The following is a 46,001-nucleotide window of genomic DNA, read 5'->3' on the forward strand; positions in this document are numbered from 1 at the left end:
ACCAGTGGATACCTCTACTTGGCCACCAGTGGGTACTTTTTCATGGCCACGGACATGGGGATGACAGCAGCCTATGCGCTGTTTCTCGGGGACCGTGCTGCGACAGCATGCTGAGGAAATACGTGGCGGTGTATCCGCCTTCTTCGCGGCCGCGTTCGTATATAGCCTTCATCCGTCGGTTGAACTCCGCTTCAACGTCGCTCGGCAGTGACTCGCGGACGCCATTGGCGGTCTCGGAGGGTTCGCCGGCCGCCGCGAGGCCCTCATTCTCGACGAATCCCAGCAATGCATCGACCGAGGTGAAGACCTGATATCCGAGCTCCTCCAAACGGGGCAGGTCAGTATCTTCCGGGTCGAGCTCCAAGACCACGGGCGAACCAACACCCTGCTGCAGCCCGTCGGGCCAAAATGCTTCGGCAACCGCCAGTTCGGCACCGCTCGCGGGGTCGGGGATCTCGGCATCGATGAGAGGAGTTGCGAACCCACGGTTTTGCAATTCAGCTATCAGCGCGCGAACCTGTTCACCACGAGGGTCGTCGATGACCTCATCAGCTACCTTCAGCGCCGTCAACGTGGCTGGGTCGTGCGTCGCGGACGGATTGCGAAGGGTCTCGAGGAACGACTGTGCGGAGTGAGCGAGCAATTCGCGGCGCGCTGCCAAGAAATCCGAGTAGCGCTCTACCTGCCACAGTTCGGGATCAGTTGGAATCCATTGTGATTCAAGGACGCCGGGGTGCTTGACTTGGATTTCCGGCAAGTACTCCGCTGGCTCCCGCATGCCTATCTTGATGTTGGTGTCTTGGGTAAGGAAGCAGAAATTCGCGATCGCGTTGATCTCGTTGCGGTCCAGCCCGTGCTTGCGCAACAGCGCCTTCGGAAAGATGTGGTGCACCTGCAGCGATGTGAGCTTGCCGAGCAGTTCGGCACGCAACTCCAGACCGCTGCCGAAATCGCGGGCGCCGTCAACCCGGGTCAGCAGGTACAAGAGGGGATAGAACCGCGATCCGCGCGTTGATCCGGCGAAGTCGTCCGGGCCAATAGCCAGCCGTCCACCGCGGACTCGTTCCAACGTCGAAATCAACGCATCGACCCCACCGCGTTCAGCGGCGTCATAGTCTTGTTGCAAGTACGTCTCTGTAGAGCCGCTGAATCGGCCCCATAGTGCAGAGTGCACGTACCAGTAGAGAACTTTGTCGCGGTGCGCGCTGTCGGTGAACCCACTACCGTTGAGGTGAAGCAATCGGGTGATGACTGGTGTAGCGTAGCGGCCCATCAGCACCCGGTCATGATCCAGCCCAAGACGTCCGGATGCGGCGTCGAGGAACGTACCGATGTGATTGACCGATTTACCGAGGGCCGACTCGAATTCGGCGGCGGACACATCTGTCAGGGAGGAGAACAACGCCCTACCGGTTGCGACCGCGGTCGCGTTCCGAAGCAACCAGTCCAGTGAGAACCTGAATCCAAACTTCTTCCAGCGGTCCAGGTTGTCTCGCAACTCTTTTCGTGCATCCGACCACTCGGCACAAAGTTTCGCCAGCGCAAGGTCACCCTTGGACAGCTTGGTACCGCCGGAATTGACCTTGTTGAAGATGTCCACGACTTCATCGACGGTTTTGTCCGTGCCGGTGATCTTCTCCGAGTTGAAATTGCGGTTCTCGATCTCCTTGATGCGGTTCAGGCGCTCGAGGTAGGTATTGAGAACCGGGCGTTCCACGTTAGGAAACGCGGTGAGGTATTCGAACGGGCCATTGCGGAATAACTCGGTGACGCTCACCCAGACTGGATCTCCGGCCATCTTGGTGGGTGCATAGAACTCAAACGACTCGGTTTCGACGTTGAAGTGCAGCCCGGTGAAAGCACTTGCATCCCCCTCGAAAAAGGGAGGCTTTGTGCCGCGGACTACTCCGTACATTGAGGTCACTCGTTGCTGGCCGTCGAGGAGCAGTTGTCGCGTGCCGCCGCCGGCCGCAGCCCCGCGGACGGTGATGTCGTCGGATGTGGTCTCCCATACCAACAGACCACCGACCGGGTATCCGCGGTAGAGCGACCGCATTAGCCCGCGAACCTGATCGCGATTCCAGACGTAGCCGCGCTGGAACTCCGGGAGAAGGATTACGCCGGAATCGATTTCGTCCAGCAGCGTAGACAGGCGGGTCACTGAAGTTGCTCCTGTTCAGTTTTTGCGGAGTGCGGATAAGAAGGGGCTGGGGTCGCCATGCCAGGTGACGAGCAGTTGTTCTCGTGCACGGGTACAGGCTACGAAGAGCAGGCAGCGTTCCCGCTCCAAATCTTGCCTGTGCGTTTGATTGTCATCCTCGATCGGCGTTACGGCGTTTGCAGCGGGTACCTGTTTCGCGCTGACACCTGCGACACACATGCATCGGAATTCCAGTCCCTTCATGCGGTGCATCGTGCCGATGCGGACGGCTTCATCGTCGTCCATCGCCTTGGTGAGGTCGACGGTGTCGATCCCTGCCACGTTGAGGGCGCGCTGGATGTTCGAGGCCAACCACTTGGCGCGAACCGCGATTCCGATCTCTGTTGGGGCGATTCCGCTGTCGATCCAACCCTGAACAGACCGAGCTATGAATTTGGCCTCGGCCTCGGCGCTTTGCTGGCCATTCAGTGTTGGTGGCTGCCCGTGGACATAGGACTTGCATCCGGAGATGGAGTCCAGTCCACCTTCCATGTCGTCGATTGGTTCACCGCGTAGCAAGCCCAGGCTCCAGCCGAGAATCTCGGCGGTGGTGCGGTAGTTGATGTTGAGCCGCGACGAGCGGCCGGCGATATTGATCCCGACCTCGCGCAGGCTGACACGATTGTCGTAGATGCGCTGGTGAGTGTCCCCGGCGATGAAAATATCGTTAGGTGCTTCGGCGACGGCCGCGCGAAGCAGGCGCCACTGGTCGGGGCTAAGATCCTGAGCTTCGTCAATGACGATGTGGCGGAACGGCTTTTGAGCTGAAACCTCCAGCAGACGGGTCGCTTCCCGTCGGATGGTTTCGTGCGTCCACACGCCTTGCTTGGTGAGGGCCTGTTCAAATTCCCAAATCGTCTGCCAGACCTGGGCCCGCTGGACCGATCCCAGCGCGCGGCCGCGTCCGGTGCGCTTGGCTGCGAGGTAGGCGTCGGCAGTGCTAATACGACGGGCGAGCACGACTTGCCGCCATTCCTCTGAGAGGAACACTGGCGTGAAGGTGAGCCCGAGCTCGTCGCTGAGTCCGGCCCATAACGCCTTTTCATCTTCGAAGCCGAGCATGTGTGGTGCGCCGTGGGTCTTCCGGAAGACACGGTGGGCGACCCGGTCAACGTGCGATACCTCGATGCGACTTTCGGTCCCATCGTCGTCGACGAGCATGTCGAGACCAGTTTGCAGCGTCTCGGACAGCGTTGAGGTGAAGGTGGTGACGAGCACTTTGCCCTCACCGCGTTTGGCGATCGCGTTTGCCCGATGCAGGGCGACGACGGTCTTGCCGGTACCAGGGCCGCCGGTGACGCGGGCCGGTCCCTTGTAGTTTGCGTCGACCACGGTGCGCTGGGTCGGGTGCAGGTACACACGCCAGGTGGCGAACGGGTAAGCGAAAACGTCCATCAGTTCGTCGGGTCCGCTGACGAGGACGACGCGGTCGCTGCTGCGCAGGATTGCTGCGTCGATATCTTCTGTGTCGACGGGTTCGCTCAGGATCTGTGCGCCGAGGTCTGCCCATACCTCCTCGGGTGAGAAGCCGGCGGCGAGGCCGGCCAACACGTCCCATTGGATCTCGGGCAGAAAGGCTTTCGCTGCATCGAGCTGTACAGCGTCGGAGACGGTTCGTGCGAACGTGAGCACCTTCTCGTCGATGCCAAGCTTGGATAGTTGTCCGTCACTGATGTTGTCGAAGATTGGCGCGCCGGCGCTCTTGGCGGCCTCGGTCATTTCGGGGATCTGGCGGTCGAGTTCGGCTTCGTCGCGGATCTCGATGCCGCCGGTGGCCGAGTTGACGGAGACGTTACTGCGCTGCGCCCAGGCGTAGGCGTCGTCGTGCGGCAGTACTTTTAGCAGGGTGTAGACGTCGCCAACGTTGGGAGCGAGGACGATTCCGCGCCAGGACTGGTCGATGCGGATGGACCGGAACCTCGGGTTGCGGGCGTTGGCGATCTTCTCCAGATGCAGCCCGGTGTGAGTGGCGGTATCGAATTCGTCGAAGACTTCAGTGACGCGGTTGTAGACGGGTTTCTCTAGCTTGCCGAGGTCTTTGAGGAATCCTTTGTCGATGGCGAGTGTTGGCATTGTTCCTCCGTTGCTTGATTATTCGGAGTGACGAGGCCCGTGCCCGGCGGGCGGATCTGCGAGTGGCTTCCAGCCCTTACCGCCGTTGGCTATTGCTTCCGCCATGCGGTCGTAGGCTTCCAGGACAAGACGTTTAGTGCGGTACTCGCCGAAGTCGCGCTCTTCGTATTTTCGGACGACGGGGAATGAATCCAGGACATGTTCGGCCTCAGCGCGCTCAAGCCCGTATATGTGGAGAAATCCGGCGTCGAGGTCCGCTCGAAGTAGCGCGCGGCGGTCAGGAACCCATCGGAATGGTGGCCCAGCTGTGCCGAGGGTTTCGGCGTATCGTCTCAAACGCCATGAGGTGTAGGATAATTCAACCACGTAGGCTCGTATCCAGGTTTGAAGATCGGATTCAATCAGCCAGCCCGGTCGCCTGGAGAACTCAATAGGAATGGGGCAAGCCAACTGTTTTGCGGCGAACTCATTGACGTGCGAGCCGCTCACTTTCTGCCGCGCGATGTAGTCGAACGGTATCGATGACCAGGCGGCGTGAAGCAAGTAGCCGAGCGACGAGTCGTCTAACGTCGCGACGTAGAAGGAGTTGCCGACGGCTGAGAGGGGAAGGACTGATGGAACAAATGTTCGCTCGTTGCCCTTATTGGTGATGTCCCGCCATCCCAACAACCAACCACGATCCCAACGTTGGTCCAACTTGGCGTCCAAATCGGCTTGCGGGACCCAATACCGGACCAGCGGTTCAACCGCAGGGTTGTCATGATCGGCGTCGGAAATTCTCGGGAGTGCTCCGACATTGAGTTGCGCTTGTGTAGCTCCGCGGTACGTTGAAAACCGATGGTCGAAATGACCGAGTATTTTTGCCTCGTACAGTGGCAGGTATTCTGTACCACGGACTTTGTAAGACCACCCATTGAAATCATCCTGGTCGAACGATTCTGCTTCGTGAAACCCGCTAGTTTTTGACAGATTAAACAATCCCTGGCTGATATCGAGCCCCCACGGATTGCCGCCCGGTACGCCTTCGCGGATCAAGACCGGATGTCGGCGGTACATCTTTACCGTGATGTCCGCGTCGAGACGGCCTCGAAAGATCGGCAAATTTCCCGTGTTTGGGTTGAGAATTAAGACTTCTGAGGAGGCGATCTCAAACATGCGCTCGTGCACCGTGCTGAGATAACGATTAAGAAACGAAAACTTTGCTTTGACTACGGTTCGTCGCGATCCGGTGACTACCGATGTAGCGAAACGAACGCGGTGGTCCACGTCGCGGAAAATTCTAGCCTCATTCTCAAAATCGTAGAAGCACTGAAGGCGGTCCGATTCCAGCGCGTCGGAGAAGAAGTCGGCTCTAGTTTTATCGGTGGCAAGCCCCGTGGGAGTGATGAATGCCGCGTATCCTAGTGGGCTGACTACCGACCGCATCGTTTCGGCAAATGCGCTGTAAGCGTTCATCTTTCCCTGCGCCGTAAGTGGGAAGCGTCCCCCCCGGATCAGGTTGTTGGTTGCACTCGCCTGACGCACGGCATCGCTGTAGTGCTGGTAAATATCTGGATCACTCTCCGCTAGTGCAGCGATCATCGGCTTACGGGCGTCAGCAGAACTCGCATTAGCGATGTCGGTTAAGCCAAGGTTGCCGAAGAATTGTTTATCTTCGAGCTGCAGCGCGTCCCACGGAGGGTTGCCGACGACGCAGGAGAATCCTCCGGTCCATCCCGTGGTGGTATCGGAGTGATCACCGTCGACGTCGGAGACGGTGAAGATTCCGGGAAATTCCAAGTGCCAGTGGAAGAACCGATATTGCCGCGCTAGGGCATTCACCTTTCCGACGATGGTGTCAGGCACCGATTCAGGGTTTTCGGACAGTGTGTGCAGTGTGGCGTGGGTAATGCCTTGACCAGAAGTGGCGGCTCCCGTCTTGTGTTGTACGAATGCTGCACACCATGCGTCGGCCACTAACTTCGCGGCCACCAGATCGGGATCGGCCTCAAGGCGTCGCCACGCGTCCGCCCGAGCTCGCAATGCGGCCACCGAAGCTACTGTCCCGGAATCGGCTTCGCGAGCGGCCTTGCTGAACTGGGTGGTTTCGACGTTGAGTGTTTCGGGACCAAAGCTCAGGGTAAGCTGATTTTGGTCGGCTTGTCGTTCAGACTTGTTCCGCGCTTTGAGCTTTGATGTCCACGTCTTGTCATCGTCACCTAGCGGCACGAACGCCGAGTCAGGTATGTTGTGGCGCAACAACTCTGGAGTGGTGCCCAGTAATGCGTTGCCGACTCGGAAGTGCGCGTCAAGGAACGGGAAGGGGCGGTCGGCGTCGAAGGCCTCCAGCCAGAGGGCAACCTTGGTGATTTCGATGGCCAAGTCATTGAGGTCCACGCCGTAGACGCAGCGTTCGATGACATCGGCCGTGGCTGTCCGTAGTGCGGCCGGCGTGGGTTCGGTTTCCCCCGTGCGTACCGTTGCCAGGGCACTGGCGATTCGTCGGGCGGCTGCAACGACGAAATGCCCACTACCGCAAGCTGGATCGACTATAGTGAGGTCCAAGAGTGCTTGTTCAGGCTCCGAGGTACGGACGGCTTCGTCGATTAACGGGTCGAGCGCCTCGTCGAGCACCAGCGCAATGAGATCCGAAGGCGTGTAATACGAGCCGGATTTCTTACGTTCGTTGCCAGTGGACACGTCAAGAGTGAAGGCCCGCTCATCGGCGTGATAACGCGGTGTGTAGGCCAACAAACCCTCGTACATGCCGCCAAGCTCTTCACTATCGAGGTTGCGGTAATCGACCGGCCGCTGCAGCCCGGTCACCGGGTCGTCGATCTGGGACAAGGCCCGCACTGCGGCGAGCAACGCGCGGTTGGGAAGTTTCGCGCCGTCGAGAATGCTCAACGCGTCGCGCGAAAACAAACTTGCGCCAAGGCCACTGAGCCCAAGATCGGTCAAACCGTCGCCAGCGAGTGCATCTGTGACGATCTGGTGGGCCTCCCACAGATCGGTGTGCCAGCCACCGATCGGCTCGGCCGACAGCCGACGTAGCCGTGCGGTAGAGAAGTAGTCCGCATAAAGGGCGCGGGCGCTTTCGGGGATGTCGGAGCGGTGCAGCAGATCCCGGTCCTCGACCACGAACAGCACGATGAGCCGGTAAGCGATACGCAATAGGGCGCGTTGCAAGTCCCGATCGGCATCGGTGGCCGCAGCGAGCCTCTCGCGTAGCACAACATTCGACGGGTGCGCGACGAAGCCGGTGCCCAGTTCCCGTAGTGCCGCGGCGACACCGTGCTGTAGGTTCAGCAGCGCGCGGGCGCCGTCGTCAATGGCGGTGATGCGCCAACGCTCCAGCCAACAGTTGTCGAGTTTGGGTTCGGCTTGTTCAACCTCGGCGTCTTCACCGGAATCTTCTTGGTCGGCAACCGCTTTGGTGGCCTTCTCGCCCAGGCGGGGAGCGAAGCGGCTGGCGTGGACGGTCAGAAACAGGATGCGGAAGTCGGCGTAGAGCTGGTCGGTGAAGATCGCGTCGAGGTCGAATTCGACGAAGGACTGGCGGGTGAGGCTGGAGGCGTCGCGCAGCAACCGCAGCACATGGCCGTTAGAAAGGATGGCCCACAACGCATGGTCGTCCCGGTTGAGGTAGTCCTGAACCATCGCCTGCGGGGCCCGAGCGGTGACCGACGGCGTCTTGCTGTCCAGTTCGATGCCCGCGCCTAGCAGATGCAGCGGAACCCACGCAGACGGGTTCGCAGCATCGGGCCAGGCGACGCGGTGCGAGATAGGGAAATGCGGCGACTCGGTATCGCCAAGGCCGGGCGGTGCGGCCAGCCCGCCGCTGACAACATCGGGCCGGCCCCAACCGAGTTCGTACAACAATGGCAGCAGCCACTTATCGCGGGTGACTTTGGTGGCGGCATCGCCCGCTGGTAGCCGCCGCAGGGTGTTGACCCAGGCGCCATGTGCGGCGAGCATTGCTTCCCAGGCACGGGCGATGGCGCCGTTGACCGCCATTCCTGGTGAAAGTTGGTATGCCTCAGCGGTTTGGCCTGGCATGCGCAACTCATTGGCTCTCGGCAAAGCTTCGGCGGGCAGTGCGGTGCCGATCGTGCGAACGGCTCTGAAGGCGGTCATCGCGCTCATCGGGCGGCCACTTGTGGCAGAAACACGTAGAGGCCAAGCACATCTGCGGGCGGCAGAAACCGGACGGTGGGCGCGCGTCCGCCCGACTTGGACGCGCTGCGCACCGCCTGATGTTCGGACACCAGGTCCTTTGCTGCGTCCCTACCGGCGGTGGTGAGGTGCTCGGTGAGTGCGGGTAGGCGCCCAAGTGCGCGCCCCAATTGCGCTCGGGCTAGCGTGTCGTCGACGTTGCTCGAAGGGGAGAGTGACAGCAGTGCGTCGACCTCCGCTTGAGGCAACCAGGTGAGGTCGTCGCCGGTCGCCGTGAATGCCAGAAACGTGGCTTCTTCGGCGATTTGGGTGACGGTGGCGGCGGAGCCAGCAATGTTGATTTCCAGGCGGTGTCGCACCATCAGTAAGGTTGTCACCTTGCTGACCGCTCGGGTGCGCATGACCCCTGCGCGGCGGGCAGGCCGGCCCGCCGGATCGAGCCGGGAGTCGAGTGCAGCGTCGAGGACGTATCGTGAGAGCGCTTCGACCCTCACGTCGGTGCGGGTGAGCACGCTGTGGCCGATCGGGACGGGCAAAGACCGGTGGAAATGCAGGCGCATGTCCTTGTTCGGCGGCAGTTGGTCACGCACGCCGGCAGGAAGGGTGTCGACCTTCGCGGTAAACCCGTCATCGGTGTTGCTGATGGCGGCTCCCATTAGCGATAGCGCTGTGCGCGTAAAGGTTTCGACATCGGCCGGACCACCGAGGGCACGTCGAACCTCGGTCAGTGCTTGCTCGACGGTGTCCGGTTTGAGCCCGGCCTGGCGGAAGCGTGAGCGCGACGCCTTTTCCCGCTCGGCCGCGTTGGTCCACTCGACCTCCACCTGATCGGCCAGGGACCTGGAGGTGGCCTCGGCGAAGTCGAGGGTCAACTGTTCAGCTTCCTTGCCGCGCAATAACAGGGATTCCCAGATCGCCTTCATCACGGTCGTGGAATCGACCGGGATCGGCACCGAGACGCCGATGCTGCGCTTGATGTGCTCGTGGCGGCGGATCAGGACTTGGAGAACGATGCCGTCGATGCCGTTGTCCTCGCCGTAGTAGGTCACGGTTCGGACTGTCGGGGCTTGTTGGCCGAAGCGGTCGACGCGGCCTTCGCGTTGCTCGTGGCGAGTTGGATTCCAGGCGAGGTCGTAGTGGATGACTGCGGTGAAGCCGTCCTGCAGGTTGATGCCTTCGGAGAGGCAGTCGGTAGCGACCAGCAGCCTGGGTCCGGCATGTGCGCTGAGAGCCTCCACGCGAGACTCGCGTTCCTCCGGTGGGAGCGTTCCAGTCACGGCCTCGATCTTGAGGTCCTTGGCTTTGGATAGTGCCGAGCGTAAGTGTTCGGCCAAGTAGTCGGCGGTCGGGATATAACGGCAGAAGATGATCGGGTGGTATCCCTGGTCGAGGAGTTCCTTGACCAGGGGGATAAGGCGCTTTAGCTTCGCGTCAGAGCGCGGGCCCTTCAATGCTGCTGCCGCAGAAGCGAGTTGGCACAGACGTGTTCGAGCAGCCATATTGGGTGTGTCGGTATCGCCCGTATCGGAGCCAACCGTAACATCTTCAGCTTCGAGTGTGTCGTCCAAATCGGTGTCGAGGACGCGAGGTTCGGCGTATGCGTCAACTTCGCTCTCGTTGTCGGCGCCGGCCACTGCGGAACGGTTTAGGAGGGTTTGTTCGGCAGCGGCCGGACTGGAGGCCAGGCAGCGCAATAGCGCGATGGCCGACCACCATCGAACGCGTTGCCGTACCGCACTCAAGGCGGGGTCGGCGACCTGTTCACGGACATAGTCCATGACGTCGTCGAACAGTTGGCGGTATCCACTGGTGAGTTTGTATGCAGTTTCAGTGGTTTCGCGTTCCGGAAACGGGGTGTCCTCTCGAAACTCACCGCGAAGGTACTCGCGAATATCGGCGCGTTGGCGTTGAATCATGAAGCTGGCGAGCAGCTTGCGGTCTTCTTCGCGGTCGCGGCCCGACAGGTCGACCGGCAGGTTTCCCAGCCGGTCGTCGAGCAGGCCAATCAGCGACTGCCAGGCGGCGTCGTCGCCGCTGTGCGGGGTCGCGGTCAGTAGCACGAGGTGGCGGTCGGGATTATCGGCGAGCTTGCGTAGGAGTGAATACCGCAGGTGCGCTTGGGATGACCTGCCAAGGCCCACTGGTGCTACGCAGGTGTGGGCTTCGTCGACAACCACCAATTCTGGGCAGTACAAAGCGAATTCGTCGCGGCGCGTCTTCTGCTTGATGAAGTCGGTGGAGATCACCAGATAAGGGTGATGCTGATAGACGTTAGAGCCGAACGGCAAGCCGCGCATCAACCGGTTTACCGTGGACGGCAGCAGAAGTTGCGCGTCGATGCCGAATTTGTGTCGAAGCTCGCTATGCCATTGGGGGGCTAGTTGGGGCGAACATAGCACTGCCAAGCGTTGCGTCTCGCCAGTTGCTAACAGCTCGGCGGCGATCAGTCCGGCCTCGATCGTCTTGCCGATGCCGACGCCGTCCGCGATGAGCAGCCGGGTGACGTCCTGGTTGGCCGCCATCATCAGCGGAACCAGTTGGTAGTTGCGGGGTGTCACCGCCAGGCGCGCGAACGACCGGAACGGGCCGCCGCTGGCATGAAACGACAGCCTGAGGGCGTCACGGAGGAGGCGGGCCCGGCTGGCGTCTCCACGGTCTTCGACCGTCGGCGGCTCGAAGGTGGCCGTCGCTAACTCGTCGATGTTGGGAAGCAGCACGGTGGTTTCGTGCTCATGGCCGCCGAGTGGCCGGACTAGAACTGTGCCCTCTGGCGACCCGGGGAGGACGAGCCAGTCGCGGCCACGAGCGTTGACAAGCGTTCCGGCGGGGTAGTCGAGCGTAGTCATGTGTTTGCCTTGGATTCGCCGAAGACGCTTGGGTTCTCGGTGATGGTCTTGAGCCAACCGGCATCGCCATCCCGGTAGCTAAAGCGCAGTACGAGCCAAGCAGCCTCATCCTCGAGCTTGACTTGCGCGTGCACGTCCTTCTCGTGCTGGTGTGTGTTCTCGTGAATGGGCCCGTCGACGAAGATAGCGACGTCCATGCCGTCGGTGTGATAAGCGAAGTCAGGCCGGACGTAGTAACCGTCAACGATCTTCTGGGCGTCGTCGGGCAGTCGGTATCCATGTTGATCCAGCAACACGAGAAATCTCTTCTCCAGCTCACTGTCGCAGGCCTGGTTTAGGCGCTCCAGCTGTTCCGCACGGCCTTCGCCGCCAGCACCCACGGCCACATCCGCCGCTGCCAGGCGTTGCAGCAGCCCCTTCACGGAGTGACGATCTAGGTGCTGGTGATCCCACTGGTTGCTATAGGAAAGCAGGCAGTCATAGCAAGCTTGCGCGCAGTCCTCGATCGCCTGTGGCGCACGGTGCAAATCTTCACCTGAGTCCGCGTCAAAGTGGAGGATCTCAAGGGCTTTTCGCGCCACCTGGCGCAACTGTCCGTGTTCTGTGGCGAGGCGGCGCAGCACACCAGCTCCGCCCTCAGCGGCTTCGAAGAACAGCAGCCGCGACCACGCGTGATCACCGGTGTTGCTGGGTAATGCCTCAGAGGCGAGTTCAGAGCCCTCCAGCTGGTAGACAGCTTCGATGCCGCGCTTGAGCGCATACATCACGGCCATCCGCTGATCGGTCGGGATAGTTGGGTCGAGGTGCAGGAGAAGTGCGTTGCGGTGGTCCTCGACGTGCGGGATCACTCTTTGATATCGCGGGGCCTCCCCGTGCACGTTTTTAGCCAGCTCAGCCTCGCTGCACCAGCGTCCCTCGACGGTGTCCAGCACGTATCCTCGAATGTCCTTGTCCTTGCGGCGCCGCAGGCCGACGTTCATACGGCGAATTAGCGCTGTGTCGCCATAGGTCATGGTGCCGAGTTCCGCCGGGCCCTCGGCGATGGTGCTCGTGAGTTGTCCAGCTCGAACCCCATGTGGCACAAAACGAATCGTTGTTACGATCTCGTGCCCGGCGCGCTGACGTTCTTCCTCGTCGGCGCTGATCCGGTCGCGCCGTCGAGTCTTGACCGATAGCAGTCGCATCAAGTTGGTCATTGTGCTTTCCGGCGCGAACGGCGCATGGCAGTGTTGGCAAAGGTCGGGCTCAGTGGATTCATGGAGATAGCCACACGAGCCGCAGCGCTTGATCTCGGTGATGCTGACGCCGGTTCCATCGTCGCGCGCGGGCAGGCTCACGCGGTTGACCTCATAGCGTGCCCCTTCGTGGTAGATGAAGGCTCCGGGGCCAAACTCGCTGATCGCCATGAATCTGGGTCGCTGGATGAAGTCACCTTCACCGCCGCTGCGGGTGCGGCGCTCGCCCGGAATGAAGGCCGAGAGGGGAAGCCGTGGAAACGAGTAGCCGGGCAGGAAACCTTCCGATGCGAAGTAGCGGTAGGTGTAGAAGTCGCCCTGAAAAACGTCGTCAACTTGCCCTTTGAGGAGGTCGAGGGCCGCGCGTGCTTCTGAAATCCTGCCTCGCGCACGTTGTTTCGAACTCTCAGAGGCGCCAATGGTCTTTAAGGTTTCATTCGCGCTGTCGAGTTCGTTCCGGGCTTCTCTATAGAGCCCGCGCCATCGCTCCGCGGCGTGGTTGAAACGAATCGGCGCCTGATCGACGGCGTCAGCGATCCACGTTTCCGTCCACCAGGGGGCAGAGGTGACTTCGTTGGTAGCTGTCAAAACTTCGGTGATGGCCGCGACGGCGGCGCTACGACTAGATGTCGATTCGATTGTCGTGAGCACTTCTGGACGCAGCGGCTGGTCGGGCTGGTCGATCTCGAGGAGGTCAACCATGCTGTTTTTCAGGTCCAGCCCGCACTTGACTAGCCAGATCGAATGGGCGTGTGCGCGTACAAGATCTTGGTTGCCGAGTTCAAGCCGGGGTGGCGCAACCGCCCCAGCGACCATGTCCTGGCTGCGGCGAAAGTAATACGCGTCGTGCGCGTTTCCGGTGGCGCAATACGTGAATGCGATCGCGGGTTGACCTGAACGGCCGGCACGCCCAGACCGTTGTGCATAGTTCGCTGGCGTGGGTGGAACATTGCGCATGCCAACCACATTTAAGCTTTTGATGTCGACGCCGAGTTCCATTGTGGGGGAGCAGTAAAGCACGGGAAGCCGAGCCTCGCTAAACTCCTCTTCCCGTTTCTGGCGTATCGACGCCTCGACTTGAGCGGTGTGCTCGCGCGCCTGCAAGCCGACGAGCGCTTTGGCTGTCTCGGCATAGAGAGCACGGAAGTAGGGATTGACTCTGCCCTCGGTTTGATTACTGCGGATCGGATCTGCAGCGCGACATTCCCCGGCGCCCGGATGCCAGGCGATTAGGTCGGCACGTAGCTGATACCCGTTGGGCCGCCGAGGAATCCGAATTCTTGCCAAAATCCCAGCGCGCGCCATGACCTCCATCAGGTTCTCGATGACGGCTTGGGCGTCGGCCGTCTTGAGCGCATGTTGAAAGCAGGGAAAGCGATTCGGCCGTCGGAGCCAGCGTCCATATGCGCCCAGCCCGGACATGTAGAGATCGGCTCCGGTACCGGCCACGCCTTTCGGTCGACCGCCCGCGTAGGCGACACCGCTGTACATGCCGTCGGCATCTGAGATGGACCACGGGTCCTTTAACCACTCTCTGCTGGCCCGCCTGACAGCATCGAACTTGTCGTTTGTGAGGAACTCCGTATCGAGGCACAGATTTCGGCGGAGCTCGTCGAGGAGGACGTGCATTACTTGTTGGCGAGTTTCAGTGCTGGAACTCGCAAGCGGTTCGCCGCAATTCGTCCACTTGTCATCGTCGGCGGCGAGTTCATTGATGCCTTCGTAGGCCAGGCGCAGCTGGCCGGTCTGCTCCAGATTGGGCATGGTAATGCGCCAGCCGCGTTTGAGGTCGGCCCACAAGCGATAGGTCACGACGTCACGTAGGGCGCGGGCGATCTTCTTTCGGGGGATGTGTTCGTCAGCGGTTTCCTCGTCGCGAGCGAAGAACTTCAAGCTTTTTCCGCTGAGGGCGTTTACTACCTCAGGGCCGAGGTTTTCGTCGGTGAGTGGTTCGCCGGGGTTTTGCGCCTGGTAGTCGGAGGCTGCGCGGTAAAGGGCTGATCGGATGAGGCCGACCAAAACAAAGTCGTTGAAGTGACCCGCTTGAAGGCTCGCGTCCTGCCGATTGTCACTGAACGCCAGGAATTTTCGCGCGTCGTCGTCGAGGTCAGGTTCGTCTCGCAGGGTTCTGACGATTGACTGGGACAGAACCGTCACAGCACTCGCACGACCTTCTGTACCTAGACTGGCGACGCGGGAGAACTGCGACTGCCGGCTGCTTTCGTAGCTCGTCTTGCAGGTAGGGCAGAATTCGAGGCGCTGGAAGAACGCCACTGGTATGCCACCGTCGGCAATCGTACCGTATTCGTCGACACGTAATGTGTTGGGCAGCTTGGGGATTCGAGCCTTGTCGAGAACACCTCCGCTACCGCTGCCGACTACCCAATCTTCGGGAACCAGTTCGAGCAATGCAGGATCCTGTGGATCGGGCCACGGCACTTCGGTCAGAAGCAGCAGTCCGTCGGCTTCGGGATGTTCAACCAGGTCGGAATTGGGGATGCGCGGGCTGAAGCGCTCACCGCCGCGCTCTAAGTTGACTACCAGGTATTCCTGGCCGCACTCACGACAGAACGCCAACGGGAACAGTGGCTGGCCCGACGGGCGGTTGGGTGCGCTGCGCTGGTAGTGCGTGGTGAGGAAGCGCTTGTCTGGTGGCTCCAGGGTCGTGTAGACAGTGTCGCCCTTGCCAATGAATTGATGGAGTTTGAAGGCAAATAGGGCGCGGCCTTGCGGGTCGCGGGCCCGTGATCCGGCAACTAGTAGCGCCTGCAACTTCGCGCGACATATCGCCTCGTTAACGCCCGTTTCGTCATGAAGCTTCTTGGCGGCATCGCTTAGTTTGGAAGGCGGGCGCCGTGCGAGCCTGCCCTCGTCATCAATATCTAGACCAAAGTGCTGCTCGGTCCAGATCGCCAGCTGATCTTGCTTTAGTTCTTCCCAATCAGTGGGGGTTTCTGCATTCAAGCGTGCCGATAGCGCACCCAGATCCATGTCGCCCGCTGTCGCGCGACGCAGTGTCTCACCGACGATGTTGCCGGCGGGAATTTCGACGCCGAAGATGCGCGTCGCTAGCTCGGCCACTTGTTGACGCTGCTCTGCTTTGGTTCCGGGGCCCGCAAGGGTCGCGCTGGTGCCGATGCATTGGACGTTGTCTGACTTCACTGCGCTACGTAGGCGGCGGACCAGCATCGCCACGTCCGCTCCCTGGCGCCCGCGGTAGGTATGAAGCTCATCTAGCACCAGAAATGAAAGACCTTCCGCACTGTTAATCAAGCGCTTTCGTTCATTCGGACGGGTGAGCATGAGTTCCAACATGACGTAGTTAGTCAACAAGATGTCCGGGGGGGCAGCGAGGGTCTTGTCGCGCTCCTCTCTGTTCTCCTGTCCGGTGTAGCGGGCGAAGGTGACTTTCGGGTTCGACTTGCCGAGAAACTTCTCGAGCTCATTGCGTTGGCTATTAGCGAGCGCGTTCATCGGGTAGACGATGATCGCTCTGACGCCCTTGCCCGACCCTTCACGCAGAACACGATCAACGATCGGCACGATGTAGGACATCGACTTGCCTGAGCCCGTCCCAGTCGTGAGGACGTAAGACTCGCGTCGGTTGGCAATCTCGAAAGCGTCGGTCTGGTGGCGATGGAAGGCAATTTCTCGGCCGGTTGCATTTTCGTCAGTTCGTGCGCGGAAGATGCTGTTTGCTTCATGGTGCAGCACCTCACGTTGTACGAGTTCGCTGACGGTGCCACCGGCTTCGAACGCTGGGTTGAGTGCGAGCCAAGGCTCCGGCCAAAGAAGACCGCCTTCGATGTCGGCCTCGACTTTGGCGCGGATCTGCTCATTCTTTATGTCGAGGAAGCCCTTGACGAAGTTCTCGTAGTCCCTCAGAACCTCGCCGAGGACATCAAACGCGTCCACGACAGTTCTCCCTTGTGTAAGCGGTGTGTAACTTCAGCTGACCTTACTTCGGGTGTCCGACAGATTGCGGGACTTCGTCCCCACGAACTTCTCTTGAGACAGGTGAATGCGCATAAACGTCGCTGGGTTATACGTCGCTAACGATCAGACCGGAAGTGTTCTGGCGCAGGACGCCTCGCTTGAGTGCAGCGGAGAGTGCATGGTTTAGGCGCGTACCTACACCTTGTGTCACCCGTCGGCTGCCCAGCAGATTAAGTGCTTCGCGCTTGAGGTCGTCAGCTTCTATTCCACCGGTCTGCTCGGAAACCACGATCATGGCGTTACCGATTTCGATCAGGGAGACGTGATCGAGCGGGCGGCTCACACCGTCCGGCGTTCGTCGTGCAATCCGCCACTGCTCGGGTTCTACGCCCTTGGGCCAGTAGAAAGATTCCCCGTTATTGCGTTGGTAGTCAGTTGGGACGAGACGTTGAATCGAGAGGCGTCGATTCTCATTGACTTTCGTGAGCTCAAAAGCTGCTGCGACAAGTTTTGCAAGACGATCGGGGTGCATGGGCGCCTCGGCATCCAGGGCACTGACAATGGCATCGCAAACGCGTGACCTCGCGTAATAGTTGGATAGATCGTCGAGCACGCTTATGTCTCCGAGGCGCCCCGGATTCCATTCGCGGTAAACCTGCACCATCGGATGGCCGTGCGGGGCTTCCGGTTTCGCGGTGACACTCGTACGTGTTGGCGGGGGCAGTTGGCGCAGGGGGGCGGCCGAAATAGCAGGTCGTGCGGGCTCCGGATTGTCCTTCTGGGACTCGCGGCGCTGCCGGGCTTCGTCCACCGCTGCTTTGAGCTGGGTGATGATGTGTTCGCGTCGTCTGAGCCATACCGGGAACCACACTCGTTCGACGGCGGGCCAGCGCATCATGTCGTGCAAGACATTCACCGGAAGAGCGTCGCGGTCGGCGACCGTGCGGCGTGCACGCCATTCTCGCCCGTCGAGAAGTACCGCGACCAATTGTCGGTTTGGCTCGGAGGGATCCGCTAATGCAAGGTCAACTCTGAAGTCTGACAGGCCGACATCGGTTGTGACTGCGATCCCTTCGGCTCGAAGTGCAGTAGCGATATCGTCGCGATGCCGGTCGATCACCGGAACGCGACCGCCGTAATGTGCTGTGGCATCAACTCCATGTGCCGCCATCTCCAGATACGCCTTGAGGTGCTTGGTACCGGTCTGGGTTGTTTCCTCGGAACGCAGATCCTGAGGATCGAAACTCGCATACAAGACGACCTCACGCCGAGCGCGTGTGATTGCGACGTTGAGGCGGCGTTCGCCACCGGGTTTGGACAACGGCCCGAAGTTGAGTGGTACCACTCCTTTGCCATTGGCGCTAAACGCAACTGAAAACAGGATGGCATCGCGCTCGTCGCCCTGAACGTTCTCAAGGTTCTTAACAAATAGACCATCTGGTTCGTCGAGAGCATGGAGAATGCGCTCGTCCGCTTTGTCTCGCAACAGGTTTTCGATCAGATCACGCTGCTGCGCGTTGAAGGTGATAACCCCCACCGATGGGGCTGCGTCAGGGTGATTGTGAAAGCGCATCATGATGTCATCGACAATCGCATCAGCTTCGACCCGATTGGTCCGTAGGGTCTTTCCTTTTCCGGCGCGCTCGAACGTCCCGTCCACCCGTACTAATGAAATTCCCTGTCCCACAGGGCCGGCCGTGGTTGTGGTATGTGGTGCGGGAAAAGACGCCAGCCGCCGGTTGTAGTAGTGCTGATTGCTGAACGCGATCAGCGCCTCATCCTGACTCCGGTAGTGCCACGACAGCCATTGCTGGGGCACCTGCGCGCCCACACACTCGGTAAGGATTGATTCCTCATCAAGAAAGTACTCCTGGTCGGAATTCTCGTCGTCCTCAATGTTGGCGTTCGCCTCAGCGAAACTCGTAGGCGGCATTTGCTTGCTGTCACCGACGACGACTACCGATCGGCTTCGGCCCATTGCGCCGATAGCGTCGGCGACTCTGATTTGAGATGCCTCGTCGAAGACCACGATGTCGAATAGGTCTGGGCGCGCCGGGAAAAAGCGAGCGACCGAGTCGGGGCTAATTAACGTGCACGGAAGAATCTGCGTGATCAAATCACCGAAGTTCTCGATCAAACCACGCACGCTCATCCCGCCACGGCGTCGGTCTAATTGACGCCGCAGGCCGCCAATTTGCCCGCTAGCGGCATTGGCGTCGAAGCGCCGCTTGTGCACGAGTGCCGCCGGGATCGACCGAGGCAGCTCACGCCGGATGGCACGCAAACTTTTCGTGTATCGCTCGATCGTCTTGTCATGTGCTAGCGCGTTGAAGCTTCCGAGAGCTGTGGCCTCGTGGCGCTCTGCGAGAGAGGCAACGGCCACACCGCGTGCGAACGCCAGACTCGCATCGTCGGCGTTGATTTCGCCGTTGAGTATCGCTGTTCGAACGGTACTCATCCCCACGGGAATCAACGGTTCGAGCAGTTGCAGCAGGTTTATCCAATGCTCGATGGATATGGCGTCGTCGAGGCGGCGCGCTGCGCGAGTAGTCCACCACCGGCTAATGAAGTGTCGGGGTTGCGACCAATCTTTGTGTCGCCGCCCGGGGTCGGCACCGGTTGCTGTTGCCAACGCTGTCCACGCGGGCGCGATCCGTGAGAGCTGATCGGCGAATGCGCCGACCGGTTGGGTTGCATAGTAGGAGCGCAAATCGATGATATGCGGATCGTTGGATTGAGCCGACAACGTGTCAGTCGTCCAGCGTAGCCAAGCGAGGTCGCGCCTGGCTTTAGTCGCGTGTTCAGGGACGAACGGGTTCCAAGGTTTGTCAATGATCTTCGCCGGTAGCCTCGCCACCCTGTTGCGCAGATCCATCGCTACCAAGTACGAGTCCTTGATAGCCGCGATTGTTGGCGTAAGAGTTTTGAGATCAACAGACTTCGGGTTGACGACCAGGGCGGCAGAAAGTTGTTCCAGCACAGCCCGTCGGCGCTTCTTTCGCCCGAAGAACCCCGATGAGTCGGCTGCTACCGCGGCTTCATGGATCGCGGGGATGTCGAGATCGACTGCGCTGAGTAATGCCACTAAACGCCACTCGGGAGGGTTTTCCATGAGCCTCAGTAGCTCGGCGCCAAGGGATTCCAACTCGGCTTTCCAAGCACCTTCTTGAAGTATGTCTAATGCGCTCAGCGGGTGTCGCGGAGCTCCACTCAGCTTGGCCCACGTTTCGAAGTCCGCGGGCCGACTGCAGCGGCCCAAGCTCTCGATCGCGAGACCATACTCGACGGCAGCAGCCAGCGCGTTGTCGAATTCGATTGCACACAGCCGGATTTCAGAGTGGTCGACCTCAGCTCTTGGGAGGGAATCGATAAACGCCCATGGATGATCGGCGCTTGGTTGCGCGAGGTCGACGACTTCGGGGAGATTCCGCATAATACGGTAGACATTGTCAAGCACTTCTGGTGTGCTACCGGCAACAATCTCTCTCGGCACCTCGATTGGCGCGACGTCTTGATCGGCGGCAAGTTCGGATGTGCGCGCCGTATATAGCGACATGCCTGCGGCGTTCTCTTCGTGAAGGCGCCGCGCGTATCTATCGAGAGCATTTCGACTGGATTCGGCCGCCTCGATTTGGGTGCGTAGTGAATCGGTATCGGCACTGACTCTCAAGTCCAAAGCTGCACGTATCTGCTCTCTGACCGTGGCGGGACGGGAGGATCTGTCATGAAGGTCCAGTGAGAGTTCACCCAAACCAACGTCTTCTAGTCGCTTTTTAACAACGTCGAGCGCTGCGCGTTTCTCGGCCACGAACAGCACTCGTCGCCCGGCCGCCATTGCGTGGGCGAGCAAGTTGGTGATCGTTTGGGATTTGCCGGTGCCTGGGGGTCCCTCCAGCACGAAAGTACGTCCGGCGGCAGCTTCGGCGATTGCGTGTAACTGTGATGAGTCGGCGGGTACGGGCAACTCATCGCCGAGCTGATCCAGGTTGACTTTCGGGCTGCTTTCGACCGGATCGGTGAATGGCCGGTCAGGCGAATAGATCAGGTGGTTTACCAAGCCGTTGCGCGACAAGGCCTTCCAGGAATTATCAAGGTCCTTCCATAGTGGAAATTTCGCGAATTGAAGGATCGCGAGGTGAACGGTTTCTTCGACACGGAAGTGCAGTCCCGCTCTTGCTATAGCGTGGCGGACGGCGGCGAAAGTTGCGCCCAGATCGATACCGGAGGCGTCATGCGTCGGGTTAACGAGTTCGGGAATTTCCAATCCGAATGTGACACGGAGCTTTTCGATCAAGCAGTAGTTCGGCGTCGACATACCAGCTTCGTCAAGCGCTAGCATATAGCGTTCGCCGCGGTTTGCAGTGCTCATCGTGACCGCTACCAACACGAGTGGTGACCGCAGCTCGCGGTCGTCGAAGCGCCAGTTGAGCATGCCGAACGTCAGATAGAGGTTATTGGCCCCGGTTTCCTCGACGATGGTCTTCGCCTTATAAGCCAGGTACCGCAGCTTGGTCTTATAGGAAGTGGACGTGATATCGACATAGACGCTATGTTTGTCCGCAAGCAACACCTCACGGTCCTTTTCGGGAAGGTCACGCCCGTAACGGATTCCGCGAGCAACGTCGATTTCTTTGACCGCGTCGGACGCCAGCAGCGTTATACGTATGGTGTCGTTTACGGTGTCCTCGAACCGGGCGATCGCAGGACCTGGGACCTCGAGCCGGTATCCGGCACGGTCGGTGTAATTGATCAGTTTGTTGCGAAGGCTCAAGTCGAGCAACGTGTTCTTCCACTTCGCCACTCGGGTTGGAACGGATTCCCGTTGCCCGCGGGTGGACGCATCCGACGTGGCCGGTTGATAAGGCGCGAAGCTGGGGCCCGCCGGTGGCGTGTACTTCGTGACGACGATTTCACCGTTGGAAGTTACGGTTCGGCTGGGTAGTGGGAAGATCTTGGACAACCGGGCTTGGCGGATATCCGTGACACCAAGGATACTCGTTAAGTCACCGCTGAGGTGTCTCGTTCTGGCTGTGCGAACCGCTTCGGCGAAATCAGCGGAATCATCGGAACCAGTCAGCATCGTCGTCTCGACGAGGCGTAGGTGGCCGAGGTCAACCAGGTTGACGACGTCGATGATTTCGGTGGTAGAGACCGCGGCCAGCGATGAGTCGATGCGCCAATAGCCAAGCACGGCATGTCCTTTGAGTACCCACAGGGTGGTATTGATGCCGGCCTGCTCAAGTGCGGCGGCCATCGTGACGGTGGTGTCCAGGCATGTTCCCAACCTGCCTTCAAGGACTTCTGTTGGGGTGCGGATCTTTTGGCCGTTGAGCCCCCAACTTGCCGGGGGCTCCGCATAACGGATGTCATGCGCACGCATAGTGTCGTAGACGGCCTGCGCGATGGCGTCCACTCGCTCTGGACTCTCGGTTTGGTACCCGTCGATCGCGGAACGGCCAGTGGCCGCCTTCAGGCGATCCGAGACCTCGGTCATGAGCCCATTGATAGGTGCTGCATTGGGCTGTACGTGGGTTGCCAACATTTCCAGGCCGAGCTGCAGCGGGGTCGCTTTCCATTGGTTGGCAGCCAGGATATTTACGTCCTCGGATGCCTGGGCAATTACGTTGCCCGCCGCGTCTCGCAGTACTGCCTCGATGCGGCCCGGCCGCTGGTCGTCCACCGTCAGCATGGAGCTCGGGTCCAGTGCCAGGTTGATGTCGCGCAGAATTGTCGGCTTCGCGGCCGCGAGGTCGACGTGGAGCTCACGCGGACCTCCGTGCGAACCGCCGACACTAACCACGTCAACCTCGAGCACGGCACCGCGCAGTTCCTGGCCGACCCCATCGATCGTGACGCGATCGACCACCGGTATTTGGCAATGCGCCATCGGATAGCTCAGGTCGGAGATAGCGTGAATCGCAATTCGTGCGGTCGGTCTAGCCGGCGCCGGTGGTGATGCCTCTGACACGGTCTGCGGAGAGGCGAATCGAGCAGCGGACGTAGGACATTGCCTAACCGTTTCGGCGTTTCCGACGGTCAGCTGCTCGGGCGGTCGAGACTGGTCTGGAGTTGACGGATCTTGGCCCGGGGGATGCGTCTTAAGCTTCAATCGGGCCACGTCGCCGGCAGTTTCGTTTGCTCCGATGGCCCGTAATAGGAGTTCTACTGAGTCGATCGCCCGGTACGCCTCGGATTGGGTAAACACCTCGTTGTGTGCCCATCGGTTGCGCACATCGCGCAGCTCGCTAGCGTAGTTCTGTCCTAGCCTCGATAACTCGCGGCTGAAGGGGTAGCCGAATTCACCGAGCCGTTCTGTCATGGCCCGCAGCATTAACGACAGGTCCCCGCTTCGATACTCGCCGACTTTGCGGCCGGCAACAGCGTCCTTGCGGCGCAATATTTCGGTCCAATGCACGCTCGGCGGTAACGCCTGAGCAAACACACGTTCGAAGAACGGAGTGAGGCCACTAATCAAGATCGGCAGTGCCTCACCCACGACGGAGTGATAGTTCGCTTCGCTCACGACAGGTCGCTCCCAGCTGGTTTCAGCTAATGCTGTCGCCCTTGTTTGGGCGTGCGGCGAGCCTAAGCCTGCCCACCGACAGCTCGCGTTGGCCATGAAACCATGCCGGGCTAACCTTTCGCAGGCATTCGCGAGTAGGTCCGCACATTCGGTTTCTGAGTCCGGTGAGCTCGCGCCAGCCCCCGCCCTACTTCTGCCGCAACGCCACAATCTGATCGTTCCGGCCACCGACATAGACCGTGCCGTTGTTGTCGACAGCCAACCCCCACGGATAGTTCAGCCCCTTGAACGGCAGCTCTACTTGCGTCGAAGTGCCCGAGGGCAGCTTGAGTGTGCGGTTGTTCCCGCTGTCGGTGACGTACACGGCGCCATCGTTGTCCAGGGTGACGCCGCCCGGCTGGTTGAGCCCGTTAAACGGCAGCGTGACTGGCACATTCGAACCCGCCAGCAACTTCAGCACCCGGTTGTTGCCGCCGTCGGCGACGAAGACGGTACCGCTGCCGTTGACCACCAAACCGGTCGGGCCGTTGAGGCCGCTGAAAGGTAGCTCGGTTTGCGTGGTGGAACCGGCGGGCAGCGCGACCACTCGATTTTTGCCCGTGTCGGTGACATAGACCGTGCGGCTGCTATCCACGGTCAGACCGGTCGGATTGCTCAGGTCGGTAAACGGCAGGGCGGTTGGCGTTGTCGAGCCGGGACGAAGCACCAGTACCCGTTTATTACCGGCGTCATTGACGTAGACGGTGCCGGTGTTGTCGGCCGTCACACCCGTCGGATAGCTAAGGCCCTCGAACGGCAGCACCGCCGGCGTTGTCGCGCCCGCGGACAATGCCAGGATCCGGTTGTGCATGGTGTCGCCGACGTAGACCGTGCCGCCAATGTCGACCGACAACCCCTGCGGGTCACGCAGCCCGGTGAAAGGCAGCGTCACCTGCTCAAATTGTCCGCCGGCGGGATGGGAATTGCCCACGGCGACCGTGATGCCGATAGCGACCGCCACGGCGGCCAACACAGCGGCCGAAATAAGCGGGACCTTGCGTCGCCACCACGGCGGCGGCGGCCGCATCGCAGCGATCACCGGTCTGGGGGCTTCGCGCCCCGGGGGCGGAAGCACGGGCGGCAGCGGTCGCGGGACTGTGATCGGGCCGGAGGCGTTCCGCGGCGTCGGGGCCTGCGGTTGACCGCGGAACTCGGGGCGGGCGTGGGCATCGATGCGGCTTGCCGACTGAGCCCACCCGGAGGCGCGCAGCGGCGGCGTGCCGAGGGCATCGTGGGCCGCACGCGCCAAATCCAGCGCCGTGCCGTAGCGATCGCCGGGATTCTTGGCCATCGCCTTTGCGATGACATTGTCCAGACCCCCGGGCAGCCCGGGATTGGTATTCGACGGCCGCGGCGGCGGAGCGCTCAGGTGGCTGGTGATCTGCTGGTCCAGCGTGTCACCGGGGAAGGGGTACCGCGCGGTCAAGCACTCATAGAGGACACAGGCCAAGGAGTAGATATCCGAGCGGGCGTCGACCTGTCCGGTGCTGAACCGTTCGGGGGCCATGTAATGCGACGTGCCAATCACATCGCCGGCCGCCGTCAAACCCAATTCGCCTGCTGCACTGGCTATTCCGAAATCGATCAAGTAGGCGAAGTCGTCTGCGTCGAGCAAGATGTTGGCGGGCTTGACATCCCGGTGCAACAGCCCGCCCCGGTGGGCGGCGTGCAGTGCCTTGGCGACCTGTTCGGTAATGCGCACCGCCCGCACCGCCGGCAGCGGTCCGCGGCTGAGCACCGACTGCAGATCGTGGCCCTCGATCAACCGCATGTCGACGAACAGCTGCCCGTTGATTTCCCCGTAGGTATGAATCGGGATGAGGTGTGGGTCGCTCAATCGCGCGGCCGTATGGGCTTCGCGCCGGAACCGCTGCTGGAACACTTCGTCGTCGGAAATCTGGGTGGGCAGAATCTTGAGCGCGACCACACGGTCGGTGACGGTGTCGTATGCCCGCCACACCTCACCCATGCCGCCGCGGCCCAGCAATTCGAGCAGCCAGTAATTGCCGAACGAAGTTCCCTCCAAGGAGCCCTCCCATCGACAATCTGTCAGCAACTGGCCAGACCATAACGCGCCAACGCGGCGCTGTGAACCATTTTGCCTGCTCACTCGGGCGCGTCGGCCGCACCCCGGCTATAACAGCTCAGCCGCGGCGGTTCGCCTCTTGCATCAGCTGAACCCGCGACGCCAGCCCGAGTTTCGCAAATACATGCGTCAGATGAGTTTGCACCGTGCGCGGTGAGATGAACAGTCGCTCACCAATCTCCTTGTTGCCCAAGCCTTCCCACACCAGGCGCACCACGTCGTTCTCCGTCGGCGTCAGCGATCCCCACCCGCTTCGGGGGCGTTTTTGCTCGCCCCGGCCTCGCCGCGCATACGCGATCGCCTCTTCGGTACCCAAAGCGGCACCTTCACCCCACGCGGCATCGAAACCGCTGGGCCCCAACGCCTCCCGCACCGAAGCCGTCACCGCCTGGTATCCGGGCTGATACATCGGAAAGCGGACATCCTCCTGCCGTTGCCGCATCGCGGCGGCCGCGCCCAGCAATCGCGCCGCGTAGGAGTAATTGCCGGCTTCGGCGGCAAGGCCGGCAACACACTCGAGTGTGTAAGGAACCCGCACATAGCCCTGCGTTTCGGCGGCGACGGCAAGCGCCTCATAAGCGTCGCGTGTGGCTTGCTCTGGTTCGCCTTGCGCTACTGCGACATAGGCCCGAGCCGTCAGCGCGGCCACTCGATGGCAACCCGGAACCACCGCGACGATCTTGTCGGCCAAATCGCGAGCCGCGGCTAGATCGCCACACGCCAGCGCGGCCTCGGCGGCCGGGGTGATGCTGCAGGTGAACAGCATGCGAACCGGAACCGTGGCCTGAAAGGCCTCTTCTGCTGCCTGTCTGGCGGCCGCGGCGTCACCGGCGGCGAGTGCCGCCAGGGACAGCGTCGCGCACACCGAGTCGGCGTACACCCCGCCCATCGCTTCGGCACACCGCTGCGCGGACCGTGCGGCCGCATGCGCCGCGGCCACCTGACCCTGGTGTGCCAGCGGGTAGCCGTAGCCCACGTACGCAAACGTCTGCATCGGCAGCTCCCCGGCGTCTTCCGCGTCGTTGGCCAGGGAACGCAGCACCTCAGCGGCATCTTTGAGCTCGCCCGACAGAAACAGCGTCACGCCCACCCATGCTCGGCAACCCCGGGCGACGAACTGGTCGCCAAGTGCCACGCTGAGGTCACATCCTTCTTGCGCGGCAGCGCGCGCCGCGCCCAGTTCGCCGGCAATTGCACCGGTAGCCGCCCGATAGCTGAGAATCTGGCACAGGCTCCAGTCATCGCCCATGGCACGAGCCAGGTCGATCGCCTCAGTGAGGTACGGCTCGGCCGCCTCGGCATCGTAGAAGGCGATCATTCCGCAGGCGTTGAGCGTTCGGAGTATGAGCTCCTTATCGTCGAGTTGACGGGCGACGGCCAGGGCCGCCTTGGCGCGATCGGCGTTCGTAGGCAGCGCCACCCAAGCTGCGATGGTGCCTTGGTCGGCGACGGCACGTGTCCACACGCTCGGTGCAACCGCCTCGGGGCAGGTGTCGGTCAACACCGCGTCGAACGCCGCTACCGCTTCGCGGAAACTGCCGCAGCGCAACCAGAAATGGACCAAGGAGGACGCCAGACGCAACGCCGCCTCCCGGTCGCCGGTCTCTCTGCTCCAGGTGAATGCGGCGCGCAGGTTGTCGATCTCGACATGCACCCACTGCAGTAACGACTCCAGGCCGGCCAGCTCGCGGGAATACAACTCGACGGCCGTTGCCGTGTAGTAGTCACGATGGCGAGTGCGCACCTCGTCGGCCTCACCGGACTCACCGAGCTTTTCCAACGCATACTGGCGCACGGTTTCCAGCAACCGGTACCGCATGACGTCACCGGTTTCGTAAGCGAGCACCAGAGATTTGTCCACCAGCAGGCTGAGTTGGTCCAGCAATTGGAAGCTTTCGACGGCGCTGCTGGCGCCGACGGCTTGGGCGGCGTCAAGGTCAAACCCGCCGGCAAACACCGATAGGCGCCGGAACAAGACCTGTTCGGGTTCGGTGAGCAGCGCGTGCGACCAATCCACCGAGGCGCGCAGCGTCTGCTGGCGGCGTACCGCCGTGCGTGCTCCGCCAGTGAGTAGCCGGAACCGGTCGTGCAGGCTGTCCACGATCTGGCGCAGCGACAGCGTCCGAACCCGCGCAGCGGCAAGCTCAATGGCCAACGGCATACCGTCCAGGCGCTCACAGATTTCGGTCACTAACGCCACATTGGCCTGTCCAACGACGAATTCCGACCGAGCCCGCCGGGCACGGTCGGTGAACAACTCGATGGCCTCGTCGGCAAGCGGCAACGACGGTACCCGCCGGCTCAATTCGCCTTGCACGCCGAGCGGTTCGCGACTGGTGGTCAGCACCGTCAGCTGCGGGCAGGCGGCGAGTAGCTCGACCACCAAACTGCCGCACGCGTCGAGCAGATGCTCACAATTGTCGAGCAGCAGCAGGATCACCTTGTCGCCGAAGAACCGCACCAACGTGTCCTTGGTGGAGCGGCCCGGCTGGTCGGGCAGGCCAAGTGTGCGTGCGACGGTCAGCGGTGCCACTGCCGAGTTGGTGATGGGTGCGAGATCGACATACCAGATTCCCTCAGAGAATTCGGTAAGGAGTTGTGACGCGACTTCGACGGCAAGCCGGGTCTTTCCCGAACCGCCGGCACCCGTCAATGTGACGAGCCGATGGCTGCTGACCATCTGGAGGAGTTCGGCCATTTGGGCTTGCCGCCCAACGAAACTCGTCAGCTGTGCGGGCAGGTTGTGCGACGCGACAGCCTGGCGGACACGAAGCGGTGGAAACTCGTTGTCCAGGTCGGGATGGCAGAGTTGCACGACGCGTTCCGGACGCGGCAGATCGCGCAGCGGATAGCTACCTAGATCGGCGAGCCAGACACCATCGGGCAGATGATCGGCGACCAGCGGTTCCGTCGCCCCGGAAAGGAGGGTTTGCCCGCCGTGCGCTAGATCACGCAGCCGGGCGGTCCGATTGATCGTGGGACCGGCGTAGTTGGCGTCGTCGCGCAGCTGAATCTCACCGGTGTGTATTCCCATGCGCAGCCGGATGGGGCTGAGCGCGGCGCGCTGCAACGCCAGCGCGCACGAAACCGCGTCGGATGCCCTGGCGAACGCCGCCACGAAACTGTCACCTTCGCCCTGTTCCAGCGGTCGCACGCCGTCATACGCGGCGATAGCCTGGTTCACCGTGCGGTTCAGCAACGCCAATGCGGCAGTCATCTTCTCGGGCTGGGCTTCCCACAGCCGCGTCGAACCCTCCACGTCAGCAAGCAGCAGCGTCACTGTTCCGGTCGGCAGCAACTCGCTCACGCCCAATTCGCTCCAGGTCAGCGGCGGCATTTCCGCGTGTTGGCTCATGGTAGCCAGCTTTGCTGCCGCTGACGCGCAAAACATCGGCACAAATGCGCATATTGCTGCCTTGTAGTTCTGCGGACCAAGCGGCCCCGGCAGCCCACGCGGCTTCAAAATCGCTGGGCCCCAACGCCTCCCGTACCGCTGTCACGGGGGTTCGGTTTCCCACAGCCGCGCCGATTGCGCGGCAGCGATCTCCCGGTGGCCGGTCCGAGGGCGTGATGCCTTCTGAAGTGCGATATCACCGGCGATATCGCACTTTGAGTTTGGGTGGGGCCGCCGAGAGCTCACCGACCCGTCAGCCCAGCTGATAGGCGTCCTTGGAAACGCGGAAGAAGTGTCCGCTGCTGCTGTCGGTGCACTTCATCCCCGACATTTCGCTGACGCAGGTAATGGTGCCCGCGGAAGCGGTCTGGCCGTAATTGAGAGTCGGCTCGCCGGGAATCCGCAACGTGTCGCCGTGGCAGGCGATGGCTCCCGCCGCGCCGGCCGACAGCGTGAACCGACTACCCCAGGCAAGGTGCTTGCCGCACTCGGGCGGCGGCGGGGGCTGATAGTTGTACTCGCTGATATCGCATGCGGCGCCCATGCTGTCCAAGGTGCAGTAGATGTTTCCCGACGGCGATTGGAAATTTTGTGGATCCGCGTGCGCCGACGGCGGGAAGGCGACCGCCGCGGCAACCGTCGCGGCCCCGACCAGAGCGAGTGCCGAAAGTTTCATCGAGTGTCCTAGCCGGGTGGGATCGGATGCTGAACAAACACAGAATCGCATGCCCAAGGGCCGCGTGGTGCTGATCTGTGTTCGCTCGGTACAAGTCGCTTGTCGGTGCGGCTGAGTAATTTGCGGGGCATGGCTTCGTCGGGTTCGAACTCGGGCGGCGGGTTCGGTGGATTGATTGTGTTGCTGGTGATCGCCGCGATCATCGTGAAGTTCATCTGGTGGATCCTGGGTGCGGCGGCGCTCGTTTGCCTCTGTTTCCTCGGGCGGGCAATTCATCGGTGGTACAGCCGGCGCTCGGCTGCGTATGCCCGTTACCGGCATGGGCTTGCCGCTCGTGCCGACCAACAGCACAACTGGGTGTTGCGCGGCGATGACCGCGGGATCTACGGAACCCAAGGTGTCGAACTCATGCACTACCTCTTTCCCAATCGGGGGAGAGGCGGGCCTATGCGCTGATTGCTACCATCGCGCGATGAGGGGTCCGGGGGAGAGCAGGCGTTTCTTCTCCCGGCGTGACGTCCTGAAATGCGCCGCTGCGGCACCGGCGGTGTTCGTCCTCGGCTCGGTGTTGGGCGCCCCACGCGCCGCCGCTGGTATCGCCGGAATGTCGGTATTTCTGGATCCGGGCCATGGCGGCGGCTACGACTCCTCGATCGACCGGCAGGTCCCCAACGGTCGGGGCGGCAACAAGCCGTGCAACACGGTAGGCGCCACAGCAGACGACGGCTATCCAGAGCATGCCTTCACCCTGGACGTCGTCCGGCTGGTTGGCGCGGCCCTCAACCAGGAAGGCGTCAGCACGCAGTTCTCCCGGGACACCGACAACGCCGCCGGACCTTGCGTCGACCAACGTGCCGCCATGGCCAACGCGATGCATCCCGACGCGATTGTCAGCATCCACGCCGACGGCGGACCCGCGTCCGGCCGCGGATTCCACGTGAACTACTCCAGCCCGCCGTTGAACGACGTCCAATCGGGTCCGGCAATCCAGCTCGCACACCTGATGCGCGACGCGCTGGCCGCGGCCGGCTTTCAGCCGTCGACCTACCGGGGTTCCGACGGTCTCTACGGGCGCGCTGATCTCGCCGGACTGAACCTGGCCCTGTACCCGGCGGTCCTGGTCGAACTCGGCAACATGAAGAACGCCGACGACGCCGCCCTGATGCAAAGTGCCGACGGCCGGGCACGGTATGCCGCGGCGGTAACCCAAGGGATAGTCGCGTACCTGAACGCCAAAGCCGCTGCGGCGTAGCACCCGTTCACCGAAAAGCGAATCCAGTTCTATAGCGCGGTAGCAGCGCGGGCTGCTTTCCACAAGGGTGCAAATCGCCGAATGTGCTGTGTATCTTGATAACTCGCGCTATGAGCTAACCTACGATATCGTAGGTCATATCTGAGCGCTGTTAGGCGATCTGGCTGCAAATGCTCAGGAAATCCGAAGTATCGCTGAAAAGCGTTTCGCGGCAATAGATTCCGCACGATTTCAGTTATTGGCAGGATTCTGCGGTGCTGCGCTTAGCGGCTCGGCCCGCTACTCTGACGGCCAATCCGGACTCCAGCGCCCGGTGGCAGAGCAGAAACCTGCTTGCGCAGCAAGCGTTTTCGAGAAATCTTAGGAGACCTACGTGTCGTACCTGGCTGCCGTTCCAGATGCATTAGCGGTCGCGGCAATCGATTTGACGAGTATCGGCGAAGCGATCGATGAGGCCGCCGTCGCTGCGGCAGCCTCCACAACTGGAATACTGGCCGCCGGCGCCGACGAGGTATCCGTTATGATCGCGGCGCTATTCTCCGAGCACGGCGAGGTCTATCAGGCGCTCAGTAGAGCCGCCGCGGAATTTCACCAGCAATTCGTGCAGCTATTAGACGGCAGCGCCTTCGCTTACGTGGAGACAGAGCTGCAAAATGCCGAGCAGAACGCCTGGAATGCGCTCAACGCCCCCACCGAATACCTGTTCGGCCGCCCACTGATCGGCAACGGCGCAAACGGTATACCGGGCACCGGCCAAAACGGCGGCAATGGCGGCATTCTGTGGGGCAACGGGGGTAACGGGGGATCGGGTGCTGCCGGCCACGCGGGTGGAAACGGCGGCAACGCAGGGATATTCGGCAACGGTGGTGCGGGCGGTGCCGGCGGGGGCTCGGTGAGTGGCAGCGGCGGCGCCGGCGGGGCCGGCGGCGCCGGCGGTCTGTTTGGCAGCGGCGGCGCCGGCGGCGCCGGCGGCACATCGCTGAGCGGAACCGGTGGCGTGGGTGGTGCCGGCGGAACCGGTGGCCTGTTCGGCACCGGCGGCGCCGGCGGAACCGGCGGGGCCGGGCTGGGCAACGGGGGCGCCGGCGGCGCTGGTGGCAACGGCTGGCTTTCCGGTGACGGCGGCGCGGGCGGCGCAGGTGGGGCGGGCGGCAACTCCGGCTCCGGCGGCGCCGGCGGCGCAGGCGGTAATGCGGGCTGGCTGTCCGGCGACGGCGGTGCGGGCGGCGCCGGTGGCACCGGCATCGTCCACAACGGCGGGGCCGGCGGCGCGGGCGGCAACGCCGGCGTGTTCGCCGGCGACGGCGGCAATGGCGGCGTCGGCGGAGTCGGCAACAACAGCGGCGGCAACGGCGGGGCCGGCGGCGACGGCAGCTGGCTCTACGGGAACGGCGGTGGTGGCGGCGACGGCGGCGCCGGCGGCACCCTCGACGGGGGCAACGGCGGCAATGGCGGCAGCGCTGGCTGGCTCACGGGTGACGGCGGTGCCGGAGGTTCCGGTGGGGTCGGCCCGGGCAACGGAGGTAACGGCGGAGCCGGCGGCGACGGCGGCCGGTTGATCGGAAGCGGTGGTGCCGGCGGGGCCGGCGGGCAAGGCTTCGGCAACGACGGCGGCGCGGGCGGAAACGGTGGCAACGCCGGACTGATCGGTAGCGGCGGCAACGGGGGCGACGGCGGTGCCGGCGGAATCAAGGGCGGCAGTGGCGGACAGGGCGGAGACGCCGGAATGATCGGGACCGGCGGCAATGGCGGCAACGGCGGAGACGGCGGGTTCATCGACGGCGCCGGCGGCGCGGGCGGCCGCGGCGGCTGGCTGTTGGGTCAGGCCGGCATGAACGGGATTACCGGACCACCGCAAAGCCCTGCATGATGTCGTAATGGCGAAGCCCAAGGCATTGCTATTCGACGTGCAAGGCACCACGACAGATTTTCATTCGACCGTCTGCGAGGAAGCGGCGCGCCTCAGCGCCGGACGCCATCCCGACGTCGATTGGTCCGACGTGGTAACACGTTGGCGGGCAAGCTACTTCACCGCTCTGGACAACGCACCGAGCAAGGGTGCATGGGTTTCGGTGTCATCGGTTTACCGTCGGGTGCTCGACGCTGTGCTGGATGAATGCGCAGCCACCGGAATCAGCGCCGCCGAACGCGACGAGCTCACGCTGGCCTGGCAGCGGCTCAAGCCGTGGCCGGATACGGCGCCCGGACTGACCCGGCTCAAAACCGCATTCACCGTCGCCACCCTGTCCAACGCCGACGTCAGCACCGTCATCAACATCTCCAAGCGCGCCCAATTGCCCTGGGACGCCATTTTCGCGGCGGAGATGGCCGGAGTGTTCAAGCCCGACCCGGCGGTCTATCGGATGGCCGCGACGTATCTCGGCCTGCAACCCGCCGAGATCATGATGGTGGCCAGCCACAAATACGACATCCGCGCCGCGGCCCGGCTCGGATTCCGCACCGCGTTCATCGCGCGTCCGCTGGAATTCGGCGTCGGCGGCGCGGTGGACGTGGCCTATGAAGACGACTTCGATGTGAACGCCGCCGATATCTGCGACCTGGCCGCACAGCTTGGCTGCTAGAAACTTCGGCAGGAACTCATTTCATCGGAGGCAATGCCGCGTGGCTAAGAAAACCAAGGAACAGCTCTGGGAGCAGCGCACCGAGTGGCCATTGGCCCTGGTCGCCATCGTCTTGCTGGTTATGTACTCAGTGCAGGTGCTCACCCGCCCGCTGGGCGAGGAGGCACGCATCTTGTGGATGGCGAGCTGGGCCGCATGGAGCCTGTTCGTCATCGACTACTTCGTTCGGCTGAGCCTGGCGTCCGATCGCCGGCAATGGATTCTCCTGCACCTGTTCGACCTGCTCATCGTGGCGCTGCCGCTGATGCGGCCGCTGCGGCTGTTGCGGTTGGTCGTGCTGGTTGGAGTGCTGCAAAAAGCCATCGGCAACGCCGTTCGCGGCCGCATTCTGACGTACACCATTTCCGCCGTCATGCTGCTGATCTATGTGGCATCGCTGGCCATCCTCGACACCGAGCGCGATCAGCCCGGCGCCACCATCAACACCTTCGGGCAAGCCGTGTGGTGGTCCATCTGCACCGTGACCACCATCGGCTACGGGCATCTGTACCCGGTGACCGTTGCCGGTCGAGTGGTCGCCGTGCTGCTGATGGTCGGCGGCATCACCCTCGTCGGCGTGGTGACCGCATCGCTGGCCTCTTGGATCGTGCAACGGGTCTCGGAAACCGACACCGAGAACCAGGCGGCCACAGCCTTCGAAATCGACGAACTACGGCGCGAAATCCGGTCACTGGCCGAGCAGTTGCGGGTACAGGGCAGCGTCCAGAACGCCTAGCCGAACACCTCTTCGGGTTCGACGTTCATGACGATCTCGCAGTCGCAGTAACCCCCGAACTCCTGCAGCTCCTGCGCCAGCTCGGCCCACTGGATGTGGTGCGACTCGGCCCACCGTTCGGCGTGCCGGGTCGAGTGGTCGCAGGGCTGTTCGTCAAACTGCTCTTCGACGTAGTCGAGCAGATCCTCCAGCTGCTCGTAGTCGATCTGAGTCAGCTTCGGGCCGGCTTCGCGCTCAGCTCGCTTGTACGCGTCGCGCAATTGCTTGCGCCGCTCTTTATCGGGTGAGGTGGCCATGGCCTGCAAGATAGCAGTTATGTTCGCGCGCAACGAAATTGAACGCAGTTCTAGTAGTCGAGCGGCGGCCGGTCAAACGGTTGCTGGCCTGGCGAACGCAAGACATGTTTGCACGACACTTTGCCGAACCTGCCGCCCGAGGGCCAAGAGCGCCGCTACCCTACAGGTGTTTAAAAACGTTCGCTGCCTGAAACGGGAGGGCGATGACAGCGACGCAGTTCACCGATGAGCTGGCGGTATCCGAGGAGCGATGTCCCTATGAGCACCGGAGGCCCGAGCCCGCGACATCAACCGTGTGGCGCGATGCGCAGACGGTCCGGGCGTATGGGCCGGACGTTGCCAAGTCGCTCGCACTGAGGCTCGCCGCCAAGACCCGTTCCCGCCTTTTTGGCAAACACGGCCGAAAGGGCGTACAGCTCACCCACTTCGATCCATTCGACGCCGCAACGGCAGCCAATCCGTACCCGCATTACCGGGAGCTGCTGGCCGGCGAACGAGTGCATTACAACGCCAAACGAGACGTTTACATCCTGAGCCGCTTCGCCGACGTCCGCGAGGCCGCGCGAAACCATGAGGCGTTGTCCAGCGCCCGCGGAGTCACTTTTTCCCGGATATGTCTGCCTTTCCTGCCTACCTCCGATCCGCCGGCGCACACCCGGATGCGCAAGCAGCTCGCACCGGGTGTGGCGCGCGGCGCGCTCGAGGCCTGGCGACCGATGATCGATGAGCTGGCGCACGAGTTCATCGGGCGGCTGCTGACTCAGGCAGCGGCGGACGTGGTATCCACCGTTTCCGCGCCTATGCCGATGCGCACCATCACCAACGTCTTGGGCATATCGGGTCCTGACGTCGCTGACTTCTGCCGCTTGTCGCGCCAGGCGATACGCATCACCGATGTCAGGTTGTCGGCGGCCGGACTGACGTCGCTTGTGCACGGCTTCACCGGATTTCGGCGATTGCGCGCGCTGTTCACTCATCGGCTCGACAACGGACTGCTGGGCGAGTGCACCATCCTGGGGCGGCTTGCCGCGCAGGCCGACGGCGGCCGGCTCACCAATGAGGAATTGTTCTTCTTCGCGGTGTTGCTGCTGGTTGCGGGCTACGAGAGTTCCGCGAACATGATCAGCACCTTGTTCCTCACCCTCGCCGACTACCCGGATCAGCTCGAACTCCTCAGGCAGCGGCCGGATTTGATCCCGTCGGCAATCGAGGAGCAACTTCGGTTCGTGACGCCGATCCAAAACATCTGCCGCACAACACGAGTCGACTATTCAGTAGGGAAGGCGGTGATTCCCAAAGGCTCGCTGGTGCTGTTGGCGTGGGGAGCGGCCAATCGGGACCCGCGCCAGTATGACGACCCCGACGTCTTCCGCGCGGCCCGCAATCCGGTTGGCCACCTGGCGTTCGGGTCCGGAATCCACCGGTGCCCCGGGGCCCAGCTGGCGCGGATCGAGGGACAGGCGGTGCTGCGCGAGATCGTCACCAACATCGACCGGATCGAGGTCGTCGGGCAGCCGGAGTGGACGACCAACGCCAACCTTCGCGGCCTGACTCGGCTGCAGGTCGCCGTGACACCGCGCGTACGGGAAGCTGCAGTGCGATGAAGGCTGCACGGATGTCGAATCGCCTTTCCTGGTGGCATGAGTGGGCGGCGCCGCTGTGGATCGGTTGCAGCTTCTCTGCGTGGATCCGCCTGCTGATCCGCAACCGCTTCGCCGTGCACTGGAGTCGCTGGCACTTCGCCGTCCTCTACACGTTTCTCAGCGTCGTCAACTCGTATCTGGGGTTGTGGCAGAAGATTTGGTTCGGTCGACGTGTCGCCAAGACGCCTATCGCCGATCCGCCAATCTTCATCGTCGGCCACTGGCGCACCGGTACCACCCTGTTGCACGAACTGCTGGCCCTCGACGAGCACCACACCGGCCCCACCGGCTACGAATGCCTTGCGCCACATCACTTTCTGCTGACGGAGTGGTTCGCGCCTTACGTGGAATTCCTGGTATCCAAGCACCGGGCCATGGACAACATGGATTTGAGCCTGCATCACCCGCAAGAAGACGAATTCGTGTGGTGCATGCTGGGCCAGCCGTCGCCGTATCTGAGCATCGCCTTCCCGAACCGGCCACTTCAGGACCAGCGGTATCTGGATTTGGAGCAGTTGACTTCGCGAGAGCTGGAAGCGTGGAAACGGACCCTGTACCGGTTCGTGCAGCAGGTGTACTTCCGTCATCGCAAGGCGGTGGTACTCAAGAACCCCACGCACAGCTTCCGAATCAAGGTGCTGCAGGAGATCTTTCCGCAGGCGAGGTTCATCCATATCGTCCGGGATCCCTACGTCGTCTATCCGTCGACCATCAATCTGCACAAGGCGCTGTACCGCATCCACGGGCTGCAGCGACCGACGTTCGAGGGGTTGGACGAAAGGGTGGTGTCCACCTACGTGGACCTGTACCGGAAGATAGACGAAGGACGTGAACTCGTAGATCCGTCACGCTTCTACGAATTGCGGTACGAGGATCTGATCAGCGATCCCGAAGGGGAACTGCGCCGGCTGTACGACCACCTGGGCCTCGGCGACTTCGAGCGGTTCCGGCCGCGACTGCGGCAATACTTCGCCGAACGGGAAGACTACAAAACCAACACTTATCGGCTGACAGAAGAGCAGCGCGCAATCGTCGACGAACACTGGAGCGAGGTCATGGACCGCTACGGCTATTCGCGGCAGGGCAGTGTCGAGTGTGAGCTATAGCGCCGCGACCGCGTATTCGTTCGGGCTGTCTATCGCAGTACCGTGGGTTTCCGGCAGCAAATAGGTTGCTGCCAAGCTGATTACGACGAGTGCGGCCATCATGGCGCCGATTGTCCAGGCGCCGTAGTGGGTGATCAGTGGTCCGGCGATCAGGGGTGGCAGGGCGCCGCCGACGATGCCGGCAATGTTGAGCGCCAACCCGGCGCCGGTGTAGCGATACCGAGTTCTGAACAGTTCCGGCACGAACGATGTCATGGGCGCATAAGCCAGCGCCGCGATGGCGTAAGTGCCGACAATCGCGACGGTAAACAGGGCCGGGTTGTCGGCGTCGACGAGCGGAATGACGGCAAACGACCAAGGCAGGCCCAGCGTCCACCCGAACAGGATCACCGGGCGGCGCCCGACCCGGTCGCACACGGTTGCCGAGAGCGGCACAATCGCGATCCACGCCAGTCCACCGAGCATCCCGGCGAACAAGATCGCGTTCCTGGACAACCCGACATGGGCATGGGCATAACTCATCAGGTAGCTGCCGGCCATGAACACGAAAGCGAAGACGGCCACAAAGCTGCCCGAAGCCAAAATGACCTTGGCGGGTTGGCGGCGCAGCACCTCGGCGAGCGGCACCCGAGGTGCGGTACCGCTGGCCAAATGTTCTGTGAACACCGGAGTTTCGTCGATGTTGATCCGGACGTACAACGCGATGGCGATCAGCAGCCCGCTCAGCAGGAACGGGACGCGCCATCCCCAGCTGGTGAACGCCGCACTGGTTTCACCAATGGTGAAATTGACCACCAGAAACGTCAAGCTAGTCAACAACATTGCGATGCCCGCGCCCACGGCGGTGAACATGCCGTACCGGCCACGCTCGGTTCCCGGCGCGTGTTCGGCGGCCAACAACGCCGAGCCCGCCCATTCGCCGCCGACTGCAAACCCCTGCAACAGCCTCAAAACCAATACGATCAAGGGCGCGGCCACGCCAAGCGTGGCCGCGCCGGGTGTCAGCCCCACCGCGACCGTAGACACACCCATAATCAACAGCGTGGCAACCAAAGTCGCTTTGCGGCCCAGGCGGTCGCCGAAATGGCCGAACACGGCCCCACCCAGCGGCCGGGACAAGAAGGCGGCGGCGAAGGTGCTCATCGAGGCGATGGTCGCCATCCCGGGGCTGAGGTTCGGGAAGAAGACACTGGGAAACGTCAAGGCCGCCGCGGTGCCATAGATATAGAAGTCGTAAAACTCGACGGTGGTACCCACCATGCACGCGAGTGCGATTCGCTTGGGGTACCGGGAACGTAGCACCAGGCAATTTTATTAAGGGATTTGAGTACCTCCGGTATGAGCTGGCGCACAACCCACGAGTGCTCAGCGACGCGCGGATCCGCTGACGAGTTGACCGTTGGCCGCTTGCAACAGGCAGATGACGATGCTCGGGGTGGGGTCTGCGCCGGTTCTGTCTTGATGGGAATCGATGAGCCAGGTGATCGAGTAGGTGCTGGCCGTCGGCGACTGCCCGGTGTAGGGCGTAAACCCGGCGGCGCACGCCTGATTGGCGACGGCGGCGACGGCGGAATCGACGGCCACCGGTGCGCGTAGGTATACCTCCGCCAAATGCGGTGTCGCGCAATCGGCCATGGTGACGGTGATGCGGCTGAGGTCGGCCGGCGGAAGGTCGGTGACGCAATCGCCGACCTGAAGATCGATCCACTTCTGCGTACCCGGGGCCGAGGGTCGTGGTGTGGCGGTGACGGCCGTGGCAGCCGCTGTCGTCGGTGGCGCCGGTGCGGGAGTAGGGCCCGCATGAACGCTGTTGGTGCTGCAGCCCGCCAGCAATGCCGTTGCTGCCAGGCCGCACAACGCCCGCGGGACGCCCATGGCGGGAAGTCTAGTCACGCGAATGTCGGTGGCACGGTGTTGGTGAGCGCGGGGTCCGGTGGCTCCGCCGACATCGACAGCAGGCCACGCACACAACGGACAAGCAGTAGCCAGTTGGCCGGCTTGCGCTTGTCCAGGCCGCCCAAGAGCTGCTTGATCATGGTCAGGGTGTCGAAGTAAATCCGTTCGCAGACAAGGGTTTCGGACTCATCGAAAACAAAGTATGCCGTCATCCTCACCCGGAAGCGGCTGCCGGTGGGGGGCACCTTGCCCAGAAATCCCCGGTGGGTACCCATCAGCCAGAATTCGACGATCACCGCATCGGTGCTGTGCCGCAACGCGATGATTTCGTGGTCCTGGTCGGGAAACGCAGTGCGCGTGTAGTTGTAGTAGCCGCGGACGGCTTGATCCCCGTCGTGAACCGTCATCTGCGGAATGAGTTCGTAGTGCGGATGCGGGAACGTCGACAACACGTCGTCCCAGTCTTGGCGGACCTCGTCATGAAAGTGGTCGAGCACCAGCTTCTGCCGGGCGGCCAACACGTCGGCAGGGGGAAACGCGGGGGTGGGCATGCTTGACAATATCTCTCAAAATCCTCGACTAGGAGGTCACTGGGTGCGCATCAAACTAGGCGATCGCCGGCAACGCGTTGCCGAAGCGCTGCACGTGATGAAGCCGGCGACCAGACTGCGCGATCAAGCCGAAGCACTGGCCGGCTACCTCGGCCGTGGCGAGAGCCTGCTCGACGTGGGGTGTGGAACCGGGCTCCTGTCGGCGTACTTGCAGGAGAGGTATGACGTGGACCCGAGTGGGGTGGATGTCAAGGACTTCCGTCGGGCGCGGATCCCGTTCCGCGAGTTCGACGGTACCTCAATTCCGTTTCCGGACAAGGCATTCGATCACGTCGTCGTCAGCGAGGTACTTCACCACAGCCATGACCCGATGGCGTTGATCAAGCAGTGCCACCGAGTGGCGCGGCGCAGCATCATCGTGTTCGAGGACCTGCCCGACGGGCCGGTCGGAAAGCTTGTCCTTTATCTCCATGTGGAGCTGTTCGCCCGGTACTACCGCTACCCGTTTCGCCCGGCGCGCATCGGCGCCTACCGCGCGGCGCTGCGATGGCTGGACGGCAACGCCAGGTGCATCGCGCGAATTCCGCAGCCACCGGAATGGTTCACCGTGTATCCGCGGGTGTTGCTGGTCTACGGCCTAGCGGAGTAGACGTCTTGGGAAGGCAGCGTTTGGTTGGCCATGACTTCCCTGGCGGCGCGTTCGCCGGAGCGAATGGCGCCGTCGATCCAGCCACACATCTGCGCCGAGGTTTCAGTTCCGGCCCAGTGAATGCGCCCACACGGCCGGCGCAGCGCGTGCCCGAATTCGGTGAGCACCCCGGGCGGCGCGTGACTGAGCATTCCGCCGCCGGAGTAACGCTCGCGGCTCCAATTCTGCTCGACGTAGTCGACGGGCCGGCACCACGCAAACGTCGACATCAGCCATGCTGAAAGGCCTACCCGCAGCGGGCCGACCCAACGGGCGGCGGTTAGTGATATCGGATGCGCTATCGCAATTGAAATGGGGTCATACCCTGAGCCGGGCCTGTCTCGACCATGCATGCGTTCTGGAATGCGATATCGCAGGTGATATCAGCCGGGCGGAGTCCAGGCGACGGGCAACTTCTTTATGCCGTGGATGAACTGCGAGAGCAGCCGGGCGGGCTCCTCGGTGGCGACGATGCCGGGCATTTCGCGGCGCAATTCGTCGAACACGACGCGGATTTCCCGACGAGCGAGGTTGGCGCCCAGACAGAAATGGGCGCCGCCGCCGCCGAAACCGAGGTGCGGGTTGGGGTCGCGGGACACGTCGAACATCCACGGATCGGCGAACTTTGACTCATCCCGGTTGGCCGAGCAGTACCACAGCGAAACCTTGTCGCCCTCGGCCATCTTGGTGCCACTGAGTTCGACGTCGCGGGTCAGGGTGCGGCGCATGTAGACCACCGGCGAGGCCCAGCGAACAATCTCCTCAACCGCGGTGGGCGCCAGCCGGTCGAAGTCCGACCACCACTTCTCGCGCTGCTCGGGATAGCGCGACAGCGCCAGCACGCCGTGGCTGATCGCATTGCGCGTCGTTTCGTTGCCGGCCACCACCAAGAGAATGAAGAACGACGCGATCTCCGACGACGACAGCCGCTCGCCGTCGACTTCGGCTTCGACCAGGCTGCTCGTGAGATCGTCGTGGTGACTGACGCGTCGATCTTCGATCAGCGCGCTGGCGTAGGCGCCGATTTCCATCGAAGCTCGTACGAATTCGTCGAAATCGGTCGCCAGGTCGGGGTCGCCGAAGCCGAGAATCAAATTGGTCCAATGGAATACGCGCTGATGGTCCTCCTCGGGTATGCCCATCATGTCGCAGATGATCTGCAGCGGCAGTGGTCCGGCGAGCTCGCTGACCACGTCGGCCTGCCCATCGGGATGGTTGGCGATCATCGACGTGACCAGCCGGTGCGCGCGGTTTCGCACCGAGGCTTCGATGCGGGCCACCACTTTCGGCGTGAACGCCCTGCTGACGATGGAACGCAGACGCTGATGGCGTGGATCGTCGAGCACGATCATCGAGCCGAAATACTCGGCTACCTCTGGTGTTTGGTCGTTGATCGTGATGTTGGGATTGGAGCTGAAGACATCTGGATGACGGCTGGCGTAGAAGACGTCGTCGTGGCGGGTCAGCGCCCAGTGCCCATTGCCCGCGGTGAAGCCGGGAAGTTCGAGCGCGGGCCAGAACGAGATCGGCGCCTCGCGGCGCAAGGTGGCGAACGCACCGTCGCGAATATCGTCGTCGAGTCCCCAGAAATCCAGCGAGCCCAGATCGAAGTCGCCGAGCTTGACCTCTGGCGGGGGCTGCCCGTTCACGCGGGCAGCAATTCCGGTCTTGAGGTCCACGGCGATCCTCCTCCGTGCGGATCAGTGGGTACAGACGGTGTGACCCGGCACCCCGGTCGCGGTCTGCTGACTCACCACATTGCCGTCGAGTGAAATTTTGCAGGTAATGCTGCCCTGCCCTTGTGCGCTGAGCACGAACACCTGACCCCCGAACGAAGTGAACTCCGTCGACCAGGGCAGCGGCACGTTGACTGCGTGCTGCTGGCCTTCGACCGTTTGATACGAGATGTATTCAGCCACGCCGCTGCCGCTCACTTCGTAGCGGGCTTTCGGCGTCGGGTCCGCGTTAGCCAGTCCGCAGGTGGCGGTCAAGCCGATGCCGAGAGCCAACAGAATCGAGGGTCCGCTGAGGAGCTTCATGGTTCTTCATGTTGTCACCACGTACGACGGCGCACCAGGGGTTTCTAGTTCGGCAGCCGGATAGCGAACATCGTGCACAGCGCGACGACCTGAAGTGCGACCACCACCACGACCAACGTGGCGGTCGAGACGTCGTAGAGCCAGCCGATGAGGGCGCCGCCTCCCGCGGCCGCTACCCCCAAGCCGGCGGCGAACACCCCGTACGCGCTGGCCCGGCGCGGCGTACTGACCAGGTCGGCGACCACCGCCCGCAGCGTCGATTCCTGGATTCCCACCGCGGCACCCCACAGCAGCGCCCCCACCACCACCAGCGTTACCTTCCCGCCGAACGCGCACACGACAACCAGACTCGACAGGATCGGCAGGGCGGCAAGGGTTTTGGCACCGAACCGGTCATAGCTCCAGCCTGACGCTAAAGCCGCCAGCGCATCTGCGCCCATCGCGGCCGCATAGACCACCGGTACCACGGCCGGCGTCACGACTCTGTGCGTGACCATGTGATAGGACAGCAAGCCGAATGTGGCGAAGCCGGCCATGGTCAACGACGTGAATCCGCAGTACCACCAGAATTGCGCCGGAAGTGCCCAAAGCTGTTGCGTTACAACATCTTCGGATTCACAGGGTGTTTCGGGTTCATAGGATTCCGGATGCCGCACCCGCAATCGCAGCCACACCAGCAGCGCCAGGGCTGCCGCGCCGGGCAGGGCCAGCACGCCGAGTGCGGGAGCGTAGTCGTTACCGGTGTAGGCGAGCACCGCGGCGACGGTCAGGGGTCCCAGCACCGCACCCACCTGGTCGAGGGCCTCGTGCACCGCGAACCCGCGGCCGCGGCCGGTCACGGTGGTGGCGTGCGACAACAACGTGTCTTTGGCCGGGCTGCGTACCGCCTTGCCGACCCGCTCGCCGATCACCAGCGCGCAGACAAGCCACAAGGTCCCCGCTACACCCAGCAGCGGAACCGTGATCACCGTCAGCGCGTAGCCGGCGATCGCGTAAGCCCAGAACCGCTTGGTGCGATCGGCTAACGGACCCGAGACCAGACGCAGCCCAAGGGCGGCGGCCTCGCCGATGCCGGTGACCACCCCGACCACCAGGCCAGTCGCCCCCAGCGAGGCCAGCAACGGCCCGGTGACCGAGCGGGCACCTTCGTAGACGAAATCGGCGAGCAGGCTGACCACGCCGAACACCGCGACGAATCGCCAGGCGCTCAGCGCCGGCGGCGAGGATGCCGATCGCACCCTCAGATGCTAGATGCCGTTGCGCCGCCCTTAGGGTGAAGCCGGGGTACGGGGTCGAACAGGAGGTGGCTGGGTTGGATAAGAGCAAACGCGTAGTGGTCTGGGGAACCGGTTTCGTTGGGAAGATGGTGCTCACCGAGATCGTCAAGCATCCGCTGTTCGAGTTGGTGGGCGTCGGGGTCAGCAATCCGGAAAAAGTGGGGCTCGACGTGGCCGAAATCTGCGGGCTGGCCGAACCCGTGGGCATCACCGCCACCGACGACGTCGACGCCCTGATCGCACTGCAGCCCGACGCGCTGGTGCACTACGGCCCGACGGCAATGCACGCCAAGGACAACATCCTGCTGATCACGCGGTTTCTGCGGGCCGGTATCGACGTCTGTTCGACCGCGATGACGCCCTGGATATGGCCCACCATGCACCTGAACCCACCGAATTGGATCACCCCGATCACCGAAGCCTGCGAGCTGGGCGAGTCGTCGTGCTTCACCACCGGCATCGATCCGGGATTCGCCAACGACCTGTTCCCCATGACGCTGATGGGCCTGTGTTCGGAAGTCCGCAAAGTGCGCGCCTCGGAGCTGCTGGACTACACCAACTACGAAGGCGACTACGAACACGAGATGGGCATCGGCCGGGAACCCGAGTTCAGCCCGTTGCTGGAAAACCGCGACGTACTGATCTTTGCCTGGGGTGCCACCGTCCCCATGATCGCCTACGCCGCGGGCATCATGCTCGACGAGATCACCACGACCTGGGACAAGTGGGTGACGCCCACCGAACGCAAGTCGGCCAAGGGCGTCATCAAAGCCGGCCACGTCGCCGCCGTCCGGTTCACCATCAACGGCATCTACCAGGGCGAAACCCGGATCCAGCTGGAACACGTCAACCGCATCGGGCTCGACGCAGCCCCGGACTGGCCAACCGGCCATGACAATGACGTGTACCGGGTCGACATCGAGGGGACGCCGAGCATCTTCCAGGAAACCGCGTTCCGGTTTACCGACGGCTCCGGTCGCGATGCCGCGGCCGCCGGCTGCCTGGCCACCGGGATGCGAGCCCTCAATGCCGTCGCGGCCGTCAACGACTTGCCGCCGGGCTGGGTAACCGCGCTCGATCTGCCGCTGATCCCGGGGGCGGGCACCATCCGCTGAATACAGCTCGCGCATAGCTGACGCAGAGATTGGCTATAGGTATAACCGAGAGAATCGGGTAGGCGGCATGACCGGGACGTGCCGCTGCACAGTGGGGATTGGACTACATGGCTGAAGGAGCACGGCCGGCGCTTGGGCTGTCCATTGGTGCCACCAACCTGGCGGCCGTCACCGCAGATCACGCCCTCACCCGCAAACCCGTGCTCACGCTGTACCGCCAGCGTCCACCCGAGGTGGGTGTTCCGTCGGAGAATCCGCGGCTGGACGAGCCCGGCCTGGTGATCGCCGACTTCGTGGACCGGGTCGGGGACTCGGTGGGCATTGTGGCGGCCGACGGTTCGATGCACCGCAGCGAAGCTCTGGTCGCCGACGCGTTGCGGGCGCTGGCCTACGCCGCCGCCGGTGGCCGCGCGTTGCCGGACAGCGTGGTGGTGACGTATCCGGCCCACTGGGGGTCCGCCGCGGTGGACGCGCTGGGCGCTGCGCTGAGCCGGGTGACGGAATGGTCGCACGGTGCCCATCCACTCACGCTGATCCCGGACGCCGCGGCAGCCCTGTTCGCGGCGCGGGCCAACCCCGGCATCCCGGCCCGCGGGATAGTCGGGGTCTGCGACTTCGGCGGCAGCGGCACCAGCATCACATTGGTAGACGCCGACGGCGAGTATCAGCCCGTCGCACCGACCGTGCGCCACCACGACTTCTCCGGCGATTTAATCGATCAGGCGTTGTTGACCTACCTGATCTCCGAATTGCCGAATACCGGCTCGTTCGACCCGCAGAGCACTTCGGCGATCGGGTCGCTGGCACGGCTGCGGACGGAGTGCCGCAACGCCAAGCAGCAGCTGTCGTCGAGCACGGTGGCCACGCTGAGCGATGTGCTGCCGGGCGGTCGCGGCGATCTGCGGCTTACCAGAAACGAGCTCGAGGATGCCATCCGCGACTCGTTGAACGGCGTTGTCCAGGCTATGGAACAGACCATCGCGCGCAGCGGAATTCACGCCGCGAATCTGATGGCGATCGTTGCGGTGGGCGGCGGCGCCAACATCCCGGCGGTTATCACGACGCTGTCCGGACGCTTCGCTGTTCCGCTGATCACGACGCCGCGTCCGCAGTTGACGGCCGCGATCGGCGGCGCTTTGCGGGCCGCGCGCGGGCCTGGCGAGGCCAGCGCGACGGTGGTGGCCCCGGCAGCGTCTGCCACGGCGACGGCATTGGCCCTGGCGCCTGCCGCGGCGACGAGCGGACCCGACGATGCCCCGGTATCGGTGATGCAACCGGCGTTGGCCTGGTCTGAAGCGGACGACGATTCCCGCGTCCTACCCGCCGGCGGCGGTAGCGGCTTCACGTCGGCCCGCCCGCAATTGAGCTTCGACCAGGACGCCCGGCCCGAGCCCGAGCCGGCACCGAAGATCATCCCCTGGTACCGCCTGCCTGCGGTGATCATTGTCAGTACCGTCGTGGCCGTGCTGCTGGTGGGCGCCGCGGTGGTCATCGGATTGCGCAACGCCGAAAGCAAGCCGAACGAGAACAAGCCCACTACGCCGGGCGTGAACACCGCGCCGGCAACCCCTCCCGCGCCGTCGAGCGAGCCCGCCCCGCCGTCGCAAACTCCCGAGAC

Annotated in this window: 26 protein-coding genes and 1 pseudogene; 10 read left to right on the plus strand and 17 right to left on the minus strand. The window is 62.8% G+C overall.

Annotation, left to right across the window (positions count from 1 at the left end; translation table 11 throughout):
* Positions 1-40: 40 nt before the first annotated feature.
* The 9 genes from BST12_RS20110 to BST12_RS20150 form a co-directional block, all read right to left on the minus strand.
* Positions 41-2,161, minus strand: a complete 2,121-nt coding sequence (locus BST12_RS20110; RefSeq protein WP_083114894.1) for a GmrSD restriction endonuclease domain-containing protein — start codon at positions 2,159-2,161, stop codon at positions 41-43.
* Positions 2,162-2,176: 15 nt separating this feature from the next.
* Positions 2,177-4,273: a UvrD-helicase domain-containing protein gene (locus BST12_RS20115; protein WP_083114895.1), complete on the minus strand. Its 2,097-nt coding sequence runs from the start codon at positions 4,271-4,273 to the stop codon at positions 2,177-2,179.
* 18 nt (positions 4,274-4,291) lie between these two features.
* Positions 4,292-8,398: an Eco57I restriction-modification methylase domain-containing protein gene (locus BST12_RS20120; RefSeq protein WP_083114896.1), complete on the minus strand. Its 4,107-nt coding sequence runs from the start codon at positions 8,396-8,398 to the stop codon at positions 4,292-4,294.
* Entirely contained in the window at positions 8,395-11,274 is a 2,880-nt protein-coding gene (locus tag BST12_RS20125; protein WP_083114897.1) for a helicase-related protein, read from the minus strand. The genes BST12_RS20120 and BST12_RS20125 overlap by 4 nt, the downstream gene beginning before the upstream one ends.
* Complete coding sequence (locus tag BST12_RS20130; RefSeq protein ID WP_083114898.1) at positions 11,271-16,424, minus strand: DEAD/DEAH box helicase; 5,154 nt, start codon at positions 16,422-16,424, stop codon at positions 11,271-11,273. The genes BST12_RS20125 and BST12_RS20130 overlap by 4 nt, the downstream gene beginning before the upstream one ends.
* A 127-nt stretch (positions 16,425-16,551) precedes the next feature.
* Positions 16,552-22,968 (minus strand): DUF4011 domain-containing protein, encoded by a 6,417-nt coding sequence (locus tag BST12_RS20135; RefSeq protein WP_083114899.1) that lies wholly within the window; start codon positions 22,966-22,968, stop codon positions 16,552-16,554.
* Positions 22,969-23,155: 187 nt separating this feature from the next.
* Entirely contained in the window at positions 23,156-25,033 is a 1,878-nt protein-coding gene (locus BST12_RS20140; RefSeq protein WP_083114900.1) for a serine/threonine-protein kinase PknD, read from the minus strand.
* Between the two features lie 118 nt (positions 25,034-25,151).
* A complete protein-coding gene (locus tag BST12_RS20145) occupies positions 25,152-28,448 on the minus strand; it encodes a LuxR family transcriptional regulator (RefSeq protein ID WP_083114901.1) in 3,297 nt (1,098 codons plus the stop codon).
* 292 nt (positions 28,449-28,740) lie between these two features.
* Positions 28,741-29,163 carry a DUF6636 domain-containing protein gene (locus BST12_RS20150; RefSeq protein ID WP_083114902.1) on the minus strand — a complete coding sequence of 141 codons (423 nt, stop codon included), beginning with the start codon at positions 29,161-29,163 and terminating at the stop codon, positions 28,741-28,743.
* A 129-nt stretch (positions 29,164-29,292) separates the two neighbouring features.
* Here BST12_RS20150 and BST12_RS20155 point away from each other — a divergent pair, with 129 nt between their 5' ends.
* The 5 genes from BST12_RS20155 to BST12_RS20175 all read left to right on the plus strand — a co-directional run bounded on the left by BST12_RS20155 (position 29,293) and on the right by BST12_RS20175 (position 33,772).
* Positions 29,293-29,619, plus strand: a complete 327-nt coding sequence (locus tag BST12_RS20155) for a hypothetical protein (protein WP_083114903.1) — start codon at positions 29,293-29,295, stop codon at positions 29,617-29,619.
* Between the two features lie 16 nt (positions 29,620-29,635).
* Complete coding sequence (locus BST12_RS20160; protein ID WP_083114904.1) at positions 29,636-30,415, plus strand: Rv3717 family N-acetylmuramoyl-L-alanine amidase; 780 nt, start codon at positions 29,636-29,638, stop codon at positions 30,413-30,415.
* Positions 30,416-30,788: 373 nt separating this feature from the next.
* Positions 30,789-32,285: a PE family protein gene (locus BST12_RS20165; RefSeq protein WP_083114905.1), complete on the plus strand. Its 1,497-nt coding sequence runs from the start codon at positions 30,789-30,791 to the stop codon at positions 32,283-32,285.
* A 7-nt stretch (positions 32,286-32,292) separates the two neighbouring features.
* Entirely contained in the window at positions 32,293-32,997 is a 705-nt protein-coding gene (locus BST12_RS20170; RefSeq protein ID WP_083114906.1) for a haloacid dehalogenase type II, read from the plus strand.
* A gap of 40 nt (positions 32,998-33,037) precedes the next feature.
* Positions 33,038-33,772 carry a potassium channel family protein gene (locus tag BST12_RS20175; RefSeq protein ID WP_083114907.1) on the plus strand — a complete coding sequence of 245 codons (735 nt, stop codon included), beginning with the start codon at positions 33,038-33,040 and terminating at the stop codon, positions 33,770-33,772.
* On the opposite strand, the gene BST12_RS20180 is transcribed toward BST12_RS20175, so the two are convergent.
* Positions 33,769-34,068, minus strand: coding sequence for a DUF2695 domain-containing protein (locus BST12_RS20180; RefSeq protein ID WP_083114908.1), 300 nt, complete (start codon positions 34,066-34,068; stop codon positions 33,769-33,771). The two genes, BST12_RS20175 and BST12_RS20180, sit on opposite strands and share 4 nt — an antisense overlap.
* 203 nt (positions 34,069-34,271) lie before the next feature.
* Between BST12_RS20180 and BST12_RS20185 the strand changes: the two genes are divergently transcribed.
* Together BST12_RS20185 and BST12_RS20190 are read left to right on the plus strand one after the other, a co-directional pair.
* Positions 34,272-35,672 carry a cytochrome P450 gene (locus tag BST12_RS20185; protein WP_083114909.1) on the plus strand — a complete coding sequence of 467 codons (1,401 nt, stop codon included), beginning with the start codon at positions 34,272-34,274 and terminating at the stop codon, positions 35,670-35,672.
* Positions 35,669-36,817, plus strand: a complete 1,149-nt coding sequence (locus tag BST12_RS20190) for a sulfotransferase (protein ID WP_083114910.1) — start codon at positions 35,669-35,671, stop codon at positions 36,815-36,817. Before BST12_RS20185 ends, BST12_RS20190 begins: the two co-directional genes overlap by 4 nt.
* Here the strand turns inward: BST12_RS20190 and BST12_RS20195 are convergent.
* The 3 genes from BST12_RS20195 to BST12_RS20205 form a co-directional block, all read right to left on the minus strand.
* The gene (locus BST12_RS20195; protein WP_083114911.1) at positions 36,812-38,077 is read right to left on the minus strand and encodes an MFS transporter; all 1,266 of its coding nucleotides are present in this window, start codon (positions 38,075-38,077) and stop codon (positions 36,812-36,814) included. The genes BST12_RS20190 and BST12_RS20195 overlap by 6 nt on opposite strands.
* A gap of 105 nt (positions 38,078-38,182) precedes the next feature.
* The gene (locus tag BST12_RS20200) at positions 38,183-38,692 is read right to left on the minus strand and encodes a hypothetical protein (RefSeq protein ID WP_083114912.1); all 510 of its coding nucleotides are present in this window, start codon (positions 38,690-38,692) and stop codon (positions 38,183-38,185) included.
* Between the two features lie 14 nt (positions 38,693-38,706).
* Positions 38,707-39,264, minus strand: a complete 558-nt coding sequence (locus BST12_RS20205; protein ID WP_083114913.1) for an ester cyclase — start codon at positions 39,262-39,264, stop codon at positions 38,707-38,709.
* Between the two features lie 43 nt (positions 39,265-39,307).
* On the opposite strand from BST12_RS20205, the gene BST12_RS20210 reads away from it, so the two are divergent.
* Positions 39,308-39,913: a methyltransferase domain-containing protein gene (locus BST12_RS20210; RefSeq protein WP_245850453.1), complete on the plus strand. Its 606-nt coding sequence runs from the start codon at positions 39,308-39,310 to the stop codon at positions 39,911-39,913.
* On the opposite strand, the pseudogene BST12_RS20215 reads toward BST12_RS20210, so the two are convergent.
* The 4 genes and pseudogenes from BST12_RS20215 to BST12_RS20230 form a co-directional block, all read right to left on the minus strand.
* Positions 39,895-40,158, minus strand: a pseudogene (locus BST12_RS20215) (FAD-dependent oxidoreductase); the annotation flags it as partial. The gene BST12_RS20210 and the pseudogene BST12_RS20215 overlap by 19 nt on opposite strands.
* Positions 40,159-40,335: 177 nt before the next feature.
* A complete protein-coding gene (locus BST12_RS20220; RefSeq protein ID WP_083114915.1) occupies positions 40,336-41,631 on the minus strand; it encodes a cytochrome P450 in 1,296 nt (431 codons plus the stop codon).
* A 21-nt stretch (positions 41,632-41,652) separates the two neighbouring features.
* Complete coding sequence (locus tag BST12_RS20225) at positions 41,653-41,991, minus strand: MmpS family transport accessory protein (RefSeq protein WP_083114916.1); 339 nt, start codon at positions 41,989-41,991, stop codon at positions 41,653-41,655.
* A gap of 44 nt (positions 41,992-42,035) precedes the next feature.
* Positions 42,036-43,235: an MFS transporter gene (locus BST12_RS20230; protein ID WP_139801798.1), complete on the minus strand. Its 1,200-nt coding sequence runs from the start codon at positions 43,233-43,235 to the stop codon at positions 42,036-42,038.
* Between the two features lie 119 nt (positions 43,236-43,354).
* On the opposite strand from BST12_RS20230, the gene BST12_RS20235 reads away from it, so the two are divergent.
* Entirely contained in the window at positions 43,355-44,383 is a 1,029-nt protein-coding gene (locus tag BST12_RS20235) for an NAD(P)H-dependent amine dehydrogenase family protein (protein WP_083114919.1), read from the plus strand.
* Between the two features lie 107 nt (positions 44,384-44,490).
* On the plus strand, positions 44,491-46,001 hold a 1,511-nt coding region (locus tag BST12_RS20240; protein WP_083114918.1), incomplete at its 3' end, for an Hsp70 family protein.

Origin of the sequence: Mycobacterium angelicum, from assembly GCF_002086155.1 — a bacterium.
Lineage (GTDB): Bacteria > Actinomycetota > Actinomycetes > Mycobacteriales > Mycobacteriaceae > Mycobacterium > Mycobacterium angelicum.

What these genes read in the sequence shown, in the direction of transcription:
- BST12_RS20170 (WP_083114906.1), top strand. Translation starts at nt 32,293, where the DNA reads ATGGCGAAGCCCAAGGCATTGCTATTCGACGTGCAAGGCACCACGACA.
- BST12_RS20205 (WP_083114913.1), bottom strand. Translation starts at nt 39,264, where the DNA reads ATGCCCACCCCCGCGTTTCCCCCTGCCGACGTGTTGGCCGCCCGGCAG.
- BST12_RS20115 (WP_083114895.1), bottom strand. Translation starts at nt 4,273, where the DNA reads ATGCCAACACTCGCCATCGACAAAGGATTCCTCAAAGACCTCGGCAAG.
- BST12_RS20185 (WP_083114909.1), top strand. Translation starts at nt 34,272, where the DNA reads ATGACAGCGACGCAGTTCACCGATGAGCTGGCGGTATCCGAGGAGCGA.
- BST12_RS20155 (WP_083114903.1), top strand. Translation starts at nt 29,293, where the DNA reads ATGGCTTCGTCGGGTTCGAACTCGGGCGGCGGGTTCGGTGGATTGATT.
- BST12_RS20180 (WP_083114908.1), bottom strand. Translation starts at nt 34,068, where the DNA reads ATGGCCACCTCACCCGATAAAGAGCGGCGCAAGCAATTGCGCGACGCG.
- BST12_RS20150 (WP_083114902.1), bottom strand. Translation starts at nt 29,163, where the DNA reads ATGAAACTTTCGGCACTCGCTCTGGTCGGGGCCGCGACGGTTGCCGCG.
- BST12_RS20145 (WP_083114901.1), bottom strand. Translation starts at nt 28,448, where the DNA reads ATGAGCCAACACGCGGAAATGCCGCCGCTGACCTGGAGCGAATTGGGC.
- BST12_RS20225 (WP_083114916.1), bottom strand. Translation starts at nt 41,991, where the DNA reads ATGAAGCTCCTCAGCGGACCCTCGATTCTGTTGGCTCTCGGCATCGGC.
- BST12_RS20125 (WP_083114897.1), bottom strand. Translation starts at nt 11,274, where the DNA reads ATGACTACGCTCGACTACCCCGCCGGAACGCTTGTCAACGCTCGTGGC.
- BST12_RS20235 (WP_083114919.1), top strand. Translation starts at nt 43,355, where the DNA reads ATGGTGCTCACCGAGATCGTCAAGCATCCGCTGTTCGAGTTGGTGGGC.
- BST12_RS20200 (WP_083114912.1), bottom strand. Translation starts at nt 38,692, where the DNA reads ATGGGCGTCCCGCGGGCGTTGTGCGGCCTGGCAGCAACGGCATTGCTG.
- BST12_RS20190 (WP_083114910.1), top strand. Translation starts at nt 35,669, where the DNA reads ATGAAGGCTGCACGGATGTCGAATCGCCTTTCCTGGTGGCATGAGTGG.
- BST12_RS20120 (WP_083114896.1), bottom strand. Translation starts at nt 8,398, where the DNA reads ATGAGCGCGATGACCGCCTTCAGAGCCGTTCGCACGATCGGCACCGCA.
- BST12_RS20160 (WP_083114904.1), top strand. Translation starts at nt 29,636, where the DNA reads ATGAGGGGTCCGGGGGAGAGCAGGCGTTTCTTCTCCCGGCGTGACGTC.
- BST12_RS20195 (WP_083114911.1), bottom strand. Translation starts at nt 38,077, where the DNA reads ATGGTGGGTACCACCGTCGAGTTTTACGACTTCTATATCTATGGCACC.